At 61.7% G+C, this 57,671-nt stretch carries 55 protein-coding genes and 1 tRNA gene (2 of these 56 running past the window's edge); 38 read left to right on the top strand and 18 right to left on the bottom strand.

All coding sequences use genetic code 11. The annotated features are described in order from the left end of the window. Positions 1-1,071, top strand: the 3' portion of a protein-coding gene (hypE, locus tag CLAC_RS02640; protein WP_082313047.1) for a hydrogenase expression/formation protein HypE. The gene continues 99 nt to the left of window position 1, outside the view; only the last 1,071 of its 1,170 coding nucleotides appear in the window; the start codon falls outside the window, past its left edge; its stop codon occupies positions 1,069-1,071. A 168-nt stretch (positions 1,072-1,239) separates the two neighbouring features. Here the strand turns inward: hypE and CLAC_RS02645 are convergent, their stop codons facing one another. From CLAC_RS02645 to CLAC_RS02650, 3 genes are all read right to left on the bottom strand, one after another. Beyond that, on the bottom strand, positions 1,240-1,863 hold the full coding sequence (locus CLAC_RS02645) for a LysE/ArgO family amino acid transporter (protein WP_053411575.1): 624 nt from the start codon (positions 1,861-1,863) through the stop codon (positions 1,240-1,242). 101 nt (positions 1,864-1,964) lie between these two features. After that, positions 1,965-2,585, bottom strand: coding sequence for a TauD/TfdA family dioxygenase (locus tag CLAC_RS12575; RefSeq protein WP_342669464.1), 621 nt, complete (start codon positions 2,583-2,585; stop codon positions 1,965-1,967). Between the two features lie 458 nt (positions 2,586-3,043). Beyond that, a complete protein-coding gene (locus tag CLAC_RS02650) occupies positions 3,044-5,644 on the bottom strand; it encodes a carbamoyltransferase HypF (protein WP_245621944.1) in 2,601 nt (866 codons plus the stop codon). Between CLAC_RS02650 and CLAC_RS02655 the strand changes: the two genes are divergently transcribed. The 6 genes from CLAC_RS02655 (at position 5,643) to CLAC_RS02680 (ending at position 12,068) form a co-directional block, all read left to right on the top strand. Continuing rightward, complete coding sequence (locus tag CLAC_RS02655; protein WP_053411576.1) at positions 5,643-6,032, top strand: hydrogenase maturation nickel metallochaperone HypA; 390 nt, start codon at positions 5,643-5,645, stop codon at positions 6,030-6,032. The genes CLAC_RS02650 and CLAC_RS02655 overlap by 2 nt on opposite strands. 48 nt (positions 6,033-6,080) lie before the next feature. After that, a complete protein-coding gene (gene hypB, locus CLAC_RS02660) occupies positions 6,081-6,881 on the top strand; it encodes a hydrogenase nickel incorporation protein HypB (RefSeq protein ID WP_053411577.1) in 801 nt (266 codons plus the stop codon). Positions 6,882-7,151: 270 nt separating this feature from the next. Continuing rightward, positions 7,152-8,426, top strand: a complete 1,275-nt coding sequence (locus CLAC_RS02665) for a hydrogenase small subunit (RefSeq protein ID WP_053411578.1) — start codon at positions 7,152-7,154, stop codon at positions 8,424-8,426. Between the two features lie 9 nt (positions 8,427-8,435). Further along, positions 8,436-10,184: a nickel-dependent hydrogenase large subunit gene (locus tag CLAC_RS02670; protein WP_053411579.1), complete on the top strand. Its 1,749-nt coding sequence runs from the start codon at positions 8,436-8,438 to the stop codon at positions 10,182-10,184. Beyond that, complete coding sequence (cybH, locus tag CLAC_RS02675) at positions 10,181-11,470, top strand: Ni/Fe-hydrogenase, b-type cytochrome subunit (RefSeq protein WP_053411580.1); 1,290 nt, start codon at positions 10,181-10,183, stop codon at positions 11,468-11,470. Before CLAC_RS02670 ends, cybH begins: the two co-directional genes overlap by 4 nt. Before the next feature lie 34 nt (positions 11,471-11,504). Further along, positions 11,505-12,068, top strand: a complete 564-nt coding sequence (locus CLAC_RS02680; protein ID WP_053413225.1) for a hydrogenase maturation protease — start codon at positions 11,505-11,507, stop codon at positions 12,066-12,068. On the opposite strand, the gene CLAC_RS02685 is transcribed toward CLAC_RS02680, so the two are convergent. Next, positions 12,069-12,413 carry a hydrogenase maturation nickel metallochaperone HypA/HybF gene (locus tag CLAC_RS02685; RefSeq protein WP_053413226.1) on the bottom strand — a complete coding sequence of 115 codons (345 nt, stop codon included), beginning with the start codon at positions 12,411-12,413 and terminating at the stop codon, positions 12,069-12,071. 39 nt (positions 12,414-12,452) lie between these two features. Between CLAC_RS02685 and CLAC_RS02690 the strand changes: the two genes are divergently transcribed. Together CLAC_RS02690 and CLAC_RS02695 are read left to right on the top strand one after the other, a co-directional pair. Next, a complete protein-coding gene (locus tag CLAC_RS02690; RefSeq protein ID WP_053411581.1) occupies positions 12,453-13,772 on the top strand; it encodes a nickel-dependent hydrogenase large subunit in 1,320 nt (439 codons plus the stop codon). Between the two features lie 56 nt (positions 13,773-13,828). Next, positions 13,829-14,095, top strand: coding sequence for a HypC/HybG/HupF family hydrogenase formation chaperone (locus CLAC_RS02695; RefSeq protein WP_053411582.1), 267 nt, complete (start codon positions 13,829-13,831; stop codon positions 14,093-14,095). 78 nt (positions 14,096-14,173) lie between these two features. Here the strand turns inward: CLAC_RS02695 and CLAC_RS02700 are convergent, their stop codons facing one another. After that, positions 14,174-15,751, bottom strand: coding sequence for an LCP family protein (locus CLAC_RS02700; RefSeq protein ID WP_053411583.1), 1,578 nt, complete (start codon positions 15,749-15,751; stop codon positions 14,174-14,176). Between the two features lie 108 nt (positions 15,752-15,859). On the opposite strand from CLAC_RS02700, the gene rfbD reads away from it, so the two are divergent. The 4 genes from rfbD to CLAC_RS02720 all read left to right on the top strand — a co-directional run bounded on the left by rfbD (position 15,860) and on the right by CLAC_RS02720 (position 19,717). Continuing rightward, positions 15,860-16,870 carry a dTDP-4-dehydrorhamnose reductase gene (gene rfbD, locus CLAC_RS02705; RefSeq protein ID WP_053411584.1) on the top strand — a complete coding sequence of 337 codons (1,011 nt, stop codon included), beginning with the start codon at positions 15,860-15,862 and terminating at the stop codon, positions 16,868-16,870. A gap of 50 nt (positions 16,871-16,920) precedes the next feature. Next, positions 16,921-17,793, top strand: a complete 873-nt coding sequence (locus CLAC_RS02710) for a glycosyltransferase family 2 protein (RefSeq protein ID WP_245621945.1) — start codon at positions 16,921-16,923, stop codon at positions 17,791-17,793. A gap of 95 nt (positions 17,794-17,888) precedes the next feature. Beyond that, positions 17,889-19,022 carry a mannose-1-phosphate guanylyltransferase gene (manB, locus tag CLAC_RS02715; protein ID WP_053411586.1) on the top strand — a complete coding sequence of 378 codons (1,134 nt, stop codon included), beginning with the start codon at positions 17,889-17,891 and terminating at the stop codon, positions 19,020-19,022. 326 nt (positions 19,023-19,348) lie between these two features. Further along, complete coding sequence (locus CLAC_RS02720) at positions 19,349-19,717, top strand: WhiB family transcriptional regulator (protein WP_053411587.1); 369 nt, start codon at positions 19,349-19,351, stop codon at positions 19,715-19,717. 107 nt (positions 19,718-19,824) lie between these two features. On the opposite strand, the gene CLAC_RS02725 is transcribed toward CLAC_RS02720, so the two are convergent. After that, the gene (locus tag CLAC_RS02725; protein WP_053411588.1) at positions 19,825-20,298 is read right to left on the bottom strand and encodes a metallopeptidase family protein; all 474 of its coding nucleotides are present in this window, start codon (positions 20,296-20,298) and stop codon (positions 19,825-19,827) included. Positions 20,299-20,444: 146 nt separating this feature from the next. Between CLAC_RS02725 and CLAC_RS02730 the strand changes: the two genes are divergently transcribed. The 4 genes from CLAC_RS02730 (at position 20,445) to manA (ending at position 24,687) form a co-directional block, all read left to right on the top strand. Further along, positions 20,445-20,855, top strand: coding sequence for a DUF3499 domain-containing protein (locus CLAC_RS02730; RefSeq protein ID WP_053411589.1), 411 nt, complete (start codon positions 20,445-20,447; stop codon positions 20,853-20,855). Between the two features lie 99 nt (positions 20,856-20,954). Beyond that, on the top strand, positions 20,955-22,334 hold the full coding sequence (locus tag CLAC_RS02735; protein ID WP_082313051.1) for a phosphomannomutase/phosphoglucomutase: 1,380 nt from the start codon (positions 20,955-20,957) through the stop codon (positions 22,332-22,334). Between the two features lie 53 nt (positions 22,335-22,387). Beyond that, positions 22,388-23,398 carry a hypothetical protein gene (locus CLAC_RS02740; RefSeq protein WP_053411590.1) on the top strand — a complete coding sequence of 337 codons (1,011 nt, stop codon included), beginning with the start codon at positions 22,388-22,390 and terminating at the stop codon, positions 23,396-23,398. A gap of 38 nt (positions 23,399-23,436) precedes the next feature. Further along, complete coding sequence (manA, locus tag CLAC_RS02745; protein ID WP_082313053.1) at positions 23,437-24,687, top strand: mannose-6-phosphate isomerase, class I; 1,251 nt, start codon at positions 23,437-23,439, stop codon at positions 24,685-24,687. Between the two features lie 29 nt (positions 24,688-24,716). Here manA and CLAC_RS02750 read toward each other — a convergent pair whose 3' ends face one another. Further along, on the bottom strand, positions 24,717-25,559 hold the full coding sequence (locus CLAC_RS02750; protein ID WP_053411591.1) for a hypothetical protein: 843 nt from the start codon (positions 25,557-25,559) through the stop codon (positions 24,717-24,719). A 280-nt stretch (positions 25,560-25,839) separates the two neighbouring features. Between CLAC_RS02750 and CLAC_RS02755 the strand changes: the two genes are divergently transcribed. The 9 genes from CLAC_RS02755 to secA all read left to right on the top strand — a co-directional run bounded on the left by CLAC_RS02755 (position 25,840) and on the right by secA (position 37,376). Beyond that, the gene (locus tag CLAC_RS02755; protein ID WP_053411592.1) at positions 25,840-26,214 is read left to right on the top strand and encodes a DUF4259 domain-containing protein; all 375 of its coding nucleotides are present in this window, start codon (positions 25,840-25,842) and stop codon (positions 26,212-26,214) included. 176 nt (positions 26,215-26,390) lie between these two features. Continuing rightward, positions 26,391-27,845, top strand: coding sequence for an adenosylhomocysteinase (gene ahcY, locus CLAC_RS02760; RefSeq protein ID WP_053411593.1), 1,455 nt, complete (start codon positions 26,391-26,393; stop codon positions 27,843-27,845). Positions 27,846-27,869: 24 nt separating this feature from the next. Further along, on the top strand, positions 27,870-28,499 hold the full coding sequence (locus CLAC_RS02765; protein ID WP_053411594.1) for a dTMP kinase: 630 nt from the start codon (positions 27,870-27,872) through the stop codon (positions 28,497-28,499). 37 nt (positions 28,500-28,536) lie between these two features. After that, positions 28,537-29,211, top strand: a complete 675-nt coding sequence (gene mtrA / locus CLAC_RS02770; RefSeq protein ID WP_053411595.1) for an MtrAB system response regulator MtrA — start codon at positions 28,537-28,539, stop codon at positions 29,209-29,211. A gap of 84 nt (positions 29,212-29,295) precedes the next feature. Then, entirely contained in the window at positions 29,296-30,921 is a 1,626-nt protein-coding gene (mtrB, locus tag CLAC_RS02775) for an MtrAB system histidine kinase MtrB (protein WP_245621946.1), read from the top strand. An 8-nt stretch (positions 30,922-30,929) separates the two neighbouring features. After that, on the top strand, positions 30,930-32,744 hold the full coding sequence (locus CLAC_RS02780; RefSeq protein WP_053411597.1) for an LpqB family beta-propeller domain-containing protein: 1,815 nt from the start codon (positions 30,930-30,932) through the stop codon (positions 32,742-32,744). A gap of 405 nt (positions 32,745-33,149) precedes the next feature. Beyond that, positions 33,150-33,602 carry a hypothetical protein gene (locus CLAC_RS02785; protein ID WP_053411598.1) on the top strand — a complete coding sequence of 151 codons (453 nt, stop codon included), beginning with the start codon at positions 33,150-33,152 and terminating at the stop codon, positions 33,600-33,602. 161 nt (positions 33,603-33,763) lie between these two features. Then, positions 33,764-34,420 carry a ribosome hibernation-promoting factor, HPF/YfiA family gene (hpf, locus tag CLAC_RS02790; RefSeq protein ID WP_053411599.1) on the top strand — a complete coding sequence of 219 codons (657 nt, stop codon included), beginning with the start codon at positions 33,764-33,766 and terminating at the stop codon, positions 34,418-34,420. Between the two features lie 259 nt (positions 34,421-34,679). Continuing rightward, positions 34,680-37,376, top strand: coding sequence for a preprotein translocase subunit SecA (gene secA, locus CLAC_RS02795; protein WP_053411600.1), 2,697 nt, complete (start codon positions 34,680-34,682; stop codon positions 37,374-37,376). Between the two features lie 100 nt (positions 37,377-37,476). On the opposite strand, the gene CLAC_RS02800 is transcribed toward secA, so the two are convergent. After that, the gene (locus CLAC_RS02800; protein WP_053411601.1) at positions 37,477-37,983 is read right to left on the bottom strand and encodes a hypothetical protein; all 507 of its coding nucleotides are present in this window, start codon (positions 37,981-37,983) and stop codon (positions 37,477-37,479) included. A 131-nt stretch (positions 37,984-38,114) separates the two neighbouring features. Between CLAC_RS02800 and CLAC_RS02805 the strand changes: the two genes are divergently transcribed. The 4 genes from CLAC_RS02805 (at position 38,115) to CLAC_RS02820 (ending at position 41,742) form a co-directional block, all read left to right on the top strand. Further along, positions 38,115-38,525, top strand: a complete 411-nt coding sequence (locus CLAC_RS02805; protein WP_053411602.1) for an HAD-IA family hydrolase — start codon at positions 38,115-38,117, stop codon at positions 38,523-38,525. Beyond that, positions 38,525-39,022, top strand: coding sequence for a DUF6912 family protein (locus CLAC_RS02810; RefSeq protein ID WP_053411603.1), 498 nt, complete (start codon positions 38,525-38,527; stop codon positions 39,020-39,022). The genes CLAC_RS02805 and CLAC_RS02810 overlap by 1 nt, the downstream gene beginning before the upstream one ends. Before the next feature lie 248 nt (positions 39,023-39,270). Further along, on the top strand, positions 39,271-40,329 hold the full coding sequence (locus CLAC_RS02815) for a flavin reductase family protein (RefSeq protein WP_053411604.1): 1,059 nt from the start codon (positions 39,271-39,273) through the stop codon (positions 40,327-40,329). A gap of 87 nt (positions 40,330-40,416) precedes the next feature. Beyond that, entirely contained in the window at positions 40,417-41,742 is a 1,326-nt protein-coding gene (locus tag CLAC_RS02820) for a fatty acid desaturase family protein (RefSeq protein WP_053411605.1), read from the top strand. Here the strand turns inward: CLAC_RS02820 and CLAC_RS02825 are convergent. The 3 genes from CLAC_RS02825 to aroA are packed head-to-tail and all read right to left on the bottom strand — an operon-like array spanning position 41,739 to position 45,689. After that, positions 41,739-43,085, bottom strand: a complete 1,347-nt coding sequence (locus CLAC_RS02825) for a chloride channel protein (protein WP_082313055.1) — start codon at positions 43,083-43,085, stop codon at positions 41,739-41,741. The genes CLAC_RS02820 and CLAC_RS02825 overlap by 4 nt on opposite strands. After that, on the bottom strand, positions 43,072-44,160 hold the full coding sequence (gene rsgA, locus CLAC_RS02830; protein ID WP_053411606.1) for a ribosome small subunit-dependent GTPase A: 1,089 nt from the start codon (positions 44,158-44,160) through the stop codon (positions 43,072-43,074). Before rsgA ends, CLAC_RS02825 begins: the two co-directional genes overlap by 14 nt. Before the next feature lie 2 nt (positions 44,161-44,162). Next, positions 44,163-45,689: a 3-phosphoshikimate 1-carboxyvinyltransferase gene (gene aroA / locus CLAC_RS02835; RefSeq protein ID WP_053411607.1), complete on the bottom strand. Its 1,527-nt coding sequence runs from the start codon at positions 45,687-45,689 to the stop codon at positions 44,163-44,165. Positions 45,690-45,801: 112 nt separating this feature from the next. Between aroA and CLAC_RS02840 the strand changes: the two genes are divergently transcribed. Beyond that, positions 45,802-46,518: an SOS response-associated peptidase gene (locus CLAC_RS02840; RefSeq protein ID WP_053411608.1), complete on the top strand. Its 717-nt coding sequence runs from the start codon at positions 45,802-45,804 to the stop codon at positions 46,516-46,518. Between the two features lie 6 nt (positions 46,519-46,524). On the opposite strand, the gene ybaK is transcribed toward CLAC_RS02840, so the two are convergent. Continuing rightward, positions 46,525-47,061: a Cys-tRNA(Pro) deacylase gene (ybaK, locus tag CLAC_RS02845; protein WP_053413228.1), complete on the bottom strand. Its 537-nt coding sequence runs from the start codon at positions 47,059-47,061 to the stop codon at positions 46,525-46,527. 158 nt (positions 47,062-47,219) lie between these two features. On the opposite strand from ybaK, the gene CLAC_RS02850 reads away from it, so the two are divergent. Both CLAC_RS02850 and rsrA read left to right on the top strand, forming a co-directional pair. Continuing rightward, positions 47,220-47,858: a sigma-70 family RNA polymerase sigma factor gene (locus CLAC_RS02850; protein WP_053411609.1), complete on the top strand. Its 639-nt coding sequence runs from the start codon at positions 47,220-47,222 to the stop codon at positions 47,856-47,858. After that, entirely contained in the window at positions 47,855-48,178 is a 324-nt protein-coding gene (rsrA, locus tag CLAC_RS02855) for a mycothiol system anti-sigma-R factor (protein ID WP_053411610.1), read from the top strand. The genes CLAC_RS02850 and rsrA overlap by 4 nt, the downstream gene beginning before the upstream one ends. Before the next feature lie 74 nt (positions 48,179-48,252). Here the strand turns inward: rsrA and CLAC_RS02860 are convergent. From CLAC_RS02860 to CLAC_RS02870, 4 genes are all read right to left on the bottom strand, one after another. Then, positions 48,253-48,328 (bottom strand) — tRNA-Ala (locus CLAC_RS02860). Between the two features lie 203 nt (positions 48,329-48,531). After that, complete coding sequence (locus tag CLAC_RS13130) at positions 48,532-48,606, bottom strand: 50S ribosomal protein bL37 (protein WP_099298023.1); 75 nt, start codon at positions 48,604-48,606, stop codon at positions 48,532-48,534. 89 nt (positions 48,607-48,695) lie between these two features. Further along, on the bottom strand, positions 48,696-48,959 hold the full coding sequence (locus CLAC_RS02865; RefSeq protein WP_053411611.1) for a WhiB family transcriptional regulator: 264 nt from the start codon (positions 48,957-48,959) through the stop codon (positions 48,696-48,698). A 444-nt stretch (positions 48,960-49,403) separates the two neighbouring features. Continuing rightward, positions 49,404-50,486: a diacylglycerol/lipid kinase family protein gene (locus CLAC_RS02870; RefSeq protein WP_245621947.1), complete on the bottom strand. Its 1,083-nt coding sequence runs from the start codon at positions 50,484-50,486 to the stop codon at positions 49,404-49,406. A gap of 50 nt (positions 50,487-50,536) precedes the next feature. Here CLAC_RS02870 and CLAC_RS02875 point away from each other — a divergent pair, with 50 nt between their 5' ends. Further along, positions 50,537-50,989, top strand: a complete 453-nt coding sequence (locus CLAC_RS02875) for a hypothetical protein (protein WP_425388801.1) — start codon at positions 50,537-50,539, stop codon at positions 50,987-50,989. Between the two features lie 6 nt (positions 50,990-50,995). Here CLAC_RS02875 and CLAC_RS02880 read toward each other — a convergent pair whose 3' ends face one another. Further along, the gene (locus CLAC_RS02880; protein WP_483772857.1) at positions 50,996-52,372 is read right to left on the bottom strand and encodes an Rv3212 family protein; all 1,377 of its coding nucleotides are present in this window, start codon (positions 52,370-52,372) and stop codon (positions 50,996-50,998) included. A gap of 12 nt (positions 52,373-52,384) precedes the next feature. After that, complete coding sequence (locus tag CLAC_RS02885) at positions 52,385-53,740, bottom strand: DEAD/DEAH box helicase (protein ID WP_053411612.1); 1,356 nt, start codon at positions 53,738-53,740, stop codon at positions 52,385-52,387. A gap of 85 nt (positions 53,741-53,825) precedes the next feature. On the opposite strand from CLAC_RS02885, the gene CLAC_RS02890 reads away from it, so the two are divergent. The 4 genes from CLAC_RS02890 to CLAC_RS02905 all read left to right on the top strand — a co-directional run. Further along, a complete protein-coding gene (locus tag CLAC_RS02890) occupies positions 53,826-54,050 on the top strand; it encodes a DUF3107 domain-containing protein (protein WP_245621948.1) in 225 nt (74 codons plus the stop codon). Beyond that, positions 54,050-54,964 (top strand): DUF3152 domain-containing protein, encoded by a 915-nt coding sequence (locus CLAC_RS02895; RefSeq protein ID WP_053411614.1) that lies wholly within the window; start codon positions 54,050-54,052, stop codon positions 54,962-54,964. The genes CLAC_RS02890 and CLAC_RS02895 overlap by 1 nt, the downstream gene beginning before the upstream one ends. Before the next feature lie 8 nt (positions 54,965-54,972). Then, complete coding sequence (locus CLAC_RS02900) at positions 54,973-55,830, top strand: TIGR02569 family protein (RefSeq protein ID WP_053411615.1); 858 nt, start codon at positions 54,973-54,975, stop codon at positions 55,828-55,830. Positions 55,831-55,988: 158 nt separating this feature from the next. Further along, on the top strand, positions 55,989-57,671 hold the 5' portion of the coding sequence (locus CLAC_RS02905) for an ATP-dependent DNA helicase (RefSeq protein WP_245621949.1). The gene runs 1,638 nt beyond the window's last position; only the first 1,683 of its 3,321 coding nucleotides appear in the window; it begins with the start codon at positions 55,989-55,991; the stop codon falls past the right edge of the window.

Consider the following 57,671-nt stretch of genomic DNA (forward strand, 5'->3'; position numbering starts at 1 on the left):
ACCCTGCAACACGGCTCTGGTGGCAAGGCCTCTGCGGCGCTGGTCGAGCAAGTTTTCTTCGATGCCTACGGCAACGAGGTACTGGGACAAGGAGGAGACTCAGGGCTATTCTCGGCGCAGCCGGTGCTGGATGCGATGGCTGGTGCGGGGGATGGGTCCGCCGCTGCTGCGGGTTCGGGTACTACCCCGCGCTTGGCGATGTCCACCGACTCCTACGTCGTCAACCCGATTGAGTTCCCGGGCGGCAACATCGGCGACCTCGCTGTCAACGGCACCGTCAACGACTTGGCTGTGGCGGGCGCGAAGCCGCTGGCGCTGACGGCATCGTTCATCTTGGAGGAAGGCCTGGAGATAGAGACCCTGAGCCGCATCGTGGCGACGATGCGCAAGGCCGCAGACGCCGCGGGTGTCGCCATCGTCGCAGGTGACACGAAGGTTGTCCCGAAGGGAGCCGGTGACAAGGTTTACATCACCACCGCCGGCGTGGGCGTTGTGCGCGGTGATTACGCGGGTGCCGCCACGGATGGTTCGGTGTACTCGGGTGTCGAGGTCGGCGACCGTATTCTTATCTCCGGCCCCATCGCGGATCACGGCATGGCCGTTATGCTCGCCCGTGGCGACTTGGCCCTTGCCGCGCCAATTGAATCTGATACCCGCGCCGTCAATAGTTTGGTGGATGCGCTGCTCGCGGCCGCTCCCGGCACGCGCTGGATGCGCGATGCCACCCGTGGCGGGCTTGCGACCGTCGCCAATGAGCTGGCTCGTGGCACTGGCCTGGGTGTCGTCCTGGATGACGAGTCCATTGCCGTGCGCGAGATGACCCGCGGCGCCTGCGACATGCTGGGCATCGAGCCACTCTACGTCGCCAACGAGGGCACTTTCGTTGCTGTCGTTCCCGCAGATCAGGCGGATGTCGCGCTGGCCGCGCTGCGTGAGGCCGGTGCGCCTGAGGCCCGCGATATCGGTTCCATCGAGGAGGAGCCGGGTGCCTCGGTCGTGTTGGTTACTGGCTTTGGCGGCACCCGGATGGTGGACATGCTGGTCGGAGACCCGCTGCCCCGTATTTGCTAATTTTTCCTACCTGTGGGCGCGGGATCATGTTGTAGGCGTGCTATAGCGCACCATCAACATGATCCCGCGCCAACAGGTGAAGGCCTGTAGCCTACAGCGTGCCAACAAGTGCGCCTTGCGTTACGCAACAAACTCGCGTCAATTGGGGCGGTGAATTTATATTGGAAATTAGAAGATTGATGCGATTAGCGAACCAGCGACTACGAACATGGTTAGTGCAACCAAAACATCAATGGTTTTCCACGCCCTTGGTGATGAGAGCGCTGGTGCTAATTTGAAAGCCGCAAATCCCAAACTGCTAAACCATATAACCGAACCTGAAAAAGCGCCAATGCTAAAGACGTAGCCGTTGTCGTATCTGTGAGCAATGCTGCCCAGAAGTATGACGGTATCGAGATAGACGTGTGGATTTAACCAGGTCAGCGCTAACGCCGTAATTGCAATGCTTCTGACCTTCCACCTTTCTACATTAGGTGTATCGGGATGAGAAACCTTGAGCGCATTGTCGTTCTTGAGGCTGAGTAATGACTGAATTCCGATATATATCAGGTAGAATGCGCCAGCCCATGTCATCCAAGGAACAATCTTGGGGACTATATCCTGGAGGTATTTGATAGAAAAATAGCCAAGCGTAATCAAAACTGCGTCTGATGCTGCACATATGAATACGACAAGCGCTGTGTATTCACGTCGAATGCCTTGCCGGAGCACAAAGGCATTTTGAGCGCCGATGGCCGCAATTAACCCAAGCCCGGTAATTAGACCGGTAATAAATAGTTGACTCGAAGACACAATTCTTCCTGTCTATGGGGACGCCCTGAGGGGCGCTGATAAGTGATTACAGTGCTCTGCCGGAAAGATTCGCTACAAATTCGCTATTTCCTGCTGATACACTAATCTTTTTTTAGCCACCGATCAGTGCCATCGAAACGTAGTGAGTAAGACCTTCGTCCGTGGACAGCCTTATGATTGTTAACGATGGCTAAGTCCCCACCGTGGATAACTACGTCAGTTTGCGCTGCGTCCAGCTGCGATATAGCTTTCGTGAGTACGTTTTCTGCGTATTCATTTCCGGGGATTGTTTCCATGAAATAAGGGTCAATGTGGAGGCTATCTAGCTCGGTTTCGCCAAAAAGAACCGCACAGGGTTCGGGAGTGTCTCTCATCCGAAGCATGTTCTTCAGTGCAGCACTTTCAGGAGCAATTTGTTGGAGTTGTCGGATATGTTCATTATCTGGTCGAATGGAAAAACGTCTTTGGGCTAAAATTTGCCTTTCGGAATCCGACAAATTCAAATCGAAGATGTCAGAAAATGTCGTCGGTACTTGATCGTGATTACGAATTCCGGCTAAAAGCAAATAGTCGCAACGATTAGGGTGAAACGCATCTTCAGTGTGCCAGGCTAGTTCCACTGATCCGTGGCCGCTTTGCTCATCGCTATCACTTTTGACGGGCATTAGGTTTTGAACCATTCGTCCCCGTTGCAGAGTACGCCATGTAAAAGCTTGTCCCAAAAGGATGGAGATAAGGGCTAGCTGGGCTTCCTCTGCTGCTTGCTGCTCGTCGGCATAGCCTGATTCCCAGGACAGTGGGGTTGGGCCGCAAGTGTCCTGATTAACGGCTAGCCCTGAAACTAAAAAGACGCTGTATGTTTGGCTCTCTTGAAAACAGCTAACAGCAGAAATTAGACGGGGGGAGTTGCGCTGAAATAACCGGGGCGTGATCGAAAAAGGAATGGTGACGCGGATGGCCGAATTGTTGGACAGCCGTATTAGCGAGTTCTCGAATTAGCCTTGACTCAGAATTAGTCAACGTAAAAGATTCTATGCGCGCCAAAGCATGGCCTCCAAAATTTAACGAATTGATGGATACTGTTGTAAGTTCCGCAGGTCTGCGGTGTTTTTGCTCTGTGGCGTGCATTCTAATGAAGAGCCGTAAAGTTGTGGTCGGAATGCGGAAGATTTTAAAATTTTCAGTCTTTCGGCTTGGAATCACGGAACTGCAGGTGCAGCAATCTCCCCGCCATCGCCTGGCCGAGGCTCAGGCCCCCATCTCCCGGCGGCACGCTGCGATGCTGCAGTAGCTCGTACCCGCGTCGGGAAACGTCGGCCTCCAAAAGCTGCATCAATAGCGCATTGTTCGCGCACCCGCCGCTGACTCCCACAATTTTGGTATCCGCGCTCGCCGCCGCTTCCGCCAGCTGCTTGCCGACGACACCCGCGGCCCCACGGTGAAACTCAAACGCGGCGGCACCGGGGTCAGGCATTCCGAAAGCCCTGGCCACCACAGTTTCAATACCGCCTCCGACATCGGCTTCGACAGCGGCGTCAAAGCACTCGGGGTGTGCCCGTTTATACCGAGTCGCGGCGGCCTCGAGCTCCATTGCCGCCTGGGCCTCGTAGCTAATAGCGTCCCCGGAGCGCCAGCGTGGCAGGATCAACGCCGCAGCAGCATCGAAGATGCGCCCCAGTGAGGAACACTGCACCGTCCCGACTCCGCCCTTAATTTGCCCTTTCACCAGGTCAATTTCGGCTTCACTGGGGGAGGCGGGGCTCGGGGTGGTCAGGGCGTCGTAAAGCGAATCGGCGAGCGAGGGCAGGCCCCAGGCGGAGGTGAGGCCGAGCGCTAAGCGCCAGGGGTGCGTGACGGCTCGGTCGCCGCCGGCGAGGGGGAAGGTGGGGAAGTGCCACACGCGGTCCCACTCGGGGCCGGTCAGGTTGACCCGCAGAATCTCGCCGCCCCAGATGGTGCCGTCGATGCCGTAGCCGGTGCCGTCGAGTGCAGCAACAATGGCGCAGTCGTTGCCATGCGCGCCGGATGCGTTAGAGCCCCCGGGAGAATCGGTGGTGCCGGGACGGAGCAGGCGATGCTCCGCAAGCAGCGACAGTGCATGTGCCCAGTGATGCTGCACGGCGAGTAGATCGATGCCGAGGTCGTGGGCGAAGCGCTCGGCGAAGGAGGTGGTGGCGTAGCCGGGGTGGAGGTCGCAGACGACCAATTCGGGGCGTGCATCGCGGATGGACAGCAGCTGCTCGGCGGCGCGTTCGTAGGCGCGCTGGCTGGCCCAGGAGCCCATGTCTCCGATGTGTGCGGAGATGTGGACGAGGTCGTCGTGGGCGAGCGCGAAGGTGTTCTTCAGCTCACCGCCGGTGGCGAATACGGTCGGTGTAGCTGACTCAGCATCCGGAGGTATAGCGAGGTCAGCAGGGGAATCAGTACCCGCCGACACCGCAATCGGCAGCGGCGCAAAGCCCCTGGAACGCCGGGACGGTGCGGTGCCCACGAACACCGAGTCCTCGACGGGCACGTGGATGTCCCGGTCGTGCAGCACGAACGCGTCGGCGATTCGCCCCAGCTTCGCCAGGGCTTCGTCGTTGCCGGTGCACACGGGCTCGCCGCTGATATTGCCGCTGGTCACGACGAGCGGGCGGTCGCATAGCAGCAGGTGGATACCCGAGTACGGCAGCATCACGCCGAAGTACTCCAGCCCTGGGGCGATGCCTTCCGACAGCGCCGAGACATTCGCACCATCCTCGGAAAACGCCGCGCTTTCCGCGCCGCCCGCGGCGCCCTCCGAATCCGCCGTAGTCTTCTTCGCCGCAATCACAATCGGCGCCTCCGGGGAGGCCAGCAGGTCCGCCTCAGCGTTGGTCAGCTCGACTACCTCGCGCGCGGCATCCACATCGGGCACCATCACGGCCAGCGGCTTATCGGGCCGCTGCTTGCGCTGCCGCAGCCGAGCCACGGCGTAGTCATTCCGGGCATCGCACACCAGATGAAAACCGCCGATGCCTTTGACGGCCAGGATCGCGCCGTCGTCAAGCAGGCCGTGGACCTGCGCGAAGAGGGTGAGCACCTCCTCGCGCGTGCCGGCCTTGCCCCCGCTTGCCGACGCCGCCCCCGCCCCCGGCCGCACAAGGCTTAGGCGGGGACCGCAGTCGAAGCAGCTGACGGGCTGGGCGTGGAACCTGCGGTCGGCGGGTGCGGTGTATTCGGTCTCGCACGGGGTGCACATGGGGAAATTGCGCATGGTGGTGCGGGGGCGGTCGTAGGGCAGCTCGGTGATGATGGATAGGCGTGGCCCGCAGTTGGTGCAGGAGATGAAGGGGTAGAGGTAGCGGCGGTCGGCGGGGTCGAAGAACTCGCGGCGGCAGTCGGGGCACAGGGCGGTGTCGGGCGGAAGGAGGGCGCGGCCTGAGTCGCTGTGGCGGGAGGGGACGATTTCGAAGCCGGTTCCGGGAGAGGGGATGGGCGCGCGGAGCGGTACGAGCTCGCTTTCGGTGTGATTGATAATCCGCGAAAGTGCTGGCAGCTCGGTGAAGAGGGCTTGACGGAATTCGTCGATAGCGGCGGCCGGGCCCTCGGCCTCGAGAAAGACGCCGCGTTCGTCATTGCCGCAGAAACCGGTGAGGCCGGCGCGCCGGGCGATAGTGGCGACGAAGGGCCGGAATCCGACGCCCTGGACCACACCCTCGAGGCGCCAGCGGCGGCGGATATGGGCGGGGTGCGGTTGCGCTGAGGCAGTTTCCGCGGGAAGTTTACGCTCCCGACCTTGACCCAATCCGACCTGCATGTTGCCCACTCTACGCAAGGGGGCCGCGGACGCTGCTAATTTGGGGTTTGTGCACGAAGTAGCGTTGAGCATGCAGTTGGCGAAGGTCGTCACAAGGGCCGCCGAGGGGCGGACTGTGCGCTGTGTGCATCTCCGGATTGGGGCGCTGCGGCAGGTTGTTCCCGAAACGCTGTCCTACGCCTGGAACTTTGTCAGCCGCGATGCGAGCCTGGGCGAGGCGAAGTTGGACATCGACTGGGTCCCGGCTGTCATTGAGTGCCCGCTGGGGCATCGCAGCGAGGTCGGGCCGCTCGACGGTCTGGTTTGCCCCGAGTGCAGCCAGCCCGGGCACGTGATTTCCGGAGAAGAGTTCACCATCGTCGATATCGACGTGGATATAAACGCGTAGAGCAGACGCTTTAAATAAAGGTCACTAGCAGGAAAGACGGTATCAATCATGGGACGATTCCACCGGCACGACGGCGACGACGCGCACCATCACCATCACACTCACGAGCACGTCCACGACCGCGTGCAGTTGGCCGACCCGGACGACGTCACCCACGGCGACCACTCCGGATACGAGACCGGCGTCGAGCGCGTGACCATTCTGGAGGATATCTTCAGCGAGAATAATCGCCGGGCTGACTCCAACCGTCAGAAGCTCGCGGACAACGGTGTTGAGGCAATCAATCTGATGAGCTCGCCGGGCTCCGGAAAGACCGCCCTGCTGGAGAAGACCCTCGCCGCAGCCGAGGGCAAAATCCGCGTCGGTATCATCGAGGGCGACATCGAAACCGCCCTCGACGCCAACCGGTTGGAGGGCTACGGCGCGCAGATTTCCCTGCTTAACACCGGAAACGGTTTCGGTGGCGAGTGTCACCTGGACGCGCCTATGGTCTCCCGCGCGCTGGAGGGCCTGGACCTGTCCAAGCTTGACCTGGTCATGATTGAAAACGTCGGCAATCTCGTCTGCCCTGCGGAGTTCGAGGTGGGTGAGACCCGCAAGGCGATGGTCTACTCCATCACCGAAGGCGAGGATAAGCCGGTCAAGTACCCGGTGATGTTCCGCTCGGTGCAGGCGGTCGTGGTCAACAAGATGGACCTGGCCCCGTACCTGGATTTCGACATGGATCTCTTCCGCGCCAACCTGGAGAAGGTCAACCCGGGAGTCCCTGTGTTCGAGGTTTCCGCCAAGACTGGCGAGAGCCTGGATAAGTGGTTCGAGTGGGTTAGCCCGAAGCTTGCCGACGCCTAGGCCCCGGCCATCCACATTCTGAGAATCCCGGTCGCGATGCCCCACTATTTGGGGCGGTATTCCGGCCGGGATTTTTACGTTTGTGGGGAAGTGGCGAGGGGTGTGGAGACGGGTGAAGCCCGCCGCCACCTGCCTACTTATTTACGCAACGACTTTATTGCCATTTATCTTTATATACCTGCACCACAACGCCGTGATTTAAGTTTTTTATCAGGTGGATATACTGGGAACGAATACATCTCATTTACCTATGCAGAAGGCGCGGCGACAATGATTAGTGGCGCAAATTGGCAAGAGGGGACGCTCGGCGAAAACCTAGCCCGGGCTGGAGTCTCCCGACGCAGTTTTATGAAGTTTTGTGGCACCATGGCGGCGATTTTTGCCGCGGGTACGCCCAACGTAGGAGAAGCAGCGGCGCAGTCGCTCACCCCAACGGCAGAAGAGATTGCTGACAAGCTCGCGGCCGTGAAGAAGCCCAAGGTTGCATGGTTGCAGCTTCAGGAGTGCACGGGCTGCATGGAATCTGTACTGCGCTCCGGAGGCACCACGGCAGAGGATGTGGTGCTCAACCTCGTGTCGATGGACTACAACGAGCTGCTGATGGCGCCGTCGGGCCATGCTGCGGAGAAGGCCTTGGACGACCTCAACGCGGAAGACCACATTCTTGTGGTCAACGGATCTATTCCGACTGGCGAGAATGGCGCCTACTGCACAATCGGCGGCAAGTCCGCAGAGCAGGTGCTGCTGGAAGCAGCCGAGAAGGCCACCGCGATTCTCGCCGTCGGCGCTTGCGCGGTGTGGGGCTCCGTACAGGCGGCGCGCCCGAACCCCACCGGCGCCAAGGGCGTCGACGAAATCATTAAGGATAGGCCGGTCATCAACGTCTCCGGATGCCCGCCGATTGGCGAGGTCATCACCGCGACCCTGACCTACGTGCTCACCTACGGCAAGGCCCCCGAGGTCGATGCCGAAGGCAGGCCGAAGTTCGCGTATGACCAGCGCATTCATGACTCCTGCCCGCGCCGCGCGCACTACGATGCGGGCCAGTTCGTGCAGACCTTCGATGACGAGGGCGCGCGCAACGGTTGGTGTCTCTACGAGGTCGGCTGTAAGGGACCGTCCACGTTCAGCCCCTGCCCGATTGTGCAGTGGAACCTGAAGTCGGGATGGCCGATTGGTGCCGGGCACCCGTGCATTGGTTGCACCGAGAAGGACTTCTTCGATCAATTCACGCCGTTCTACGACAAGCTGCCGGACATCCCCGGTATCGGTATCGAGGCCAACGTCAACACGATTGGCTTAGGGCTATTGGGCGCCACCGCGGCCGGAGCCGCCGTTCACGCCGGACTGACTGTGGTCAAGACCATGAAAATCAAGCGCAGCAATGGAGAAGAAAAGCTACTCGCTGCGTTCGGCGGAGTCGAAGGCACTCCGGCTCCGACAGTGCCAAGCCAAGCGACAAGCCAAGCTCCAAGCGCAACGCAGACATCAACGCAGACAAGCGCGCCGGGTTCGACACCAGCGCCGGGTACCGAGGGGAAGTAGGGCACGTAAATGGCCAGTGAGAAAGTAGTCATTGATCCGATTACCCGTATCGAGGGGCACCTGCGCATCGAGCTCGAGCGCGAGGGCGACAAGATCACAACCGCCTGGAGCGAGACCACTCAGTTCCGCGGTATCGAAACGATTGTTAAGAATCGCGATCCCCGCGACGTCTGGGCCTTCGTCGGCCGAATCTGCGGTGTGTGTACCGGTACTCACTCGGTTGCCTCAATCGCCGCGGTCGAGGACGCGATCGGCTCGAACCCGCCGCCGCAGGCCCGCCGCATCCGCGACCTGGTCATCGCTTCGCAGGAAGTCCACGACCACGTCGTGCACTTCTACCACTTGCACGGCCTCGACTGGATCGACGTTACCTCGGCTCTGGAGGCGGACCCGAAGAAGACCGTCGAGTTTGCACAGTCGATTGGCTCTACCTGGAAGGGCAACACCGAGGAGACCTTCGCCCGCGTGAAGGATACCGTCAAGGGCATTGTTGATTCCGGCCAGCTGTCCATCTTCACCGGCGGCTACTGGGGACACAAGGATTACCGCCTGCCCCCGGAGGCGAATCTCATGGCGGTGGCTCACTACCTGGACGCGCTGGCATTTCAGCGCTCGATCATCCGCATTAATACTGTCTTCGGCGGCAAGAACCCGCACCCGAACTTCCTGGTCGGCGGCATGGCCTGCTCGATCGACCCGGATCGCTCCGAGACCGTCAACCAGGTCGGCCTGGACCAGATAAAGGCGTGGGTCGACGAGATTGTCGAGTTCGTCAACGACTGCTTCTACCCGGATGCAGTCGCAATCATGAGCGTCTACAAGGACTACTTCGACATCGGACGCTCCTCCGATACTTTCTTGGCCGTCGGCATGGCGGGCGCGACCTACTCTGGTGACCCCGCCAAGTCCCGCGTCGCAACCGTCCACCCGAGCGTCAAGCCGGGCGTCATCCTCGACGGCGATTACACCAAGGTGCATCCTTTCAAGCCGGAGCTGATCGAAGAGTTCATCAACTCGGCATGGTACGAGCAGGAAGCCGGAGACGATGCCGGACTCAAGCCCTTCGAGGGCGAGACCACCGCGAAGTACACCGGCCCGACTCCGCCGTACGACTGGGTATCGGATAACGAGAAGTACACCTGGTCCAAGGCTCCGCGTTACGACGGCCGCGCCGTCCAGGTGGGTCCCGTTGCCCGTGTCCTGCTGGCATACCTGCAGAAGGAACCGGAAACGGTACGCCTCGTGGACGAAGTCGTCGGGAAGCTGGGGATCAAGATTGAGCAGATGAACTCCACCGCGGGGCGCACCTACGCCCGCGCCGTCGAATCGGTGACGACCGCCAACTACCTGGCGGACCACATCCTGCCCGAGTTCATCGAGGCCCTGAAGGCCGGCGATATCGACGTTTTCGACAACACCAAGTGGGAGCCTTCGTCATGGCCGGATAAGTGCCAGGGCGTCGGCTTCATCGAAGTTGCCCGTGGCATGCTGAGCCACTGGGTCAAGATCGAAAACGGCAAGGTCACCAACTACCAGGCAGTCGTGCCGACCACCTGGCTCGCAGGCGGCCGCGACCCGAAGGGCCAGCTCGGTCCCTACGAGGAGGCGCTGGCTGGAGACGGCAAGCACCCGCTGGCCGATCCGGAGCAACCGCTCGAGCCACTGCGCACCATCCACTCCTTCGACCCGTGCATGGCCTGCGCGGTCCATGTGATGGATCCGGAGGGCCAAGAGATGTTTAAGGTGATGACATCATGACATCCTCAGCGGTTTCCAATGCTGGCCCCGCCGATAACGTGGATCCCGCAGGCCGGCTGAACGATTCGAACTGCGACGAGATTGTCATCGCGGTTATCGATGCGCATACCAGCCACTGGCTATCACCCTCCGAGGTGATTCAGGCGGCGGCAATCGTGCCTGGGGGGTCGACAGACCCGGTCGACCAGGCCCTGGCGACGAGCCTGCGCAGGCGCCGCGACGATCTCTTCCACACCGACGGCCGCCCGATGATGAAGCTGGTGCCGGACGAGTTCGACCCGGCCACGCCGGAGCGTCGTTACTCAATCGCCAAGGTCCACGGACTCGACATCGCGGACAAGACCGTCGACGTCGCCATCATGCGCGGTGAGCTGGAGTCCGTCGTCGCCGCGTCGAAGGCCAGCCGAGAGGAGCTGATTCTGCTCCGCCGCAACGCGAACATGCACCACGGCCGGGGACACCGCAACCTCGGCGTTGCGGTCGCGCCCATCGACGAGGACGGCAATGTTGGCGAGTTCGTCTTCGAGGGCTTCGTCGCCCTGGGCCTGCGCAAGCTCTGCCATGCCATTGAGGAGAACAAGAAGGGCTCCGGCTCCTGGGTGGAGGTCCATCTGTGGGGCACCTCCTTGCGCATTCAGCACTGGCTGAACCTGGTGCTGATGATCGTGATGACCCTGTCCGGCTGGTACATCATGCAGCCGTACCTCACCGATACCGCCTACGACGGTTCCGAGGCCGGTTTCGCCATGGGATACGTTCGCTTCACGCACTTCGTGGCGGCATTCGCGTGGATGGCGGTGGGGCTGTGGCGCTTCATCTTGCTGTTCATCACCCGCGATCGTCAAACTCGCTGGCGGGCGCTGTGGCCGATTTATAACAAGCAGGACGTCAAGGACCTTTTCGCTACGGTGCAGTACTACCTGTTCCTGCGCAAGGAAGGCCCGTTCTACTTCGCGCATAACCCGCTGCAGCAGATTTCCTACACTGGCATCTACATCATGTGCTTCATCCAGATGGCAACCGGCATGGCGCTCTACGGCATGCTGGATCAGTCCAATTGGCTGTTTGCGCTGCTTGCCACACCGACCCACTGGATCGGCATCGGCTACATGCGACTGATTCACACCGTAATCATGTACCTGATTTGGGTCTTCGCCATCATCCACGTCTACCTGGTGTTCCGCTCGGATACGGTGCACAATCACGGTGGCCTGTCCTCCATGATTGGTGGCTCCGTGTGGCTGCCGCGCGGCACCCAGCCCGTCGACTCCCCGCGAATTGGCTAAGCGCATGGATGATTCCCGCAGCACCGTCGCCCCCGTGGTGACGGTGCTTGGCATTGGAAACCCCGTCATGGGCGATGACGGCATCGGCTTGGAGCTGCTCCGCCGCCTCGCCCCCTCGCTTGCCGACGCCGGCAACGCCGACCCCGCCGATTCGGCACGGCTAGTGTGGACGCCGTCGGGACTTTCCGATCCGGCCGATAACCGCGGCCGCGGTGACGAGTGGGAGGGCTCAGTCGCCTACATCGACGGCGGCACCTGCGGAATGGAGCTGCTGCCGGTAATCCAGGAGTCGAAAAATCTCCTGCTGCTGGATGCGCTCGCGGGGCCGGGGAAACCTGGTGACGTCGTAAAGCTGGTGGGGGACCAGATTCCGCGGTTGCTGGCGGCGAAGCTCTCGGCGCACCAGGTCGGCCTGCTGGATTTGCTGACGGCGGCGCGGTTGCTCGGCTCTGAGCCGGAGCGAGTAGGCGTGGTCGGTGTGGTCTACGAGTCGGCGGACATGGTTGTAGGGCTTAGCCAGACGGTGCTCGGAGGGATTGACAAGGCGGTGCCGGTGGCCCGCGAGCTCATCGACGAGTGGCTGGCGGAACTCGACTAGCTAGCCCTGTTTCTCCACCTCAATGCTGGAGATTTCGAACTCGCGCCCGTGGCGCAGGTCGGCGGTAGGTGTACCGCAGACTGGGCAGGTCAGGGCGTAGAACTGGTCGATTTCGTGTTCGGCATCGCAGGTGGGGCAGTAGACGGTGGAGATAACCAGCTCCGCCTCGAACTGCGCGTCCTCACAGTCCGTGCCGAAGCTGGCTACCGGCCACGCGGCGATGAGCGAATCGTAGACTACACCCGAGCGGTCGCCGACGCGCATGAATACCTTGGTGACTCGGCGGCCGGGGGCCACCTCGGAGATTTTCTCGACCACGCTGGTCAAAAGCCCAAGCTCATGCACGACTACCATTATTGCCAACGCGACAGTGGAAGGACAGCAATGGCACCCTCAGAAAAGGTAAGCGTCGAACAGATCCAGCTCGACGAGCTTGTCGACCCCTTCGAGGCCAAGCTGGGTGTCTACCGTGCGCCCGACGGCACTGTAGATCAGGTCGCCTTCGACCTTTCCGGGCTGCCTCGTATCGATGGAATGCTTGTTGGCAAGCGGGCGGTCGATGTGCCGGACATAACCAAGAGGCTGTGCGGTCTGTGCCCCGTAGTCCACCACCTCGCTGGGGTGCGGGCGGTGGAGGCGTTGTTTTCAATTACAGAAATCTCGCGGACAGCCAGCCTGATTCGTCAGCTGCTCTGCGCCGGCTCGACGCTAGACAGCTTGGCCACGAAGTTCGTCGCCACGGACCGAGACGCCGCCCGCGCTATCAAACGAGCCGGCCAGGCGTGCCTCCGTGCTGCCGGGTCGCCGACACATTTCCCGGACGTCGCAGTCCCAGGCGGTGTGCGCAAGCCTGCTGACGAAGCGCTGGTCGCCGAGGCTCGGAAGGCGGTAGCGCAGCTGCTGGCCAGCGGAACCATCGTCGGCAGCGGGGACAACGGGGTGCCGAGCGGGAAGGACGGCCTGGACGGCAGTTTCGCCGACAATTTTCCTGGCCTCGATATAGCGGTGGTCGACGCCGACGGTGGCCTGGATCCGCTGGGGGACTACCTCGGCGTCGCCGTGCCCGGGGAGTCCGAAGCGCGAGTCTTCGCGGCCGCAGAATGGGGCAATCGCGTCCGGGAGACGGCTCCCGGCGACGCCGCGCCCCGGCCCGCTTTCGATTTCAGCCCGGCGAATGCGCCCTGCACCCAGCAGCCCCGCTTCTACAGGGTGGGGCCGATTGCGCGCCTGGCGGTCGTCGGAAGGCGCGGCGCGAGCCCGGCGGCGGCTCAAGAGCAACTGCTGGCGGATACGGCGCAGCGTGCGGCCGAGCTGCTGGACTCGTCGGACCTGCTGGGGGAGGAGATCCTCGTGAGGAGAGCGCAGGAGGCCGTCGAGGCGGCGGGGCTTGAGGGCAGCCGGACGGGCGTCGGCATCGTCGACGGGCCGCGCGGGCTGCTCGTGCACAGGTACACCGCAGCGGCCGACGGCATCATCACGGACTGTCAGATTATGACGCCGACCGCGCAAAACGAACTATGGCTCACAGAGATGTTGACCGAGCGGATGCGCGGCAGCTCGCTGGAGGAGGCCGGTTCCGGTGCCAAGCGAGGCGACGACGGAATCGAGGAGTCGATCTGGGCGGCGGACCCGTGCCTGCCGTGTAGTTCCGCGCCCGCGGGGCTGATGACGTTCAAATTCGAAGAACGCTCGCGGACGAAGTAGGGATATTGTCGAGTTAGCAGTCGCCGACTTTGGCGGTAGAGAGGGAAGCGTAAGACATGTGCCTGGGAATTCCGGCGAAGGTACTGGAGGTCACCGACGGCCCGCTGCCGAGTGCAGTGGTGGAAATGGCCGGTCAGCAGCGCAGCGTTTCCGCGATGTACGTTCCGGAGCTACAGGCCGGTGACTGGGTCTTTATCCAAAACGGCTTTGCTATGAACGTTTTAGATGAGGAGGACGCTCGCCAGTCGCTCGCCGCAATCGACGAGTACAACCTGATTGCCCATGTAGCGGAAAACGCGCCGAAACCCAGGCGTACTTCTTAAAGGCCGCTGAAAGTTTTCGGCGCGTTGGCTGGCGCGTGCCGGATGCAGCTGGAGCGCGGTCGGCTAATTGCGCTTTGTCTAGTTAACGCAGACCAGGCCGCCGGCGTCGATCTTTGGCGTCGGGTTCTCGGCTACGGCGCCGCCCTCCTGGCCGATGACGTCGCCGTTAGCGCCGTCGTCGGCAGGCGGCTTGGGGGCGGCTTCCGGTTGCGCGACCCCGCCGCCATCGACGCCCGGCCCCGAGTAGTCACCGGCGACAGTGACGGAAATGTGGTGCGGATTCAGGGTCGTGTCGTGGACAATTGGCACGCCACCGAGAGCCTCAGAGATGGCCTTGGCGGCGGGATCGTCCGGATCCGCCGCGTTGACCTGGCTGGTCGCGACGCCGGCGAACTCCGCATTCGAAACTTCGCCGCGCGAGTAGCCTTTCTCACCGAGTACGTCCGCGACCCGGCTCGCAAGCCCCTCGATGCCGGTTGCGTTGTAAACACTCACGGTCGTCGCCGCAGCGTCGTGGTCGGCTGGGGCTTTGTCCTCCGGAGCCTTCGCGCCTTCGCCCTCCTTGGGGCCGAGCAGGGTCTCGAAGTACTTGTGGACCTGACCCTTATCGATGGTCACGACGGATTCACCGTAGTCGCCCGTGCCGTCGATAGAGGTGACGGGGATAGTCTCGAACTTAACGTTTCCACCGGTCAGGCCCTGCATCTGGGTCGCGAAACCGGTGACGTCCCAGTTGTCGTCCAGGACAACAGAGCGCTGGACGGCGGTGCCCAGCTCAGAGAGCTTCGCCGGGTTGGACAGCGTGCCTGCTCCCAGCAGCTTATTGGCGAACGAGGCCATGAACACCTGCTGGCGAGTAATACGGTCGAGGTCGCCGCGGGGCAGCCCGTGGCGCTGGCGCACGAACGACAGGGCGTCGGGGCCGCTGAGCGTCTGCGGACCAGCTGGGAAATCAGCGCCCGAGAACTCGTCGTAGACCGGGGCGTTGAGGCAGACGTCCACGCCACCGATAGCGTCGGTAAGCAGGACAAATCCGAGCAGGCCGACCTCCGCGTAGTGGTCGACGGTGATGCCACTGAGATCGCCAATCGTCTGAATCAGCGCGAGGCGACCGGCCTCGGTCGAACGCTTCTCAATCTCGGCCGGATCCGTACCCTTCTGCGCCAGCTCCTCTTCGACCGCCTGCTTGGTGTTGCCGTATACGCCGTTGATCTTGGTATTGCCCAGTCGGTTCGTGTGTACGTAGGTGTCTCGGGGAATGGAGATAGCCGTGGCCGAGGAGCCGTCGGAAGGCACACGAATGATGATGATCGTATCGGTGTTGGTCGCCTTCTCGTCGCCGGCGCGGAGCATCTCGATTTCTTCCGGGGTAAGCGGGTTGCCCTTAGCGTCCGCGCGGGAGTCCGAGCCGACGAGAAGGATGTCCGTCGCGCCGTCCTTGGTGGCACCCAGACCGAAATCGCCACCGGAGCCCAGGTTGTCGGTAGTGCGGCCCAGCGTCCACCAGCCCACCGCGGATACGACCAGGAAAATCGCGGAAACGACGATGAGTGCGTTGCGCAGCATCGCCGGCCACGCCTGGGCGGTACTCTCGGCTAAGGAGGGTGGGGCTTGAATGTCCCGCGCATGACGCGGACGTGGCGATTGGCTACTCAAACCAGGCCTCCTGTGACAACGGATGAGAATAGTTTCTTCGGCGAGCACTTAGTGCGCGCTGGCACGGGCCGCCTGTTATTCGTTTACACGATAGTGAAAAAGAAGGATATGACTAAAATTACCCGAACGCATTCGAGCACACCTCAGGCTACGCCGAGCACTGCGGCTGCCGCAGGCGCCGCGGCCGCCGCTGAGCAGGAGATCTCGTCGCCGGTGTCGGCGCGTCGTAAAGCGAAGGTCGTGATCGTGGGGGCTGCGGGGCAGCTGGGTGTCGCGCTGCAGGCCTGCCCGCAGGCGGAAGCGTTCGAGGTAGTCGCCCTGAGCCGCAGCCAACTCGACGTTGCCAGCGCCGAATCTGTCGCCTCTTCCGACGCGCTTTCCGACGCCTCGGTCATCATCAATGCCGCGGCCTACACCGACGTTGATGGTGCCGAAACCGCCCCAGAGTCCGCGCACCTGGTCAACGCGCTCGGGCCGAAATACCTGGCGGCCAGGGCCAAGCAGGAGGGGGCATACTTAATCCACGTGTCCACCGACTACGTCTTTGGCGACGTAGTCCACTCTGGCCCGCCACGGCCCCTGCAAGTAGACGACGACACCGTTCCGAACACGATGTACGGGCGCACGAAACTGGTGGGGGAGACCAACGTTGTCGACTCCGGAGCTGATGCCGTCATCGTCCGCACCGCCTGGGTATGGTCCGGGCCGACCCAGCCGGAGGCGAAGGACTTCGTCTCGACGATGATTGGGCTCGCGCGGGGCGGGACGGCAGAGGGAAGCATAATTAACGTCGTCGACGATCAGCGCGGCAATCCCACGTTCGTCGGGGACCTCGCGGAAGGCATCTGGAAGCTGGCCGAACGCGCGGTGAGCGGAGACGCAGTGAGAGGAGTCGTGCATGCCACCGGCAGCGGAGATGCGACCTGGCTCGATGTAGCGCGGGCGGTATTCGCAGCCATTGGCGAGGATCCCGGGCGTGTGCGTGCGTGCACCTCGGCGGAGTTCCCGCGCCCGGCAAGACGCCCGGCGTGGTCGGTCCTGTCTCCCGACAGCTGGCTCGCCGCTGGCCTTTCGCCCCTGCCGGAGTGGGAGGCCACGTTGCGCAGGGTGCTGTCCTAGGCTTTATTACTGTGAATGAAACGGTTCCAAGCACACTCCCGCTCGGCGTAGTGACTGTCACCTTCTCGCCCGGGCGACACATCAGCGAACTGGTGGATTCGTTGGACGCGGCTGCCAGCGCCGGGACTCGGCTGATTATGGCCGACAACGGCTCGGTCGACGGTTCCGTCGAGGCGGAGACCGAACGTGCGGCGACTACCGGGGCGGACGTGAAGCTGCTGCGCACAGGAGGCAACATCGGCTACGGAGCAGCGGCGAATCGGGGCATCGCCGAGTTGGATCGCGCCCGCAGGGCGGGGGAAATAAACCCAGATTACGTCCTTTTGGTCAACCCGGACGTCATCTTTGAGCCGGGTTCGATTGACGCGATGCTCGATTGCGCGGCTCGTAATCCGCGGGCGGGTTCGGTGGGGCCGCTGATCCGTGAGGCCGACGGGAGCGTGTATCCGTCGGCGCGCGCAGTTCCGGAGCTCGTCTCCGGGATTGGCCACGCACTACTGGCGGATGTCTGGCCGTCGAATCCATTCTCGGCGCGCTACCGCGATGACTCCGACATGAGCCGCGAGAGGGACGCCGGCTGGCTCTCGGGCGCGTGCCTGCTGCTGAAGTGGGACGCGTTCGAAGCTATCGACGGCTTCGATACCCGCTACTTCATGTACATGGAGGACGTCGACCTGGGAGACCGGCTGGGCCGCGCCGGATGGCGAAATGTTTTCTGCCCGGCGGCGGAAATCCGCCACGCGCAGGGGCATTCGGCCAGCAAACACCCGGAGATTACGGTCAGGGCCCACCACGAATCCGCGTACCGCTTCATGTCGGATCGGCTCCCGGGATGGAAGTGGGCGCCGATGAGGCTGATTCTGCGCGCCGGGCTGTTCGTGCGTGGCTCCGCCATAATCGCCGTCAAAAAGCGTAGGAATTAATTTAGTCCCTTCGCGGCGGCTGTTTCGAGCGTGCCTATGCAGCGGATAACCAGTTGCCGTCGACCGTCGATTAGGACAGAAAGTAACCGATTCTCATGACCACCGAAGTCCGTTCCAACACGGGTGCTGACGCCTCGAACGAGGCCGGCGCTGCTCTGGCCGAGCGCACCGACGCAGTCATTCTCGTCGGCGGGCAGGGGACGCGTTTGCGGCCTCTTACGGTTAACACGCCGAAGCCGATGCTCCCGACCGCGGGGCGCCCGTTCCTCGAGCACCTACTGGGGCGAATCCGCGCAGCCGGAATGACCCACGTGGTTCTCGGCACTTCCTACAAGGCTGAAGTATTCGAGGAGCACTTCGGTGACGGTTCCGACCTCGGGCTGGAGATTGAGTACGTCGTCGAGACTGAGCCTCTTGGCACCGGCGGCGGCATCCGAAATGTCGCGGACAAACTGCGTTACGACACCGCGATGGTGTTCAACGGCGATGTCCTCGGCGGCACCGATTTGCGGGCGGTCCTCGGCACCCACGCTGAGAAGGACGCGGACGTGACCATGCACTTGGTGCGCGTCCCCGACCCGCGCGCCTTCGGTTGCGTGCCCACTGACGCCGACGGCCGAGTTCTCGAGTTCCTCGAGAAGACCCAGGATCCGCCGACCGACCAGATCAACGCCGGCATTTACGTTTTCCGCCGCGAGGTCATAGAGTCGATTCCGGCTGGCCGGCCGATTAGCGTCGAGCGCGAGATTTTCCCGGCGCTCCTGGACGGTGGCAGGGCTGTCTACGGTCACGTCGACTACGCCTACTGGCGCGACATGGGAACCCCGGGAGACTTTGTCCGCGGTTCCTCCGACCTGGTTCGCGGCATCGCCCCCTCGCCGCTGCTCGAAGGTCACCACGGGGAGTCGCTTGTCGACGATTCAGCCTCGGTCGGCGGAGGCGCCCTGCTCTACGGTGGCTCCGTGGTGGGCCGCGGCGCGGAGATCGGTGCGGGAGCCCGCATCGATCAGTCTGTCATTTTCGACGGTGCGCGCATCGGAGCGGGAGCGGTGATTGAGAGGTCGATCGTTGCCGCGGGCGCGGACATCGGGCCTCGTACCGTGGTCAGCGACGCGATTATCGGCGAGGGCGCTGTCGTTGGCGCCAGGTGCGAGCTGATTAATGGCCTGCGAGTATGGCCGGGTGTGACAATCCCCGATCACGGTGTGCGATTCTCCACTGACGTCTAGCGAACCGGCGTCTAGCATTGTCTCGGCCGAGGTGAGCGAATAGGAAATTTGGTCCGTTTTAGAGCGCCAGGAGTGGGGCAGCGCACCCATCCCTCAACCTGTACTTAATCCCCAACGCGGGGGGAGTGGGTTCTGGGGCAATAGAGAGTTATTCCCAATTTCCCCGTTCGGCTTGACCGACAGTGGGTTACACGTGTGTAATCACAAATGTGTGTTTCGCACTTTTCCAGCCTCTAACCGGCTTGGATGCGGTCTGTGACAAGGTCGCGATTGTGTGAGCAAGACCCAAGTAGACCCAAAGTTATCGTCGGCAGGAGGCCCTCAGCATGGATAAGTCCAGCATGTTTGATGGCAACTTCGCGGTCGATCATGAGACGAATGCGGGTGAAGACCACGTGACCGAAAGCTCCTCTGAGAACCAGCCTCGACCGTTGGCAGAGTGGGCGGATGACCTCTCCGGTCTTTTTGAGGCCGTAGATCAGGATTGGCAGGAGCAGGCGCTGTGTGCCCAGACTGATCCTGAGGCCTTCTTCCCGGAGAAGGGCGGTTCGACGCGTGAGGCGAAGCGCATCTGCCGTGCGTGCGGCGTTCGCGATGAATGCCTGGAGTTCGCCTTGGAACACGATGAGCGCTTCGGTATCTGGGGTGGCCTTTCGGAGCGTGAACGCCGCAGGCTGAAGAAGGAAATCGGCTAGCCGTATCCTAGCGGCCTGCTTAATTTTCCGGGCTCAATATTCTGGCTCTCGCGAGTTTTTGGTGAGGGCCATTTTTTCTGTCTATCCCACCTGTGTCGCCGGACGGCTTATAGGAAGTCCTCGTCGAAGTCCGAGTCGACGTCGAGGGGCTCAATCCCGAGGTAGACGGCAACGAGCAGCGTAAGCACGTGGCGTAGCAGCAAGTCGAGCTCCCGGCGGTCGCCGACTCTGCGTTCGATGGGGCGACGGAAAACCACCACGCATGGTCTGGTGGGATTGCCCGCCCGGTCGATGCCCGCTGGAATCAGTCGGCCCAGAGGGACTGCGCCGTCGGCGACGATTTCCTCAGGCAGGTACATCCCAGGGCTCAGCTGCATTCGGGGGATTGTGTCGATGGCGATGTCGAGGTGCGATAGTTCTCGGGACCACCGCTGATCCAGCGGGGAATAGGCGTCGATGACGGCCTGGTCGAATGATTCAGAACGGCTCTTCCACCGGGGAACCTCAGGGGGGAGCAGCGGTCCACGGGGGCCGCGGCCGCGGCGGATTGATCGGCGGATCCCGCTGTGGTTGACGTTCATAGTTGGTGAGTCTAATTCCCGTTGTTGGCTTGCTGTGGGATGTGCCGCGCAGCCGTCGTGTTTTGGGGCTCATTTTGCGGCAGCTCTATCCCCGTGCTGTCCCAATACTGTGAAAAAGTTCAAGTAAAGGTCTAGACTTTGCACTTGTGAGTGTATTTCGTCGTTGCTGCCGTCCAGGCTGCGGTAAGCCCGCAGTAGCCACCCTGACCTACGCCTACTCCGAGTCGACTGCCGTACTGGGGCCGCTCGCTGCTGCCTCCGAGCCCCACAGCTGGGATTTGTGTGAAAAGCACGCGCGCTCCATCACGGCACCACTGGGCTGGGAGCTCGTGCGCTATGACGTACCGACGGCCGCTCAGGACGACGATGACCTAACGGCACTGGCGGAAGCAGTTCGCGAGGCCGGTCGCAACGCCACGGGTTTGGTCCTCCGCGAGGAGGAGAAGGACAATCGCCCCCAGGCTTACAAGATCGATTCGAGCAGGCATCCGTCGGCACGCAAATCGGCGAGGGGGCATCTCTACGTGGTCCCGGATTCGGATGAGGGCAGCGAGTAGGCGCGATTTTAACGCCCCAGCTTCGTCGAAGTTATCAATGGCCTCTCTGCGGCGAGTAATATCTTCCTAGATTGATTCTTGACCCAGAGAGGCTTTTTCGTGGGAACCTACAACCGTTCCGATCTGGACGCCGCCATCAAGGCCTACGACGTTCGAGGTGTCGTCGGCGAGGGCATCGACCCGGACCTCGTCGGCGATATCGGAGCTGCCTTCGGCTACATCATGCGAGGAGAGGGGGCCACTCGCGCTGTCGTGGGCTATGACATGCGTGAGTCCTCCCCGGAGCTGGCGGAGAGCTTCGCCCGCGGTGCCGCGGCGCAGGGCCTAAACGTGACGCTGCTGGGCATGACCTCCACTGACGAGCTCTACTACGCCTCCGGCGCTCTCGAGTGTCCGGGAGCGATGTTCACGGCCAGCCACAACCCGGCGAAGTACAACGGCATCAAGATGTGCCGCTCGCTCGCACGTCCGGTGGGCGAGGAAACCGGTCTGGGCAAGATTAAGGATCTTCTGGTCGACGGTATCCCGGAGTACAACGGCGAAGCCGGCGCAATCGACACCAAGGACGTGCTGGCGGATTACGCTGAGTTCCTCCACTCGCTGGTGGATGTTCGTTCGGGCCGTCGCCTGAAGGTCGCCGTGGACGCCGGCAACGGCATGGGCGGCCTGACGGTTCCCGCAGTGCTGGGCGAGGACTTCGACATCGCGGACCTCTACTTCGAGCTCGACGGTAATTTCCCCAACCACGAGGCCAACCCGCTGGAGCCGGCAAACCTTGTGGACCTGCAGAAGTTCACCGTGGAGACCGGCTCCGATATCGGTATCGCCTTCGACGGCGACGCCGACCGCTGCTTCGTGGTGGACGAGCTCGGAAACCCTGTCAGCCCGTCGGCGATCTGCGCGCTGGTCGCCTCGCGCTACCTGCAGAAGTTCCCCGGAGCGACGATCATCCACAACTTGATTACCTCGCACGTCGTGCCGGAGATGATCGCCGAGAATGGCGGCACCGCCGTGCGTACCCGCGTTGGCCACTCCTTCATCAAGGCGCAGATGGCGCAGTCGGGGGCCGTCTTCGGCGGCGAGCACTCCGCCCACTACTACTTCAGTGAGTTCTTCAACGCTGATTCCGGCATGCTCGCGGCGATGCACGTGCTCGCCGCGCTGGCGGAGCAGGACAAGCCGCTGAGCGAGTTCATGGCGGAGTACACCCGCTACGAGGCCTCCGGCGAGATTAACTCCCGCCTGGGCAGCGCCCAGGAGCAGAAGGCTAAGCAGGCCGAGATTGAGACCGCTTTCGCCGAGCGCACCGCCTCCTCCGACTGGATGGACGGCCTGACTATCGAGCTGAAGGATTCCAAGGCCTGGTTCAACGTCCGCGCCTCCAACACCGAGCCGCTACTGCGTCTCAACGTCGAGGCTCCCACTCGCGCCGAGGTCGATGCCCTCGTCGACGAGGTCCTGGGCATCATCCGCGGCTAGGCCTGATTCGTGACTGTCACCCGCGTGCGCGCCAGTTAGGGCAAGCTAGGAGTATGACTTCGTCTCAGCACGCTCTGCAGGATGCCCTGTTTTTCCGCGCTTCTGGGGAAGGGGCCGCGCTGCGCGCCGTAGTCTCCGCCGTGCGCGAGGGCGCTTTCTCTTCACTGTCGCTGCCCCGTAGCGTTGTGGTCCTGGCGGGGGACCGGAGGGCGAAACTCGCCGCCCGCTCGGTAGTTTCGCTTGCCGACGATGCCAGGGCCCCAATCGTGGTTGCGCAGCAGCTGCCGAACTACGTCGGGGCACTGGATTTGGTGATTGTTGCAGATGAAGATCCGGGAAGCCAGCTTGCGGAGCAACTGTCGGAGGCCGATCGACGGGGTGCCGCAACAATCTTGGTTGATCCAGGGCAGGGGCCGCTGCGCGCAGCTGCCGGGGCATCGACGATTGTGATACCGCGGCCGGCGTTGGCAGAGGGAGGTTCCTTCAACGGCTACTTCGGCGTCATAGCCAGTGCGCTTACAGAGGCCGGGGTGTCTACGATTGCGCCTGCCGGCGTGCTGGAGGAAGTCGCCGACGCCGTCGATGTCGATATTGCTGCCTGCTCTCCGCAGCGCGACTTAACGGTCAACCCCGCGCGCCAGGCCGCGTCGTGGTGGGCGGAGCGAAGAAAAATCTGCGTTGGATCGAGGGGAATCGGGGAGCCCATTGCCGAACTAGCGGCACTGCTGCTCCTCGAGGCCGGGCAGGTTGTGCACGCTACGAGCAGCGTAGCGCTGCTGCAGAGCCTCGGCGTTCTGCTGTCGGAAACTCACAGTTCCGGTCACGATATTTTCTACGACCCGTATATCGATGACGAACCCGAAGGGTCTTCAGTGCTACCGTTGGGAGCGATTGTTATCGCCTCGCCGAATACAGCGGACCTCCTCCAGGACCATTTTGGCGAGACGGAATGGGCTCGCGTCGAGTGCCCCGCGCTTGATGCTTCGGCTCGGCACCCGTTGGTTGACGTCTGTGTCTCCGCGGCGAGAGTTGCAGCTATCGCTGCCTTTTCCAGCCGGGCCTAACCCCGCATGTCAGCGTGTAATTAAGGAGTGATTTGGGCATGGACCTCTTGGACCCCGTACTTCAGTCGTACCCCTGGGGCTCTCGGACGCATCTTGCCGACATCACCGGTGTGGCTTCGCCGACGGCAAAGCCATGGGCCGAACTCTGGTTCGGGGCGCACCCGCTGGCATCGGCGACGGTAGACGGCAAAGCGCTGGATAGTGTCATTGCAGCTGATCCCGTGGCAGCACTCGGAGCGCGGGCTGCGTCGGAAAGCGAAAAGCTTCCCTTTCTTTTGAAGCTGCTTGCTGCGGACGAGCCGCTGTCGCTGCAGGCGCACCCGACTCTGGCGGAGGCGCAGGAGGGGTTCCACAGGGAAAATGCCCAGGGCATTCCGCCGACGGCGCACTTTCGAAACTACCGCGACGATAATCACAAGCCGGAGCTCATCGTCGCCCTAACCCAATTCGATGCCCTGGCGGGTTTTCGTCCGGTTGAGCGCACGAAGCAGATGTTCGAGGAGTTCGGGGTGCCCGAGCTCGAGCACTACCTGGGCCTATTGGACTCGGTGGACGATGAAAGTAGCCTCCGGGCTCTGTTCACGACGTGGCTGACACTGCCGCAGGACGTCCTAGACGAGCTGGTGGAGGCCACCGCGAAGCGCTGCGCCGAATACGGCGGTGACGATCCCGAGTACCGGCTGGTCGCCGAGACTACGTGCGAGCTGGCAAGGAAGTACCCCGGTGACCCGGGAGTCCTTGGTTCTATGCTGCTCAACAGGCTGCGGCTCATGCCGGGGGAGGCAATCTTCCTGGGGGCGGGACAGCTGCACGCGTACCTGGGCGGTATGGGCGTGGAAATCATGGCCAATTCGGACAATGTGCTGCGAGGCGGCCTGACCTCCAAGCATGTGGATGTCGTCGAGCTGTTGAGGGTTTTGTGCTTCGAACCGCTGGAGGCTCCCGTGCTGCACGGCAGAGTCGACGGCGAGGGGTGGAGTAACTTCGATACTCCGGCCAACGAGTTTTCCCTCGCCTCGACTAGGGTTGAGTCCGGCGAGAGCGTGGACTTCGGTCGGGACAGCGCCACGATTGTTCTGGTTACCGAAGGAAAAGTGACCTTGTCTAGCGGGAGCCAAACGCTCGACGTGCCCTGCGGGCACGCGGCGTGGATTCCGGCGGCGCAGGCTAGCAACATCCAGCTGCGTGCGGAACCGCAGGAAAATCAAAGCTCTGTGGCGGCCCAGGAAGCCGCGGACACTGCGCGTGCCACTGGTGCCCAGGTGTTTGTGGCAACAGTCCCGCGCTAAAAGGGTTCTATGAGGCCTCGTGGACGGGGCTAAAACCGGAAGAACTTAGAGACATCGGAGAAGTAGCCGCTCCCGGAATCTGACTTCTCCGAGCCAGCCTTCTCAGGCTCTGCATCAGCGGATTGCTGCGGCGCAGTGGTGGTGGGCTGCGTCGAAGTGGCGCTCGTCGACGAAGGTGCTGTTGGTTCCGCGCCCGCGGGACGCAGCGACTCCGGCATAGCAGGTTCCGGCTGTGCCGCGGACTGCTTCTTCGGCTGCTGGGTCGACGGTGCAGGCTGCTCAGTTGCCGTGCTCTGTGGGGTCTCCGCTTCGGAGCTCGTGCTCGGCTTGGAGCCGGAATTCTGGGGCGACGATGGCGCCGCGGGGACTGAATCCCGCTTGATTTCTGGCTGCTTGGTGCTCGAGGGCTCGGGGGACTGGCTAGTCTCAGGGGCACTCTCGCCCGTCGGCGCCGTTTGCGCGGAGGGAACTACGGGAACCGGCTTACTGGGAACCGGTGCTGCAGCTTCCTGCCCCGTGGAAACATTAGTGGGCTCCTGGGGCTTGACGGCGTTGCTCGGCAACGGCCCCGAGGGGATGTACGCGCGAGGCGGCAGGTACGGATCCTCCGTTGCCCGCTGGGCGGGAGAGGTCGAATCCGAATTGCTGGACGAGGCGCTGGTCGAAGGGTTCTCGGTTGCCGAGGAATCCCGCTTAATCGCTGCATCATCCGCCTTGTGGGGCAGCATGTCGCTGGCGCTTTCGACCGTGGTCGCCGTGACGGAGTTGGCTGCGCCCACCTCTGCGGACTTTTCTGCAGAGGCGCAACTGACGAGAACTCCCGAAAGGGGAAGCGCGGCTACGAGCAGAGAGCCAAGGATTTTCTTTCCCACGCCAGTGTCCTTTCGTCAGCGAACTTGTGCAAGCACTCCGTTGGTAACGTTTCCATTACGAAGTGTGGTCCCTAACTTAACACGGCTGTTATCTTTCTGATAGTGTGCGACTCGGATTTTTCCTAGAACCATACATCTGGATACCCCCATTTACCGGGGAAAAGGTGTGCTTTATCCTAAAAACAAAATTTGCTACTTGGGCACTTTTAAATCATTGCTGCTTCGGGTAAAACGGCGATGAAAGGTACATGCAAGACACATGCATCGAAGGGAAAAGCCTATGTCTGTGTGGGAATCGGAAATCTTCTCTAACGACTCGACCATCGAGCTATTCGATGAACTGCAGGATCTCGATGTCGCTGACCGTGTCGACGCCCTGGTGGACGCCTGTCAAATTGCCCTGAGCAGCGATAACGAGGACGAGCAGCTGAGCGGTATTGCGGCCGCTATCGTAGCTGCGATTTGGAACGGCGCTCCTTTCTCTGGCGGAGACATCGTCGAAGATTATGGCTTCATCCGGGAGGGCATTTCGGAAAACGCAGTCGGAGGCGACAAGCTGCTCGAGGTCGCGGCGGAAGTATTCGAAAACCTCACCTCATCGCTCGACGAGTCTACGCAGGCCCTCCTCGAAGATTTCGTAGAGACCGTCGAGTAGAACCTATTTAGTAGGGCGGTAGAGTAGGGCGAGACTTATTCGGCTTTCGCCTGTTATTACCCCCGGCAGCAGGCGGGTTCTCGTGTCCCCATTCTTTTTGGGGAGTGCATCGGGCGGGGCTGCAAGAGAAGTTCCCGTATCAACTTTCATTTTCTAGCGTGACAAAGAGGCAGTACATGTCGTCGAAGAACACTGACTATAAGGTCGCAGACCTTTCCCTGGCTGAGGCAGGTCGCCACCAGATCCGTTTGGCGGAGCACGAGATGCCCGGACTGATGGCGCTGCGTGAAGAGTACGCGCAGCAGCAGCCCTTGGCCGGTGCCCGTATTTCGGGTTCCATCCACATGACGGTGCAGACTGCGGTCCTCATTGAAACGCTGACCGCCTTGGGCGCTGAGGTTCGATGGGCTTCCTGCAATATCTTCTCCACCCAGGACGAGGCCGCTGCCGCAATCGTCGTCGGCCCGAACGGTACCCCGGAGGACCCACAGGGCGTACCTGTCTTCGCTTGGAAGGGCGAGACTCTTGAGGAATACTGGTGGTGCCTCGACCGTATCTTCGATTGGGGAGACGAAGAGGCCAACATGATTCTCGACGACGGCGGTGATGCCACCATGGCTGTCATCAAGGGCGTCGAGTTTGAAGACGCCGGCCTAGTTCCGCCGACCGACGAGTCCGACTCGGACGAGTTCATTGCCTTTAAGGACATGTTGCGCCGCAGCCTGGAGGCGGACAATGGCCGCTGGCACCGCATCGCAGAGTCCGTCAAGGGTGTCACCGAGGAGACTACGACCGGTGTCCACCGCCTCTACCACTTTGCAGAGCAGGGAGTTCTGCCCTTCCCGGCCATGAACGTCAACGACGCCGTGACCAAGTCGAAGTTCGATAACAAGTACGGCACCCGACACAGCCTCCTGGATGGCATCAACCGCGGCACTGACATGCTGGTGGGCGGTAAGAATGTTCTGGTCTGCGGCTATGGCGACGTGGGCAAGGGCTGCGCCGAGGCTCTGTCCGGCCAAGGCGCGCGAGTTCAGGTCACCGAGGCCGATCCGATTAACGCTCTGCAGGCTCTGATGGACGGCTACGATGTCGTTCGCACCGAGGACGTCATCGCTGATGTCGACATCGTCATCACCGCGACCGGCAACATGGGCATCATCACCTTCGAGCACATGCAGCAGATGAAGGATCACGCCCTGCTGGGCAACATTGGTCACTTCGACAACGAGATCGACATGCACAGCCTGCACCACCGCGATGATGTCCGTCGCGTAGAGATTAAGCCGCAGGTCGCTGAGTACATTTTCCCGCATGCCGACGGTGTCGAGCGCTCGCTCATCGTCCTGTCCGAGGGACGGCTGCTCAACCTCGGAAATGCCACGGGGCACCCGTCCTTCGTCATGTCGACCTCGTTCGCTGACCAGACAATCGCCCAGATTGAGCTCTTCTGCAACGGCGACAAGTACGACAACACCGTGCATCGCCTCCCGAAGATCCTGGACGAGAAGGTTGCCCGCATCCACGTCGAGGCTCTCGGTGGCGAGCTGACTCGCCTCACCAAGGAGCAGGCCGAGTACATCGGCGTTGACGTCGAGGGCCCGTACAAGCCCGAGCACTACCGCTACTAAGCCTGCGAGTCCGAGCGCACAACAATGATTATTGCTATCGAAGGCATTGATGGCGCGGGGAAGAACACCCTGGTCACGGCGTTGTCCGAGTCCCTGCGCGCTCGTGGCTTGATCGTGGAGAGGATGACCTTCCCCGCGTATCGGCAGACAATCTTCGCGGACCTCGCAGATCAGGCGCTCCACGGACAGTTGGGCGATACCGCAGAGTCCGCGTGGGCCATGGCTCTGCTTTTCGCGCTCGACCGCAAGGACCGTCGGGAAGCGATTGCGCAGGCCGAGCGGGACAGCGACATTCTGATCATCGATCGCTATGTCGCCTCGAACGCGGCCTATTCCTTCGCTCGAACCGGGGACCGGGCGATTGTCGATTGGATCGAGCGTACGGAGTTCAGTGAATTCGGCCTGCCCACCCCCGACCTGCAGGTCTGCTTAGCGACGCCCGTTGAGGTCGCCGCTGATCGAGCGCGCTCGCGGGAGCAGTCCGATGCCAGCCGAGTGCGCGATGTCTACGAAAAGGACGGTTCGTTGCAGAGCCGAACTCTTGCCGCATACTCGGATTTGGCGGCGAGCGAATGGGGCTCGCCCTGGCTGTTCCTGACGGGAGATGACGGGGTCTCGGTGCTCGACGAGTGGATTGCCACGAACTTTCGTTAAGTCAAGATGTTATTGAATTACGGCTAGAATGAAATCCATGACGTCAAAAATCCTGGTAGTAGATGATGATCCGGCTATCGCTGAGATGCTTACGATGGTGATGGAGCGCGAGGGCTTCGAGACCGTGGTCGTGGATAACGGCCTGGAGGCAGTTGAAGCTGCCTCCCGTGAGAACCCGGATTTGATTCTCCTTGACCTGATGCTCCCAGGCCTAGGCGGTGTCGACGTGTGCCGTAACGTGCGCGAGACCTCGTCCGTCCCGATTATCATGCTCACGGCGAAGACCGATACGGTCGATGTGGTTTTGGGTCTGGAGTCGGGCGCCGATGACTATGTGACGAAGCCCTTTAAGCCGAAAGAACTGGTCGCTCGCGTTCGCGCTCGCCTGCGTCGCCAGGAGGACGGCCCCAGCGAGACCATTGAGGTCGGCGATCTTACTATCGACGTCCCCGGTCACGCGGTGTTCCGTGCTGGTAAGGAAATTTCGCTCACGCCTCTGGAGTTCGACCTGCTGCACGCCCTGGCATCCCGCCCGAAGCAGGTATTCTCCCGTGAGGAGCTGCTAGAGAAGGTCTGGGGTTACCAGCACAACGCGGATACCCGCCTGGTCAACGTCCACGTCCAGCGCCTCCGCTCCAAGATTGAGGTCGATCCGGAGAATCCGCAGATTGTTTTGACGGTTCGAGGCGTCGGTTACAAGACCGGCGAATAGCAGTTTCGGAGCCGGAAGTCGTTCGTTTTGGGCCAGATAATCTCACAAGTCCGTTCGCGTACTGACCGCGCTGTCTCATGGGGCGTGACCCTGTGGCGCACGTCCATCCAGACGCGCATCCTCACCTCGGTCGTGCTGCTCAGTGCGCTGGTTATTGCGATTGTCGGCTTCGCGCTGGCATCGATGGTTGCGCAGCGGTTGGTGGATGCGAAAGTCTCCGCGGCCGATGAGGAAGTCGACCGCGCCAGGGTCGTCGTCGAACAGGCGATTGAGAATTCGGCTGCAAACGAGCTGCAGGCGCTGCTTAACGTCGGGCGCGAGGCTCTGGTGGACCGCGCGGCGGGGACTAGCTCCGGCGCACTGACGTCGTACGAGCCCCTGCTTGTCGCGCCCGTCCCGCGCGGGACCACTGTGGCCTCTTCGCCTATCGATGCCGATATCCCGCAGCGTCTCCACGACATTGTGCGGCAGGGACAGATCGCCTACCAGGTGCGGGAGGTCACCGGCCACGATGGTTCGACGTATTCGGCGCTGATTATTGGCACCCCGACGACGACAACGGTCGACGGCCTCGAGCTCTATCTCGTTATGCCGATGGCGGCGGAGGAATCGACGATTAACCTGGTTCGCAGCCTGCTGCTCGGCGCGATGTTCGTGATTACGCTGCTTCTCGGCTCGATCACGTGGTTCTTCTCCAACCAGGTCACGGCACCTGTGCGTTCGGCCTCGCAGATCGCTCAGAGGTGGGCGGACGGTCACCTGCGCGAGCGCATGGTGGTCCAGGGCGAGGACGACATGGCGCGTCTGGCGATGAGCTTCAACAAGATGGCAGAGTCCCTGTCCAACCAGATTCGCCAACTCGAGGAGTACGGCAGCCTGCAGCGGCAGTTCACGTCCGATGTGTCCCACGAGCTGCGCACGCCGCTGACGACGGTGCGTATGGCCGCTGATTTGATTGCCGACGGCGCGGAGGACCTCGACCCCGCAACCCGCCGAGCTTCCGAGTTGATGAACTCGGAGCTCGAGCGATTCGAGATGCTCCTGAACGACCTGCTCGAAATCTCCCGCCACGATGCCGGCGTCGCGGATCTCTCGGCCGAGAAGGTCGATGTGCGCCGATGCATTGACGCGGCGTACCAGCAGGTTACGGTCGTGGCCCAAGAGTCCAAGACAGAGGTGCGGATGCACATGCCGGACGAACCCGTCGCGGCCACGGTGGATACTCGTCGTATCGAGCGAGTTCTCCGCAACCTTATGGCTAACGCCATCGATCACAGTGAAGGAAACCCTGTCGACGTCTACGTCCGCGCCAGCGATTCCGCCGTGGCGTTCACCGTCGTCGATCATGGCGTCGGCTTGAAGCCAGAGCAGGAGGAGCTGGTCTTCAACCGCTTCTGGCGCGCCGATCCCTCCCGAGTGCGCAGAACCGGCGGCACCGGCCTCGGTCTCGCCATCGCCCGCGAGGACGCACATCTCCACGGAGGCGAGCTCGAGGCGCACGGAATCCCCGGGGTGGGAAGCTGCTTCCGACTCACTGTTCCCCTCGAACCGAACGCCGCAATGGGCCCCTCGCCGCTGCCTCTGCAGGTGCTTGACGACGAGTCCTCGGTGCAGCAACCCAAGGAGATCCTTGACGACGGCAGAGGAGAGTCCGGGGAGACTACGGGAGCCGAACGTCGGCAAGCGAACAGCGGAGATGAGGAGATCTGAGGACTGTGATGAGCGAATTCCAACATCCGCGCTCTCCGCTGCGGCGTAACGCGCGCAGAATCGTGGCGGTGTCGGCGGCGCTGGTTCTCGGTGTGGCAGGCTGTACGACCGTTCCCAGGAACACGACTCCGCACGTGCTTCGTCCCTTCGAGGCGCCGCAGGCGAGGATTGACGTGCCGAAGCCTCGCCCGAACGTCAACGCGGATCTCATCCTGCGTGATTTCTACGCGGCGGCAGCGCACCCCATCGACGATTACGCGGCGATGCGCGCCTTCATGACACCCGAATTGGCGAAGAGCTGGAATCCCAAGGAGCGCGCCAGAATTGTCGACGGCATCAATCTGATTTCTACAAACTCGGAGTCGTCCAATCAGAATCGGCAATCCTTCACTGCCCGGGGCAATGGTGTCGGCCTAATCGGCGATGACGGCGCGTACGAGCCCAACACTGCGGCGCTTGAGGAAAGCGTCGAGATGGAGCTGGGTGCCGACGGGCAGTGGCGCATCTCGTCGATTCCCGATGGGGTTGTCATGGAGCGGCAAACCTTCCTAGACAACAACGCGCCCCGCAATATTTACTTCCTGGACCCTTCCGGAAATCAGCTGGTGACGGAGCGGCGCTGGCTCTATCGTGGTGTCAATGACGGCGCCACCGACCTGCTGACGAAGCTGAAGAACGGTCCCAGCGCGCCGTTGATTCCCGGCGTGACGACGGTGCTTCGCAACACCGCCTCAATTTCCGTGGAGGCGGGGCCGGATATCACCGCTGAAGGCCGAACCGTCAATATCTCGGGACTGGGAGAGGTAGATTCCGACCTGAGAACGATGCTGGCCGCCCAAATTGTCTGGACTCTCGCCAGCGCGGACTTCCGCGGCCCATGGCTGCTGATGGCGGATGGTAAACCACTCGTGCCCAATCACGAGGGCCCCTGGACGAAGGATAGCGATGAGATTCGCTCCTTCGACCCCAGCAGGATGCCGGCGGATCTCGTGCGGATGCGCACGGTCGACAACGACGGCATCTACGAGGTTGTGGACGGGCGAGCTAACCCGATGGGCAAGGGCTGGCGCGCAACCGGAAGCACGATCCTCACTTCGGCTGCCGTCGGTGTGGACATGGAGGGAACGGAGCTGCTCGCCGCGGTATTCCGGGCCAGCCGGGACAACAACGCCGAGTCCACCCTCATGCTGGGGCTGGCCAGTGGCACTCCGGCGCCTGTCCTGAAGGGGCAAAGCCTGACCCGGCCATCGTGGTCGCCAGATGCCTCGGCGGTGTGGACCGTCAAGGACGGCAATAAGGTACTGCGCCTAGTTCGCTCTCCCGAGTCGTCCCAAATTGTCGCCGAAGAGGTGGACACTAGCGAACTCGAAGGGTTGTTGGGTGAGGGTGACCAGCAGATTTCGGAATTCCGCGTGGATCCCTCCGGTACCCAGGTCGCGATGATCGCCAACGCCCAGGTCTACATCGCGACTATTGAACGCAGCGAGTCCAAGCCCTGGAAGCTGACGTACCCGCGCCGAATAGCTCTGTCCGAGGGGGTTAGCCCGCTGTCTCTCACCTGGTCGGCTAACCAGACGATCACAATCGGTGCTTTCGGATACGAGTCGCCGATGTGGCGCGTGTACCCGGACGGGGCGACCAGCTCGGTGCTGCCCAAGCTGAACCTCTCGCCGCCGGTGACGGTCGTCTCTTCGACGTCGTCGAGGCTCTACGCGCTCGATACCAATGCGCTGATGGAGTTGATCTCCGGAGAGGGCGAGGAGCAGTTCTGGCGAAAGGTGCCCGGCGTTTCGGGACGAATGGCTCCGGTTTCCGTCGAGTAGCGGCCTGGCCCAAATCAGCTAGGCTCCAAGGGAGATTGCGCCTCACAAGGGGAAGGGGCGCGAGAGTAAATGGAGGGGGATGGCTCTGTGTACCGTCGGAAACCTGAACTTGGAGCATTCGCCGACAGAGCACTGCGACAGGTGCAACATCTCGTGGGCGCGGTGGGAGAGCTACTTGTTCCACCGCAATGTCCGGGGTGTGGCAGGTCTGGTGAGTGCGTTGAGCATGGGAAGTCCGGGGATCTCTGCCCGCAGTGCAAGGCGCAATTGCAGCAGGTTCCGAGAAGATTTTCTCCTCGCGCTAGTTTGAGGGCGCCCGCCTGGACTTGCGGGCCGTATGCCGGGGCTCACCGCGGAATAATCCTGTCCGCAAAGGAGAGGGGAAGCCGTCGCGCCAGGGAGATTATGGGAGCTGTGGTCGGTGCTGCGCTGGGGAACCTTGCTGCGGTCGGCGAGATTATGCCCCCGTTAATCACCCCCATCGTCCTAATTCCGGCACCTACGCGCCGAGGCTCGGCACGGCGAAGGGGTGGCGATCCGGTAACTCTGGCCTGTGAGTTTGCTGCCGCGACAATGCGCGGAGTGGAAGTGTTGTCGCTGGTGCAGACGCAAGCGTCGACTACGGACTCCGCGGAACTGGGAGCCTCGCAGCGTCGCGCGAACTTGTCAGGACGAATCCTTCCGAACGTAACCGCCGGGTCCGAAAAACACGCTCAACTGCTGAAACTCTGTGAGTCTGCCACAGTGGTACTCGTCGACGATGTGGCGACGACAGGTGCGACAGCCTCCGAGACTGAGTTGGTCTTGGCCTCGTTAGGGGTGCGCCTCGACCTCGTCTTGGTTGTGTCCAGGGCCTGAGGGAAGGGCCGTCGGAAAGTGGCAAAAGATTTCCTGCAGGACATGGCGTGGGTTACCCCCGTGTCTGTATCCTTGGAGGTGCAGTAAGACCCGTCACCGTAGACGCCGTGAGTAATCCCGCTCACGGAAGGGCGGTGGCCATACCGGGAGGTAGGTAGCAAGTGTCCACACCTGCTGACAACAACGAGGTACTCAGCCCGAACGCTCAGGTAACCATTACCGGGCGCAACGTTGAGGTCCCAGAGCACTTCGCCGAGCGTGTGAAGTCGAAGCTGGCCAAGGTTGAGCGTCTCGACCCTACATTGACCTTCTTCCACGTTGAACTTCAGCACGAGCCGAACCCGCGCCGTGCAGATCGTTCCGATCGCATTCAGATCACCGCAACCGGCAAGGGCCACCTCGCCCGCGCCGAGGCTAAGGAAGACAGCTTCTACGCTGCGCTCGAGTCCGCTCTGGGCAAGATGGAGCGTTCTCTGCGCAAGGTAAAGGCTCGCCGCAAGATCAGCCGCTCCGGCCACCGTGCCCCGATTTCCGTCGGCGAGGCAACCGCTTCGCTGGTGGCGGAGGCCCAGTCCGAGCAGGCAACGAAGGCGGATCCGTACGAGGACAAGGTCGAGGACATGCAGCCTGGCCAGGTCGTACGTACCAAGCAGCACTCGGCCACCCCGATGTCCGTTGAGGACGCGCTGTCCGAGATGGAGCTCGTCGGTCATGACTTCTTCCTCTTCGTCAATGAGGAGACCTCTCGTCCGTCCGTCGTCTACCGTCGTCACGCATTCGACTACGGCTTGATCGAGCTGGAAGGCGAGAAGGAGTAATTCTCCTTCTCCTAAAGTCAGCCGGGGCTAGATGCCCCGGCTTTTTATGTCGCCTGTGGAAATCGCAGGGGATAGGAGGCGGAGCAGGATAGGCGGAGCCCAACCTGCCTTCGAAGCTGCATCCGGGAGTTGCCGTGTCTACCAGCATCGGCGTGCCAGAGACGCACCTGTCCCTTTCATGAGAAGATCGGGTTCGTCGTATAATTGAACACTTGACAGTCAGAAGTACGATTCATCCGGCCGGAAAGGTCCTAATTTAGTGTTTTCGCTCAGCAAATTGCTCCGCGTTGGTGAAGGTCGAGCCGTAAAACGGCTCGGAAACATCGCGGATCAGGTCATCTCTCTGGAAGACGATTACGCCGCCCTGTCGGATGAGCAGCTGCGAGCTAAGACGGATGAGTTTAAGCAGAAGCTTGCGGATGGCGCAGACCTCGATGAGCTGATTCTCGACGCTTTCGCCACCGCCCGCGAGGCTTCGTGGCGTGTTCTGGGCCAGAAGCACTACAAGGTCCAGATTATGGGCGGTGCCGCGCTTCACTATGGCAACGTTGCCGAGATGCGCACCGGTGAGGGTAAGACCCTGACCTGTGTTCTCCCCGCCTACCTGAACGCGCTGAGTGGCAAGGGCGTCCATGTGGTCACGGTGAATGATTACCTGGCCAAGCGCGATGCCGAATGGATGGGTCGTGTCCACCGTTTCCTTGGCCTGGAGACTTCCGTTATTCTCTCCGAGCTGACCCCGGATCAGCGCCGTGTCGCCTATGCCGCGGACATCACCTACGGCACGAACAATGAATTCGGTTTCGATTACCTGCGCGATAACATGGCGCACTCCTTGGACGACCTGGTTCAGCGTGGGCACAACTACGCCATCGTCGACGAGGTCGACTCGATTCTTATCGACGAGGCGCGTACGCCACTGATTATCTCGGGCCCGGCGGACGGCGACCCGCGTTGGTACCTCGCGTTTTCCCAGATCGTTCCGCGGATGAAGCGCGATATTCACTACGAAGTTGACGAGCGCAAACGCACCATCGGTATCCGCGAGGAAGGCGCCGAATTCGTCGAGGATCAGCTGGGCATTAAGAACCTCTACGCGCCGGAGAACTCTTCCCTGGTGGGTTACCTGAACAATGCGGTGAAGGCAAAGGAGCTCTTTACCCGCGATAAGGACTACATCATCCGCAACGGTGAAATTCTCATCGTCGATGAGTTCACCGGTCGCGTTCTGGCAGGCCGCCGCTACAACGAGGGCATGCACCAGGCTATCGAGGCCAAGGAAGGGGTGGAGATCAAGAACGAGAACCAGACGCTGGCTACCGTGACGCTCCAGAACTACTTCCGTCTCTACGAGAAGCTGTCGGGCATGACCGGTACCGCTGAGACCGAAGCGGCCGAGCTGCACCAGATTTACAAGCTCAACGTCATGGCCATCCCGCCGAACCGTCCGAATCAGCGCCAGGACATGCCTGACCTGATTTACAAGACTCAGGAAGCCAAGTTCGCGGCGGTCGTCGAGGACATTCGGGAGAGCCACGAGAAGGGGCAGCCTGTCCTGGTCGGTACCACGTCGGTGGAGAAGTCTGAGTATCTCTCCCGCCTCCTGCAGCGCGAGGGCATCGCGCACTCGGTGCTCAACGCCAAGCATCACGATAAGGAGGCTGAGATTGTCGCGCTCGCTGGCCGTCTCGGCGCAGTTACTGTGGCTACCAACATGGCCGGCCGTGGTACTGACATCGTCCTGGGTGGTAACCCGGACATCGTCGCCGACCTGAACCTGCGCGAGCGGGGACTGGACCCGGTGGAAACTCCGGAGGAGTACCAGGAGGCTTGGGATAAGGAGATTGAGCGAGTCCGCAAGGCCTCCAAGGAAGAGGCTGAGAAGGTCCGCGCGGCCGGTGGCCTGTACGTCCTGGGCACCGAGCGCCACGAGTCCCGCCGTATCGACAACCAGCTCCGCGGTCGTACCGGCCGTCAGGGGGACCCGGGCCTGACCCGCTTCTACCTGTCTATGCGCGATGAGCTCATGGTCAGGTTCAACGGCCAGCGCATGGAAGCGCTGATGAACACCCTGAACGTTCCGGACGATGTTCCGATTGATTCCAAGGTCGTCTCGAACTCCATCAAGAGCGTCCAGACCCAGGTGGAGAGCCAGAACTTCGAGATTCGTAAGAACGTCCTGAAGTATGACGAGGTCATGAACCAGCAGCGTAAGGTCATCTACGCTGAGCGCCGTCGCATTCTCGAGGGCGAGGATCTCAAGACCCAGGTGCGCGATATGCAAGATGACGTCATCGACGCCTACGTCGGTGCCGCTACCGCGGACGGCTATGTGGAGGACTGGGACCTCGACGAGCTCTGGCACGCGCTCGAGTCCCTCTATGGCCCGACCTTCAGCTCGCAGGAACTGATCGATAGCGATGAATTCGGTGCGGCCGGCGACCTGTCTGCGGCTGACCTGTCGCGTGCGCTGCACAGTGACATCTCGGCTAGCTACGATCAGCTCGAAGACGCGGTCTCGGCAATCGGCGGCGAAGAGCAGATGCGCAATATCGAGCGCTTCACCATCCTGAACGTCATGGATCAGAAGTGGCGTGAACACCTTTACGAGATGGACTATCTGAAGGAGGGCATCGGCCTGCGCGCAATGGCTCAGGCGGATCCCCTGGTGGAGTACCAGCGTGAGGGCTACGACATGTTCACCGCCATGATGGACGGCATCAAGGAAGAATCTGTGCGCCAGATTTTCCTGCTCCGCAACCAGATCATACCGAGCTCCGATAGCTCGGCCGAGAGCCAGCCTGCAGAACTGCCGACCGACGAAGGGGCTTCGCCGACGCAGATGACCTACTCGGGGCCGAGCGAAGACGGCAGCGCCGAGCAGCAGCGCGTCGACAACGACGAGCCGGGCAACCGCTCCGAGCGCCGCAGGGCCGCCCGCAAGCGTCGCCGTTAAGGGCCGTCACCAAGCGAATTCTGTTGAATTAAAGGGCTTACCCCGCCTGGGAACCTCCGTCACTCGCGAGACTAATAAGGATGCCGGCAAGAGGCAGCTTCTAGATCACGCGGAAGGCGGTGAGCATCCAGGTGCGGGAGCCTTTTTCTTTTCGCCGGCTGAAGGTGCCGGTGAACGCGCGGACTCGGGGGCCGATGCTGCAGCTGCCTATGAACTCGATCTTCGCCCCAGAGACGGAGAGACTGGGATGAAAGGATTGCAGCGCGACGCCCTTGAGATGGGTGTTCTTGGAAAGCGTTAGCAGTGCCGCGTGCGTCTTGGGGTCAACGCTGATTTTGCGCAGGCCATCGATACGCCTGCGGCCCCCGACGATGTCGAAGACGAGTTGCGTGATACCGCCGAGGCTGCGCCGTTCCTCGGCGCCGATACCCGTATTCTGTGGCTTTTGGCGCACGGCACGTTGGATTTGAGGAGCAGTTTTCCTCGGCTGCAGGCTGTGCATTTCGCGGGTATTTTTCTCGCGGCTACGCATATCAATCGTGTGCAAAAGCCTGAATCCCGATGCTGGGACAAGGTGCTCGTGCATGGCGAGTTCTGCGTAATTCATGGATTAATCCCCCCTGTAATCCCGATAATTTCTGTGTTTTCCCCCACGGTGGTACCTATTTTGCTACAAATTTTGCGCTTTCGCTGGAGTCGGTGTCACATTTTTCTGCCGGGGGCATTACCATATCTGCCATGCGCGGAATGATTATCGATTACTGTGGCGTCCTCGACGGCACTGATGAAGAGCAGGCTCGCTGGCGCAACCTTTTGGTTGAGGCCCGTGCCGGTGGAGTGGCCCTCGCTGTGCTTTCGAACGACCCAGGCGGTCCTGGTGCGGATCCGATTCGCAAGCTAAAGGATGATGGCCTGGTGGATGCCGTCAATCTCTCGGGGGAGATCGGGCACGAGAAGCCGAGCATCGAAGCTTTCGATATTGCTGCCGCCAGCATTGAGCTTCCTGCGCGCGATTGCGTCTTCGTGGACGATTCGATCGAGAACATTCACGCAGCCGTTTCCCACGGGATGGTCGGCGTCTTCTACCAGCAGTTCGACCGTGCGGTCGTGGAGATTGCCGGCTTGCTCGGGCTTGAGGGCGAGTTCTAATGCGTGTTTACATTCCCGCTACGTTTTCGATGCTGGAATCGCTGAACGAAGACCGCTTGCTGCACGCCCGTAGCGGTTGGGGATTCGCGGTTACCGAGTCCTTGCGCGATTTCTACACTGATGGCGACGACGAGGAGCTGGCGGATATTGCCTTTGACGAGGCCTCTCGCGCCTCCCTGCGCCTGCTCGATGCCGAAGCGGAGGGGGCGAAATTCGCTTTGCGCCGCGTTGTAGTCTCCGCGGATGTTGACGCGGAGCCGCAGTCGGATATGGGAGAGGCTGTTGTGCGGCTGACTGGCCCTGTTTCTCTTTCCGACGTCGCGGCGCTGCATATCGACGTTGCCCAGTCGGAGGAGAAGGTTCAGGCTGCTATCGCCGCCGTTGATGCCGCCGATCTCGGGGACGAGGACGCGGAGCTGGCTGTCGGGGATGCCCTGGAGATTCCGCTCGCGTGGTACGACGTCGCAGAGCTGGGCATGGTAGTCGAGCTGATGTAAAGGCTTCATGCGTTCCGTCGCGGCGGGGAAGCTGCGGAGTGAATAGGGGAGGGGAGTAAAGGCCGGGTTGTGTGCCCGGCCTTTTTTCATGCCCCCCAGTGTCCTTTCCAAGAGAAATATGTTTTTAGCACTTGACTAATAACCTACTGCGCCGTAGGCTACGAAATCGTAAGTTTTGAGGGTGTAAGTAAAGCGAAAAGGTCAAGTCCTAGTCGCGCGCCCTCGCTGCCAGACGAGGAGGCCTAAGCGTGAGCATTATCGGCACATTGTCGCGAGCATTTAAACACCTGTCCACGCCACTGCTGCCGGATGATTACACGTATCTGGTCAACCCGCTATGGTCGCGTCGCAGTCTGCGCGGCCAAATCGAATCCGTCACCCGCACCACGCCGACGACCGCGGAGCTGGTTATCCGGCCGGGCTGGGGTGTGCCCACCGACTTCCGAGCTGGACAGTTTATCGGGATTGGGGTCGACGTCGGGGGCAAGTATCTCTGGCGTTCGTACTCGCTGACTAACGCGCCTAAACCTGCAGATGGATTGTTGACAATTTCGGTCCGCGCGCTCGAAGAGGGCTTTGTTTCCCAGCACCTAGTCGCCTACGCCGAGCCTGGAACCGTGGTGCGGCTGGCTGCCCCCGCCGGCGAATTCCATCTGCCGCAGCCGGTTCCGGCCCGCATCGCTTTTGTTACTGCAGGGTCGGGTGTCACGCCGGTTATCTCGATTCTGAGGGACCTAACGCGCCGAGGAGTCTCCTCGGAAGTCGTGCACATCCACTCCTACCGAGGTGAGGAAGACGCGGTCTTCCTTAACGACTTGCGAAACCTCTCTGCTACTTCGGGCAGCCTCGACTACACGCTGCACGAGTGGGACACCGCGACCGCGACCCGTCTGGATAGCGGCTCCGTCGCTGAGATGATTCCGGACTTTGGCCAGCTGGCGGCGTCGGAAAGCGCGTTTGCGTGCGGCCCCACAGGCCTGCTGTCCGATCTGGAAGAATCCTTCCCCGGAGTGAAGACGGAGCGCTTCGCGGTGGACCGCGCGGGCGCCGGCACAACCGGCGGAACTGTGGACTTCGGCAGCAGGGGAACCGCTAGCGTCGATGGTGCGACCACCATCCTCGAAGCGGGGGAACAGATCGGCGTAACGCTGCCGCACGGATGCAGGATGGGTATCTGCGCCACCTGTGTTCAGCAGCTTTCCGACGGAACGGTGCGGGATATTCGCAACGGTGACACCTTTGAAGCAGGAGAGCGGATTAGGACATGCGTGTGTGCGCCGGTGGGGGACGTGTCTTTCGACCTATGACAGGCCCCAAAAATACACGAATTAGACACCCTAGATATCTAGACACCGTCGCGAAGCTGCGATGAAACTGCGAAGGACTCTTTGACAATGGCTATTTCCGATATCGCCTCCTACGCCCACCTGACCGAAGAAGACGTAGCGGAGATTGGGAGGCGCTTCACCGAGATTGAGAAGCAGCACCGCGAAACACTCGGGCAGGCCGACGCCCGCTATATTCGCACGCTAATCCGAATTCAGCGCACGCTGGAGGCCTCCGGACGCGGCCTGCTGATGGTGCCCACGGCGGGGCTGGCCTTAGACCGGCTGAACCTGCTGCCAAAGAGCTGGAAAAACACTGCTCATTGGGGATTTACCTGGGCGGGAGTGTCCGCACTGGGGCTGGCGAAGATCCTGGAAAACCTGGAGATCGGCCACAACACCATGCACGGGCAGTGGGATTGGATGAACGACCCCGAAATTCACTCCGCGACATGGGAGTGGGATAACTCGTGCCCGTCGTCTGGATGGAAGCATTCGCACAACTTCGTGCATCACAAGTACACCAACGTCATCGGCATGGACAACGACGTGGGATACGGCATCCTACGCGTCACCCGTGACCGCCGCTGGAAACCGACCACCCTGCTACAGCCGGCGACAAATGTCGTGCTTGCCAGCCTGTTTCAGTGGGCCGTCGCGTTCTACGACGTGGAACTGGGTCGCGTCTTCGCAGGTAAGAAGGAGTGGTCTGAGACCCGCGCCCAGCTGATGGAGGTCTTTGCGAAATCCGGCAGGCAGTTGCTGAAGGATTACGTCCTCTTTCCGGCAATCTCCGGGCCGCGCTACAAGCAGGTGGCTTTCGCGAATATGATGGCTAACCTGGCCCGAAACGTGTGGGCGTACGCGGTAATCTTCTGCGGACACTTCCCGGATGACGCCGAGACCTTCACCAAAGAGCAGTACAGCACCGAAAATAAAAACGAGTGGTACCTGAGGCAGATGCTGGGGTCGGCAAACTTCCACGGAGGGCTGGCGCTGTCAGTTTTGTCCGGAAATCTGAACTACCAGATCGAGCATCATCTCTACCCGGATATGCCCTCCAACAGGCTGGCGCAGATCTCCAAGCAGGTGCAGGAGATTTGCCGTGAGTACGACTTGCCATACAACACGGGATCCTTCCCGAAGCAGTTCCTTCAGGTTCAGCGCACAATACTGAAGCTATCCCTGCCGGATCGGTTCCTCGTCGCGGATCCGGATAACGCGCCGGAGGTGCGCTCAAACGATGCCTTTAGGAAGCATCCGGAAATCGAAACCGCTCTCGACGGGACCGCTAGTCCGCGCCGCGGCCTAGCTACGGGCCTGCGTCTGCTTAAACGCCTGCGCCCGTCAGTGCGTGAGATTGTTCGCGCGTACACGGGGCGCTCGACGCATTAGGACTTCTTGGGCTCCGCAGGCTTATCTGCAGGTTTCACCGCAGACTTCTCCGTGGCGCTTTCCGCAGCGGGTTTTTTGTTCCAGGGCATGTGCTGCTTGCGCGGAAGTCCCAGGCTGGAGCGGATGATAGCTACCGTTAGGGAGGCGGTCGCTGCAGCGAGGAAGAGTGCGAGGTAGGACTCCGAGCTCTGCCCGGTGAACTCGACTGTGACGATCAGCGCGAAGAACGGAGCCGCCATCGAAGCGGACAAGAACGCTGCGGCTCCCAACAGCGCGTAATCGCTCAGCGGAATCGATGGCATGATGGGCTCGACTAAGCATCCGACGATGAAGCCGCTGAGCGCGCCGATGGCAAAGCCCGGGGTCAGCACGCCGCCGACCGCGCCGGAGCGGAACGTCATCAGCACGGCAATGGTTTTCGCCGCGAGCAGCATGACCGCGAACCCCAGCAGCGGCCGGTCCAACAGCACCGTCGACGCTGCGATGCGACCGTTGCCGAGTACCTCAGGAAGCCACAGGGACACCACGCCCACCGCGGTAAACGCCAGCGGTATGGACCAGGCACCATGCCAGCCGGTGGGGGCCTTCTCACAAGCGCGAGAGCTGGCGAAGCGAAAGGCATACCCGGCGGCACCGCATACGACCCCGAGGAGCAACGCTGCGCCCAGGTTGCCCCAGCCCTCGGACAGCCCGATTGGGTTGTAGAGGGGGCTATTGCCCACGACGATGCCCGAAGTGACGGTCGCCACCGCGGAGCAGGCCAGCACGACCATCACCGCGGTGATGGACAGCGAGCCGAGGAGAATCTCAAGCGAGAAGATCGCCCCGGCCAGGGGGATGTGATAAATCGCGCCGAGCCCGGCGCCCGCGGCTGCAGCCACCAGGATTCTCCTGGTCAGCAGGTCTACCTTGAGTCGCTCCGACAGCTGCGAGGCCATCATTGCTCCGGCCTCTCTGGGCGCGTTCTCGCGTCCCATCGAAGCACCTGCGGCGACGGTCGCCATCTGGAGCATTACGTTGGCCAGCGTCGCCCACACGGGCATCAAGCGACCGTTCATACCGGCCTCTACACTTTCAATAGGCGTTGCGAGTTTCCTCAGCGCGGCCCACGCTGGGCCCGCGACCAGGCCCGCCAGGACGATGCCCACGAAGCGCTGCATGCCCGTGGTCCCGTCCGTCACGACGGCCAGATCGCCCTCGTGCTGGCCGTAGACCAACCACTCGATGCCGTGCATGGTCAGCGCCAGGCCAGCTGCGACGAGGCCCGTAGCCAGGCCGATGACGAAGGTATAGATGCACAGCCGAACCCAAGTTGTCGGTTCTGGATGGTCAGTCTCGCTCAATGTCTAGCTCCCAATCCTCATTGGATGCCAGCGCTCCGAGCAGCCTGCGCACCGCCATAGCGCGACGGTAGAGAGCCCCCTCGAGTTTGTCGAATGCGCACTCGGGATCCGCAGGTGGTCCCAGGTGTGTGCAGCCGCGCGGACATTCTTGCGCCGCCTCGGCAAGATCCGGAAATACCTCCAGCACCGTCTCGGGTGTCACGTGGGCCAGGCCGAAGGAGCGAATTCCCGGGGTGTCGATAATCCACGCTGCCTCGCCGGATTCTGTCTCCCCACCGCCGTTCGAGACACCGCCTGCATCGCTTTCCGACGGGGGCAACACCAGCGCCACAGACTGGGTCGACGTGTGGCGTCCCTTGCCGACGCCGCTGACGGCGCCCGTCATCCTGTTGGCATCGGGGATTAGGCGATTGACCAGCGTGGACTTGCCGACACCGGAGTGGCCGATCAGGGCGCTGACCCGTCCCGGCACATCGACCAGTTGGCGGAGCGGCGCAAGATCGTCCTCCACGCCACAGACCACCACCTCGACGCCTAGCTCTCGGAATTCGGCGGCGAACTCCTCAGGGTCTGCGAGGTCCGACTTAGTCAGACACAAGACGGGGCGCACCCCGCCGGCGTATGCCGCGACAAGGGCGCGTTCCACGAAGCCCGTGCGCGGTGGCGGGTCCGCCACTGCGCTGACGATGAGCAGTAGCGATGCGTTTGCGACGACAATACGTTCATAGGGGTCGTTGTCGTCGGCCGTGCGGCGCAGAACCGTAGAACGATCTGCCAGCTTCACAATCCTGGCGAGGCTACCCTCGCGGCCGCTGACGTCGCCGACGATGCCCACCCGGTCACCGACGACGATATTTGTGCGCCCCAGTTCACGGGCTCGCATGCACACGACGGTGATGTCCGGAGCCTCATCCAGCACGACGCCCCAGCGGCCGCGATCCTTCGTGACCACCATGCCCCAGTGGGCGTCGGCGTGCGCCGGGCGGTCCTTAGTGCGGGGCCTCGAGCCTTTTCCCGGGCGAATGCGGATATCCGATTCGTCCCACTGACGGCCACCGCGCCTGCGCGCAGCCACGGTTAGTCAACCGCCTTAGAGACTTTATCCGCGAAATTCTCACCGGCGGGTCCGTCGGGGGCGTCGAGCTGTCGGGCTACCTGTTCAGCCAGCTCTGCGGGCGACGGAGCGTCGATTCCGAGCATCTTCATCCAGCGCATATCGAAGTTCGGCATCGTCTTTGCGGTCGTTGCGATGTTCTCCACCACAACACCCGGGGTGCGCAGGCCGATAATCGCGCCGGCCGTTGCCATGCGGTGATCCGCGTAGGAATGCCAGAGACCCCCGTGCAGAGGAACGGGGTCGATGCGGATGCCGTCGTCAAGCTCGGTGGCCTTGCCCCCGAGACGATTGATTTCGGTGGTCAGCGCGGCGAGGCGGTCCGTTTCATGGCCGCGCAGGTGTGCGATGCCGGTGAGGACGGACGGAGTGGTTGCCAGGGCCGCGATGGCTGCGACGGTTGGGGTGAGCTCGCCGATGGCGGACATGTCGAGCTCAACGCCGCGCAGCTCGCCGGGGCGCGGGCCGGTGACGGTGAGGCTGTGACGGCCGTCTGGGGACTCGTTGAAAGTGACGGTTGCGCCCATCTGGGAGAGAATGTCGCGAATCTGATCGCCGGGCTGGGTGGTTTGCGCCGGCCAGTCCGGGATGGTCACGGTTCCGCCGGTAACGGCGGCGGCACCGAGGAAGGCCGCTGCGTTGGACAGGTCCGGCTCGATGACCCAGGTGCGTCCTTTAATCTCGGTCGGGCGGATCTCGAATACAGTGCGCGGGCCATTGGGTGTCGAGACCTCGCGCTCGTCCACCTCGACCCCGGCCTCGTTTAGCATGTCGATGGTCATATCGATGTGCGGGCGTGAGGGGACCTCGCCGGTGGGGCGCAGAATGAGCCCACGACCGTAGTGCGGTGCGGCCAGCAGCAGTCCGGAGACGAACTGGCTGGACGCGGAGGAATCAATCTCGACCTCGCCGCCAATGTCGGGCGTGTGCTCGGGCTGGACGGAGTCTCCCAATGTTGCGCCCCGGTTCGGCCCCTGCGGATTGACCGTAAACGGAAGTCGGTCGCCGTCAATCTGGACCCCGAGTCCTCGAAGCGCTTCGAGGACAGCGGACATCGGCCGCACGCGAGCCTCCGGATCGCCATCGAAGAAGACCGCGCCCTGGGCGATTGCCGCGATCGGAGGGACGAAGCGCATGACGGTGCCCGCCAGCCCGCATTCGACCACGCCGCCGCGCAGCTTGTGAGGGGTGATTTTGAGCGTGTGGTTCGGAGCTCCCGCGTAGTCCGAATTGGCGTGAATTTCGGTTCCCATGGCCCGGAGTGCGTTCATCATCAGCTCTGTGTCGCGGGAGCGCAGAGCTCCGTGAATCGTCGAGGGGGTAGACGATAGTGCTGCGATGACGAGCGCCCGGTTGGTGATTGACTTCGAGCCGCCGACCGTGACCGTCGCGGCGAACGGTGGTCGGGCCTCGTCGGTGGCATTTTTACCTGCCGGGTCTCCAGCAAGGTCGACTGTCGGGGCGGGCCAATTCTTATTTTGGGAACACACGTAAACAATTATGGAACAAACCGGTGTGGAACCTCGACCGGAGGGGCCCATAGCTCAGGCTATATTCAATGATTTCGTCACGATTCGCCCGTTTCGGGGCACAATCGGAGACATGTGTGGTCGCTTTGTCACCTTCACCGTCGAGGAGGAACTGCTGGGCATCCTCTCTCGCATCGATGGGCTTGACCCAATCATCGCGGATGGTCCACTGCCTTCGGAACGCTACAACATCGGACCGACTATGCCGGTTGTGGCGCTCGCGCGCGGCCCAAAGCAGGTAGACGCAGCCCCACAGACACCGGGAACTATCGCGGCTACCGTCAGATGGGGACTCATCCCGCACTGGGCCCGCGAGATTCCCACGACCCCGTACTTCAATGCCCGGAGCGAGACCTGGCGCGATAAGCCCACCTTCCGTGACGGTCAGCCATGCGTGATCCCCATGAATGGCTGGTATGAGTGGCGTGATGGTCGGCCCTACTTCGTCAGCCTCTCCGGCCCGGGCGCACCCACACACTCCGCCCCGGTTTTCACTGTCGCCGGGCTCTGGGCGCGCTGGGGCAGCGTCGTGTCCGCCACCATTCTCACCACCGCCGCAGTAGGGCACCTGGCTGATCTCCATCACCGCATGCCTCGTGTGCTTGCCGACGGTGAGGTCGCCGACTGGCTCGACCAGGCCGATTGGGCCAGCGAAGGCGACGTAGGGGTGACCGCTCCGGACCTGGTGTCGCAATTGACGGTCCGGGAAGTCGGGCGCGCTGTCGGCAACGTTGCCAACGACGGGCCGCACCTTCTCGACGACCCCGGAGGCCAGACGCAGCTGCTCTAACGCTGACTAGCGGGCAATGTCGGCGACGACAGCGTCGGTAAGCGAGGCCAGGTTTGCGGGGGAGAGCTCGATGTCCCAACCGCGGCGACCACCGGAGACGAAAACCGTGTCGAAAAGTGTGGTGGACTCGTCGATGACGGTGGGCAGGCGACGGCGCTGCCCGAGAGGGGAGATTCCTCCCGGGATGTAGCCGGTGGAGTTGCTGGCCTCGTGCGGGTCAGCCATCGCCGCTTTGGACGCACCTAGCGCGGCAGCGGCAGCCTTCAGATTGAGCATTCCCGTGGCGGGCACGACCGCCGTTGCAAGACCCGTGCGTTTGCCGGAGAGCTCGATGATGAGGGTTTTGAAGATGCGCTCGGGCTCGACCCCGAGGTGCTCCTCGAGCCAGGACGCGGCCTCTTCGCCGAAATTGTCGTCACCGTGGGGAAACTGGTGCACCTCGAACTCGATTCCGGCCTTCTGACATGCGGCAATGGCGGGTGTTGCGCCGTAGGAGGCGTTCTTCTTGGACTTCTTCGAGCTCTTTGTGGACTTCTTCGACATGAGCCCCATCGTGGCACAAAACCCGCAGAACGGTGTTATCGCATTCGTTTCAGCTCCGCGCGAAGAACCAGCCTCCGCGCGGATGCCCGCGAATGCTTAAGTCGCTGCGCAGACGGCTGTGCCATGCGTGCGGCGTGCGATGAACTAGGATTAGGGGCATGTCAGGTGATCAGACAGCAACGTCGTCGGTACGTACCGATGAGTCGGACGCGGAGCTTGCGGAGCGCTTCGAGCGCGATGCTATGCCTCTGCTGGACCAGCTCTACGGCGCGGCGCTGCGCATGACTCGGAATCCGGCGGACGCCGAGGATCTGGTCCAGGACGCTTACATGAAGGCCTTCCAGGGCTTCCGCTCCTACAAGCCGGGCACGAACCTGAAGGCATGGCTGTACCGAATTCTCACCAACGCCTACATCAACAATTACCGCAAGGCTCAGCGTCGCCCTGCGGAGTACGCGACGGATGACATCACCGATTCGCAGATTGCGGAGACCGCCTCGCACGAGTCGATGGGGTTGCGCTCCGCAGAGGTCGAAGCGCTGGCCAAGCTCCCCGACGATGAAATCTCGCAGGCCCTGATGGACCTGAAAGAGGACTACCGCATGGTGGTTTACTACGCAGATGTCGAAGGGCTGCCGTACAAGGAGATTGCCGAAATTATGGACACTCCTATCGGTACGGTGATGAGTCGGTTGCACCGTGGAAGAAAACAACTCCGAGAGGCGTTGCACAACGTAGCTGTGGAACGCGGCTTCTTGAGGGAAGAGAAGAAGCAGAAGGAGGAATCTCCGCGATGAGCAAGGACACCGGTGACGAGAAGGGGCACGCTCACGCCCCAGACCATTCGGCTACGGGTGGATGCGACAGCGAATTCTGTAAGGACGTCCACCGCCGTCTGCACGCTTTCCTGGACGGGGAATGTGATCCCGATGAGCGCCGCTTCCTCGACGAACACATTCACGAGTGTCCGCAGTGCCTCGAGGAGTTCGGATCCGAACAGGCCATTCGCCAGCTGCTTCGCCGTTGCTGCCAGCAGTCCGCGCCGGCTGAGCTGCGGCGGCGCATTACTACCCGAATCCGCGTTTCCTATACCTCGGTGGACTACCGGCGGGGCTAGCGCGGCGGTGGGGCTCGCCGCCGGGCTAAAGAAAACACCGGGTCGGCGTAACCGCCGAACCCGGTGCGGATTTTTGGTGGAGCTAAGGGGAATCGAACCCCTGACCTTTGCATTGCGAACGCAACGCTCTACCAACTGAGCTATAGCCCCGAAACAGCTACCTTGGTTGGTGCTAATGGAGCACCCCTTGGCAACGAATTTAACCCTACTCCTCGCCGTCCGACAGAGACAAAACGCCAGGCAGGCAAGTAGAAAAAGAAAATCCCCGTCCCGCGTCCTAGAGGCTGGCTCCAGGTGCGGGGCGGAGATAATCAAGGCCGAAATGAATCGGCAGGCTGCAGCTTAAGTGCGACTTAGCTGTTCGGACGACGTCCGTGGTTAGCCTTCTTCTTGCGACGGTCCTTGCGCTTACGGCCACGCTTGCTCATGCGCTCAGCCCTCCTTCTATCGGGTCAACTGTTTCAACCGGTATAGATTACACGGTCGCCGTGTAACCCCTTTAATCAGAGTGATTCTTTTAGACGGTGGCGCGGGTGCGACGTGCGCGTCCGCGGTTGCGACGGCGCTTGAGCGCGCGACGCTCGTCCTCGCTCATGCCACCCCAGACGCCGGCATCCTGGCCGGTCTCGAGTGCCCAAGCGAGGCACTGGGAGGTAACGGTGCAACGGTTGCAGACGACCTTTGCCTTTGCAATCTGTGCCAGAGCCGGGCCGGAGTTTCCGACCGGGAAGAAAAGTTCCGGATCCTCTTCGCGGCATACGGCCTTGTGACGCCAATCCATGACAATCTCCTAGTAAAAGTTACTGGCCCGGGTGTGGGCGAAATAGTTCGTGCGGGCGAGAAAAGCAGGAATGGATTTCGGCAACTACTGCGAAATCGGGGGTTCATTGCCTGAATTTCTCTGGCTTTTAGGCTTCTAAAACGAGGTGAAGTCCGGTGATTATCCGCATGCGGGATAACGGCCGGCTATCGAAATAAGGGCCTAAAAATGCAGGACTGGCTCAAGGTACTTAAGTAGTAGGTCTTTTGCCTGTCCCGCTGACGAGTACATGATTACATGTGATTGCAGTTTCGTAAAGAGGAAAATGAATAAAAGTGCTAAAGCTCACAAGAAAGTGAAGTTTAGGTTAAAAAGCCAGGTCAAGAGTAGCCGCTTGTGGGGGTAATTGGCCGTTTTGGTTAAAGCGGCCGTGGAGGTGTATGTGGCCCTGGCCAAGTACCTCCCCTAGGACTGCCGGGACCTTCTCCGGAGCCTGTCTATCACGCGCTTGCCGAGCATATTCAAAAGGCGTTCTTCCACCGGGCGGGACGCCACGGTTTTGGTGAAACGCGAGGCAGTGTAGTCGTCGGCAAGCGCGGCGACATTGATTCCCCGTTTCTTGACCCTGATGAGAAGCTCGGTGCGTTCGTCGATGTACTCGCCGTCGAGCTGGAACTTCAGCGGGCGGCTGGTTTCCAAATGAACTTCCTGCGCGTCGTCCGCGCGGATCTCTCGCTCCGGCACTCGGAAGGTATCTCGCAGCCCCGTGAGAGCCCCGGCCAGATTCGCCGCGGTGACCAGGCCCGCAATCCCTTGAAGGGAAGTGACTCCGTAGAACCCCAGGCCGCAGTGGACAGACATCTTCGGGTTGGTCACCACAGGAAGATCGCCGAGGAAGGTCCAGGGATTCGCGTTGGAGACAATAGCGATTGGGATGTCGCGGCCCAGTTCGCGGCCGTCGACTGTTGCGCTAATTCGAGGTGGGTTGGACTGGATGCCGCGCCAGGCTCGGTAGACCTCCGGCAGGTATCGGAAGTAGGAAGCTCGCGTTCCTCCGCTGCGAAGTCCGTCCATTGTGGCGATTACCTCAGCGTCGATGCCGACGCCGGCGTTGACTACGAAACAGCGGTCCGCCGCGTGACCGATGCTGATGGAGCTGCGTATACCGCGGCTAATAAGTCCCGCCACGTACCAGGCGGCGTCGACGGGGTTGCGCGGAATGCCCAGCGAACCCGCGAGAACGTTGGCACTGCCCGTCGGGACGATGGCGAGTGTGGGCAAATCATCTGCCGCGGGCGCAGAAAACGGGTCCGATCCGAGCATTCCGTTTACGGTCTCGTTGACAGTACCATCGCCGCCGAGACAGATGACGTAGTCAAAATCCTTCGCAGTCAGGCCTGTGACGATGTCTGTAGCGTGGCCCTTGTATGCCGTCAAGACGGACTTGATGATCAGCGATTCGACAGAGCGAAGTGCGGTCACGATGTCTTTCATCGCGGCCGGGGTGTTCGTCGTCGAGTTTGGGTTAGAAATAAGCAGCGCACGCACACGCCAAGGGTAATGCATGGACAGGTGTGCGCGTGGCTAACATGTAAGCCGTGACTTCCTCGCGAAATTTTTCATCTCGTTCCGCTTCGGAATCTCAGCAGCAGGCGGGCTCCGTGGGTATCGCGGCGCCGAAATCGGTGCTGGCCGGGGCATGGATTGGAATCGCAGAATGCGTTCTGGGGCTGGGCTACGGGGTGTTCCTCGTCGTCCGTGACCTTATGGGGTACCGAGACCAGGCTGCGGTCATCTCGGGCTGGGGCACTGCTCTGTGGTTTTTTCTGATCTTTGGCGCGGTTATGGCCGGCGCGGTAATGCTGCTGCGCGGGGCCCGCTGGGGGCGAGGTCCGATTATCATGCTGAACCTCTGCCTGGCCGGCGTTTCGTACTACATGTTCACCTCGGGGGCGCTGAGCCTGGCAATCCCGACTGCCCTATGCGCCATCGCCGCGCTATTCTGCATGTTTAACCCCAAGGCCGTCGACTGGGCGGCAAGGTCGATGTAGCTGCCGCTAGGCGATAATCCGCAGCGCACTGACATTTTTACCACGCTGCACAACGAGCGTGTCTCCGATTACAGCAAGGGCAGTGGGGCCCTGTTCGCTTGCCGACGGTCCGTCGGTCCCACCCGCTTGCAGTTCGGCAGGCAGCGGCAGTGTACCGATGACTCTCAGCGCGTCTCCGTCAATCACTGCGATACCGTTTGAGACGGGCATGAGGATGTGCTTGCCCCAGGGGGCGGGGGTTCCGGTGGCCTCCGGGAAAACGAAAGCCTGATCGAGCTCGTTCGGGTTGAATCCGATGAGTCCCGCCGCAGAAAACCACGTCATGTGGTGGGGGAGGTCCGCGGTGTAGGGGGTCCGAGGTAGCTGGGTGTCGTCCTGCGCTGGCAAGACGGGTTTTGCCTCGGGTGAGTTCGCAGGCAGGGGGGTACTGCTCAGGAGCGTTCCGTCGCTACGGTAGGAAAGGATCTCGGTGCCTCTGACGACGGCTGCCGTATCCTGGCCGACCGCAGCTAACCGCATCCCCGGGACGGTTCTGCCCAATTCGATATCGGCGGCAACTTCAGGTTTCCGCGATTCCTCCGGCTTGGAGTCCTGCAGTACGAGGCGAGCCTGCCCGCTACAATCGTTGAGCACCGCCAGGAATTCCACACGGGTGAGTGCGCTGATAATGGAGCATTCCGGGTGAGGTTGCAATTTAGGTTCAGCGGCCGCGGGGATGTCTCCATACTCGACCACCCGAACCAGGTCATTGCGCCAAAGCTCCAGGAATCGTTCGCTGTAGATACCTGCGTATGTATTGGACCGAATTGTCGCAGGCTGGTCGGGGGCGACGGAGCGGCGGGTAGCAACGTACTCGCCGGTGGCCGGCTGCAGGGACACCGTTTCACCGCATCCCGCGGGCCCCTTGAACGTTGCGAAAATCAAACCGTCGCTGGACGAAAGTGCGCACAGGTCAATGTCGCGCCTATAGTGCCAGCGTTCCTCGCCGGTCTGGACATCCAATGCGCGCAGCCCTTGGCTTTCGGGGATGACAATCAAATCCTCAATGGCAATCGGTGCCTGGGCTACAGCGTCAGACTTCGTCGCCAAATCCGCCTTGGTCGACCATTGCGGAGCCAGGCTCACGGGCATCGACGCGGGGTCGTTTGCTGCAGGGGCCTGCACTCTCGCGGCCGCTGCGGCTGTTGCGCCGGGAACTTGGGTGCGGTCGACTCCCCGCACAGGGGCGGTCCACCATGTCCAGCCGGAAACTAATGCGACCGCAGCAACAATCGAGGCCGACGCGACACGATTGCGTCGGAGTCGGCGGTCTCGATGTTTGGGCGCAGGAGAACATGCATGCCCAGGTAATTGCCTTGAAGGTTGCGTTGCTCTTTTCGGCACTGTTAAAGACGCCTAACGGCGTCGCCTCCTATCCCCGTGGCGAGGCCTGCGGCCGTCTCCGCCGTCGCGGGCACCGCGGGCACTTCGGTTACGACGGTCACCCCTGCCGTCGCGGCCTCGCGGTGGACGGGCTCCGAGGACCGGACGGGAAGGCCCTACCTTTTCTTCGACTCCCTCGGGGATGTCCAGGGCTTCGGCCAGCTCGGGTGAGTTAGAAAACCAAGTGGGGATTTCCGCCATGTCCAGATTCAGCGAGTCAGAAATCATCTTCCACTTCTGCAGCTCGTCCCAGCCCACAAGGGTGATCGCGACACCGCTGTGTCCGGCGCGGCCAGTGCGGCCGATGCGGTGGACGTAAGTCATTTCGTCGTCCGGAACCTGGTGGTTAATAACGTGCGTTACATCATCGATATCGATGCCGCGCGCTGCGACATCGGTGGCTACTAGAACATCGACGTCGCCGGTGCGGAACGCGGTGAGGGAGCGCTCTCGAGCGGGTTGGCCCATGTCTCCGTGGACCGCGGTGACCAGGAATCCACGTTCTCCCAGTTGCTCTGCGACGGAAGCTGCTCCGCGTTTGGTGCGGGCGAAGATAATGGTGCGACCGCGCCCCTTAGCCTGCAGGATGTGGGCAATAACCGAGACCTTATCCATCTGGTGAGACTGGAATACGACCTGCTTCGTTGTCTCGTGGACAGTAGCTTCTTCCTCGCCAGACTCCGCGCGGATGTGTACCGGCCGCTGCATGAAAGTGCGTGCCAGGGTTAGAATCGGCCCCGGCATCGTGGCGGAAAAGAGCATTGTTTGGCGTTCCTGAGGTACCGCAGCGAGGATTTTCTCGATATCCGGGAGGAAGCCGAGATCTAGCATCTCGTCGGCCTCGTCGAGAACCAGAACTGCAACGCCCGATAGCTCGAGGCTGCCGCGCTGATAAAGGTCAATCAGGCGCCCCGGTGTGCCGACGATAATGTCGACACCGGATTCGAGCTGTTCAATCTGCTCATCGTAGGGGCGCCCGCCATAAATGGTGCAGATGCGAAGGTTCGTGGATGCCGCGGCGTGGTGAAGATCCTCGCCGACCTGGACGCACAGTTCGCGCGTGGGGACAATAATCAGACCGCGCGCGGTGCCGTCCGGTTCTGGAATTCGAGCATCGTCAAAAACGCGGTCGATTAGGGGGACTCCGAATCCCAAGGTTTTACCCATGCCGGTTCTGGCCTGGCCGATGATATCGGTGCCGTCGAGCGCCAGGGGCAGTGTCAGCTCCTGGATAGCAAAAGTGCGGGTGATGCCCTGGCCCTCCAGCGCATCGCAAATCTCGGCTGCGACTCCCAGTTCGACGAATGTCGGGGACGGGGACACTGCCACGGCGACTCCTTATATTCAGGAAAACAATCGATTTATCAGTTCAGGGTTAATCCTAGCTTCTTTGAGAATGGTTATGATGTCACCTATGGATATCACTATTGGATTCGTAGCCAACACTCGCGAGCTCAGCATTGAAAACGTCTCCGGTGGGGAAGAGAAGAAGGCAGACATTGTCGCCAAGCTGCAAGCCGGTGAGGGGGTTATCGAGCTGACGGATGGCTCCGGTCAGACCTATCTCGTGCAGGCCGAAAAGGTCGCTTACGTCCGCACCGGTAGCGTGTCCGACCGGAAGGTCGGCTTCTTCGCCTAATGCAGCAGGAACCGTTTCTCGTTCACATCGCTAGGCAGTGGGGATGGCGCGCCTACGCCATCCCCGTTCTTGTCGTGCTTACGGCCGTCATTCTGTTCGATATCTTTGCCCCATCTCAGGGATCGACGCAGGGGCAGGCCACCATGGAGTCGTCGGCAAGCGAGGAGAGAAGCGGTGAGCCGGGGCCTATCCCGGCTGAGAAGTACAACTCCAGTTTTGAGGTGGGGGATCTGCCGCCGGGCCCTCCGTTTGCGGAGAAGTCCTCGGGGGAGTTTAAGGAAGTTTCGCTGCCCCAGCCAAAGGTGGGGAAGGGCTCCGAGAAGCCGGTGGCCTACGCCGTTGAGGTGGAAAGCACAGTGGATGCGACTCTCAGTGGCGGTGGTGATGCCTTCGCTGCGACTGTAAACGCAATCTTCGCCGATCCGCGAGGTTGGACTGCTGATGAGCGCTACTCCTTCGAAGCCGTGAAAAAGGACCGTAAACCCACCATGCTGATTCAGCTTGTGGCGACCGAGACCGCGCATCAGATTTGCGGAAATACCCTCGGGATGGAGACGTCCTGCTTTATCTCTGGCCAGTCGGATGGGGAGCCCGGCCGCGTCATCGTGAACAATGCGCGATGGTCGCGAGGGACTATTGCTTTCCAAGGTGACCTGGGACTCTACCGCCAGTACCTTGTGAATCACGAGGTCGGTCACGGTCTGGGGTATGCCTCGCACGAGCCGTGTGCGGTTGATGGCGCAATGGCGCCAATCATGATGCAGCAGACGCTCAGCCTGTCTAATGATGAGCTGCATCGCATTGACCCCAACGAGGTCTATGCTCCAGACGGCAAGAAGTGCGCTCCAAATGGATGGCCGTACCCGATGGGGCCGCAGGATAAGCAGGCGGCACCGACTCAGGAAGCGAGGTAGCCGAACTCATGCCGGCAGACTTGAAGACCCCTCCGCAGCATGTCCTTGACGCCTTCGGGGCGAAGGGCGAACCTACGCGAGCGGGTCGTGCCTGGGATAACGGGTGGGTGTACGGCTCAATCGTCTTGTCTCCCGTGCACAATCCGGCACAGGCGCTGTGGTCAGCGAAGTTACGTGATGCCGCGGACATTGACGGCGTGCGGGTTGCCAGCTCAGTACGAACCTCAGATGGTCGCCAGATACTCGCAGGTTGGCAGGCGCGTCATTTCGTAGGTGGGGAGCTAGTCCCGCGTGCGGACGAAACCATTGTCGCCGCGGCTCGTATCGAGGAATCGCTGGCGGGAATTTCCCGGCCCCAGTTCCTCGTCGATCGGAAGCCGGACTTATTCGTGACCTGTGATCGCGCTTCCTGGGCAGCAGATCCTATCGAGCTACTCGAGCAGGTTCTAGACCCAAACAGTATCCCGCGCTCCGATTGCGCCGAGGCCCTGACTACCGCCGGCGATTTGCTCGCGCACCGCGACGAGCTTGTCGTCCCCGCAGAGTATGTGCAGATCTGCCACGCAGATGTTGTGGGCACCCTGCTTTACGACGGCTCCACGGCGCCGATTCTCACGGATATCGTGCCGGCATGGCATGTCCGTGGGTGGACCGCCGCGCTTACGGCAGTCGATAGCTTGTCGATGATGGGTGCAGACGAAGAATTGCTTCGTCGCTTCGACCATCTGCCTGATTTTGGGCCTCTCTTGGTGCGTGCGGCTTGTTACCGACTCTTTGTCCATGCAGTGCACCCCGAGTCGCAGCCGGGTGCATACCGAGGTTTGGCCCGAGCGGCCTCTCTGGTTCGCGCATTCGTCGGAGGCTAGTGGCGGGCGGGGGCTAGGCGGCGTCTTTTTCAGTGTTGACTCTTTCGCAGGGGGGGGGCAACCTCTCCCGCGGGGTTTTTCCTGGCTATCGGCCTACTCTCGCTCATATTCGAACAAAAGTGCGATACCTGTCCGCAAGTTGTGTCACAATGTATGGCATGAAGCTAGAGGGGATGCCGAAAGTCCGTTTTGTCCAGGGAGGGCTGGCTTCGGCGCGGTCCTGGCGGGGCACTGAGGCTGAGTTGCTATTGCCATCGCTAAACCCGGGCCTGGTCGTTGGCGGTAGCGTATCGCGGCAGCCCGTTGTCGGGATTTTGGGTGGGCCGGGCACGGGAAAAAGCTCTTTGTTGGTGGATCTCGCCGTGGACTACATGCTGGCCGGAGTCCCCGCGGAACGGATACTAGTAATTGCGCAGTCCAAAGAGGCGGCGGCGCAACTGCGCAAAAACGTAGATGCGCGTTTGGCTGCCCATCATGCGGAGTCGGCGGGGGAGAACTCTTCGGAATGGTTGAAGGGCGCTGGGCCCGGTGGCATGGTACGCGCCCTGCATTCTCTGGCATTCGCCGTAGTGAGGGATGCGGCGGTAGGACGGGGTGAGCCGGAGCCATCGTTGACCACAGGCGCCCGCCAGGATGCGGTTGTTCGACAATTGCTGGCGGGCCATGCTGAGGATGGGGGCAGCTACTGGCCGCAGTCCTTACGCCCGGCTTTGTCCTATCTGGGGATGGCACGAGCTGTCCGTGACTTTCTGCTGCGAGCGGCGGAACGCGGTCTAGACGGTTCGGATCTCCAGAAACTAGGGGAAGAAGAGGGTATTGAGCAGTGGGTCGCCGCCGGAAAATTTATGGATGAGTATCAGCAGACCATGCGTCTCGCATGGGAACCGAGCTTGAACGCTGCGGAGCTTGTCACCAAGGCACTGGCGGAAATTGATTTAGACCCGTCGGTCCTTTCGCGATGGGGCAAGGAAATTGTTCTGATAGACGATGCGGAGCATCTCTCTCCGGAGTCTGCGCGCCTTGTCCACCGCTTTGTCGAGCAGGCGGCGGTAGCCGTGATTGCGGGGGATGAGGATCAGTCGGTATTTCACTTTCGTGGAGCGAGCAATGAGTATCTTCGCAATGCAGGCCGGGGCGAATCCGGCCAGGTAATTGAGCTACAGCATTCGTACAGGTGCCGCCCGGAAGTGGCGGCCGTGGCCAATGCCGTGGCACAGAAGCTGCCGAAGCCTCCCTCCTACCGCGGCATTGAATCTGCGGGGATGGTCGAACGAGAAAAACCGGCAGAGCAGAAAGTGAGCAGAGCGCACGCCTCGGTGCGCATCTCCACGTTGCCGACGTCGCTGGCGGAGCGCGGAACTATTGCGGATTATTTGCGCCGGGCGCATGCAGAGCGAGGAATTGCGTGGCGGGACATGGCTGTTATTGTCCGTGCCGGAGCGGGGGAAACTTCGCTCTTCCGAGCCTTATCGCGGGCGGGAGTTCCTGTCCAAGTTGATCCCACGGATGTAGTGCTAAGCCAGCAGCGCCTGGTTCGCTCTCTGCTAGTTGCGGCTAAGGCGACCGAAAACCGGCTGCAGGATCATGAATGGGATGAGTTTCTCGCGGGGCCCTTGGTCAACATGGATCCAATTATCAAAGCACGACTGCTTCGCGGAATTCGTCGCGCAGATTTGGGCGGAGCAGCAGCTCAGCAGCAGCTTATTGGCTTGCTGCGGGCAGATCATCTGAGTTCGGCGCAACAGGCTCTTATAGTGCAGCTTGCGGAGAGGGAACAGAAAGCGCTGGCTGTACCGTTGGCAATTCTCAAAGAGGGCAGGGAGGCACTTGCCGGCGGGGTG

It is taken from the genome of Corynebacterium lactis RW2-5, from assembly GCF_001274895.1.
Taxonomy (GTDB): Bacteria; Actinomycetota; Actinomycetes; order Mycobacteriales; family Mycobacteriaceae; genus Corynebacterium; species Corynebacterium lactis.

Bases quoted from the DNA above. Each gene is read 5' to 3' on its own strand.
- CLAC_RS02655 (WP_053411576.1), top strand. From the start codon at position 5,643: ATGTTGCCCACTCTACGCAAGGGGGCCGCGGACGCTGCTAATTTGGGG.
- CLAC_RS02650 (WP_245621944.1), bottom strand. From the start codon at position 5,644: ATGCAGGTCGGATTGGGTCAAGGTCGGGAGCGTAAACTTCCCGCGGAA.
- hypB (WP_053411577.1), top strand. From the start codon at position 6,081: ATGGGACGATTCCACCGGCACGACGGCGACGACGCGCACCATCACCAT.
- CLAC_RS02665 (WP_053411578.1), top strand. From the start codon at position 7,152: ATGATTAGTGGCGCAAATTGGCAAGAGGGGACGCTCGGCGAAAACCTA.
- CLAC_RS02670 (WP_053411579.1), top strand. From the start codon at position 8,436: ATGGCCAGTGAGAAAGTAGTCATTGATCCGATTACCCGTATCGAGGGG.
- cybH (WP_053411580.1), top strand. From the start codon at position 10,181: ATGACATCCTCAGCGGTTTCCAATGCTGGCCCCGCCGATAACGTGGAT.
- CLAC_RS02690 (WP_053411581.1), top strand. From the start codon at position 12,453: ATGGCACCCTCAGAAAAGGTAAGCGTCGAACAGATCCAGCTCGACGAG.
- CLAC_RS02695 (WP_053411582.1), top strand. From the start codon at position 13,829: ATGTGCCTGGGAATTCCGGCGAAGGTACTGGAGGTCACCGACGGCCCG.
- rfbD (WP_053411584.1), top strand. From the start codon at position 15,860: ATGACTAAAATTACCCGAACGCATTCGAGCACACCTCAGGCTACGCCG.
- manB (WP_053411586.1), top strand. From the start codon at position 17,889: ATGACCACCGAAGTCCGTTCCAACACGGGTGCTGACGCCTCGAACGAG.
- CLAC_RS02720 (WP_053411587.1), top strand. From the start codon at position 19,349: ATGGATAAGTCCAGCATGTTTGATGGCAACTTCGCGGTCGATCATGAG.
- CLAC_RS02725 (WP_053411588.1), bottom strand. From the start codon at position 20,298: ATGAACGTCAACCACAGCGGGATCCGCCGATCAATCCGCCGCGGCCGC.
- CLAC_RS02740 (WP_053411590.1), top strand. From the start codon at position 22,388: ATGACTTCGTCTCAGCACGCTCTGCAGGATGCCCTGTTTTTCCGCGCT.
- manA (WP_082313053.1), top strand. From the start codon at position 23,437: ATGGACCTCTTGGACCCCGTACTTCAGTCGTACCCCTGGGGCTCTCGG.
- CLAC_RS02755 (WP_053411592.1), top strand. From the start codon at position 25,840: ATGTCTGTGTGGGAATCGGAAATCTTCTCTAACGACTCGACCATCGAG.
- ahcY (WP_053411593.1), top strand. From the start codon at position 26,391: ATGTCGTCGAAGAACACTGACTATAAGGTCGCAGACCTTTCCCTGGCT.
- CLAC_RS02765 (WP_053411594.1), top strand. From the start codon at position 27,870: ATGATTATTGCTATCGAAGGCATTGATGGCGCGGGGAAGAACACCCTG.
- mtrA (WP_053411595.1), top strand. From the start codon at position 28,537: ATGACGTCAAAAATCCTGGTAGTAGATGATGATCCGGCTATCGCTGAG.
- CLAC_RS02780 (WP_053411597.1), top strand. From the start codon at position 30,930: ATGAGCGAATTCCAACATCCGCGCTCTCCGCTGCGGCGTAACGCGCGC.
- CLAC_RS02785 (WP_053411598.1), top strand. From the start codon at position 33,150: ATGGGAGCTGTGGTCGGTGCTGCGCTGGGGAACCTTGCTGCGGTCGGC.
- CLAC_RS02800 (WP_053411601.1), bottom strand. From the start codon at position 37,983: ATGAATTACGCAGAACTCGCCATGCACGAGCACCTTGTCCCAGCATCG.
- CLAC_RS02805 (WP_053411602.1), top strand. From the start codon at position 38,115: ATGCGCGGAATGATTATCGATTACTGTGGCGTCCTCGACGGCACTGAT.
- CLAC_RS02810 (WP_053411603.1), top strand. From the start codon at position 38,525: ATGCGTGTTTACATTCCCGCTACGTTTTCGATGCTGGAATCGCTGAAC.
- CLAC_RS02820 (WP_053411605.1), top strand. From the start codon at position 40,417: ATGGCTATTTCCGATATCGCCTCCTACGCCCACCTGACCGAAGAAGAC.
- CLAC_RS02840 (WP_053411608.1), top strand. From the start codon at position 45,802: ATGTGTGGTCGCTTTGTCACCTTCACCGTCGAGGAGGAACTGCTGGGC.
- ybaK (WP_053413228.1), bottom strand. From the start codon at position 47,061: ATGTCGAAGAAGTCCACAAAGAGCTCGAAGAAGTCCAAGAAGAACGCC.
- CLAC_RS02850 (WP_053411609.1), top strand. From the start codon at position 47,220: ATGTCAGGTGATCAGACAGCAACGTCGTCGGTACGTACCGATGAGTCG.
- rsrA (WP_053411610.1), top strand. From the start codon at position 47,855: ATGAGCAAGGACACCGGTGACGAGAAGGGGCACGCTCACGCCCCAGAC.
- CLAC_RS02865 (WP_053411611.1), bottom strand. From the start codon at position 48,959: ATGGATTGGCGTCACAAGGCCGTATGCCGCGAAGAGGATCCGGAACTT.
- CLAC_RS02890 (WP_245621948.1), top strand. From the start codon at position 53,826: ATGGATATCACTATTGGATTCGTAGCCAACACTCGCGAGCTCAGCATT.
- CLAC_RS02895 (WP_053411614.1), top strand. From the start codon at position 54,050: ATGCAGCAGGAACCGTTTCTCGTTCACATCGCTAGGCAGTGGGGATGG.
- CLAC_RS02900 (WP_053411615.1), top strand. From the start codon at position 54,973: ATGCCGGCAGACTTGAAGACCCCTCCGCAGCATGTCCTTGACGCCTTC.